Source organism: Buchnera aphidicola (Muscaphis stroyani) (genome assembly GCF_005080865.1).
GTDB classification, from domain to species: Bacteria; Pseudomonadota; Gammaproteobacteria; order Enterobacterales; family Enterobacteriaceae; genus Buchnera; species Buchnera aphidicola_AG.
On the sequence record NZ_CP034861.1, the window covers coordinates 574,885 to 619,238 of the forward strand.

Genomic DNA, 44,354 nt, shown 5'->3' on the forward strand with positions numbered 1-44,354 from the left:
TAAATTATTAATTAGAATCTCTAAATATCAATTTTTATCAATAATGTTTACTAAAAAATCTATATGCACTTCATGATGAAGTTGAAGAACAATTGAATGTTTTCCAATTTTTCGAAGTGCACCATGCGGTAATCGAATCTCTTTCTTGTTTATTTTTATGCCTAATAATGAAAATTCTTTTATAATATGCCTAATTCCTACTGATCCAAAAATTTTTCCTTCTTTTCCTGATTTTGATAAAATAGTTATAGATTTTATTAATTTAATTTTTTCTGCTCTGGATTGTGCTATAATTAATTTGCTAATATTTTCTTGTTCTAGAGCAATTTTTTGAGCTTTAAAAGAATTTACATTTTCTTTATTAGCTAAAATAGCTTTTCCTTTCGGAATTAAATAATTTCTAGCATATCCAGATTTTACATTTACAATGCACCCGGAATCACCTAATTTATACATCTTTGATAAAAGAATAACTTCCATTATATTTTATCTCTTTTTATTAAACATAAAACAATTTATTGCTAGTGATGTTGATCAGTATATGGAAGGAGAGCAAGATAACGTGCTCTTTTAATTGCCCTAGATAATTGACGTTGATATTTTGATCGAGTACCAGTAATACGACTTGGAACAATTTTTCCACTTTCTGTGATGTAATTTTTTAACGTAGAAATATCTTTATAATCTATTTCTTTAATTTTTTCTGCAGTAAATCGACAAAATTTTCGTCGGCGAAAATAACGTGCCATTTATATTTTCTCCAAAATAATTGTAAAAAAATAATGTTTATATAATAAGTATATTTTAATAAAAAATAAAATTTTAATAATGAAATAAATATTCTGTAAATTTTAATTAAAACATATTATTTATAATTGTATTTTCTAGATTTAAAAGAAAATGTTATTTTTCAATTAATTTGTTTTTTATTTTGCTCATCTTTGATTTTAATCATGGGAGATGCTTCTTTGATTGATTTTTTAACAGATATAATCATATTTCTAATAATTGAATGATTAAATCGAAAATCAGTTTCTAATTGATTAATTGTTTCAGAAGAAACTTCTATGTTCATTAGAACATAATGTGCTTTTTGTAATTTGTTGATAGAATATGATAACTGACGTCGACCCCAATCTTCTATTCGATGTGTAATTCCAAAACCTTTATTAATTATATCTTGATAATTTTTAATTATCTGTGGCACTTGCTCGCTTTGATCCGGATGAACCATAAATACAATTTCATAATGACGCACAAAAGGCTCCTTTTGGATTTTGAGCTTCCTTATAGTTAAGTAATAGCTATTTTCCAAGGAAGCAAGGAACTTTTTTAAAAAAATAGCTAATTTAATACATTTTATTTTAATTTTAAAAAAAAATCAATAAAATTTAATTTTATAAAACATTAAATTAAAAAGATTTATATAAAGATAATTCAATTTTCCGTTCATTAAAATGAACGCCTATAACTTTTACCGTTAAAGCATCTCCTAAAGAATAAGTATTACATTTCAGTTTACCGATAAGTTTTAATTCAACAGAATCAAAATAATAACAGTCATCGACTAAAGTTGCTATATGAACTAATCCATCAATAAAAAAATCATTTAAACGAACAAAAAAACCAAATGCAGTTATATTAGAAATAACTCCAGTAAACACATGTCCAATTTTTTTTTCCATAAAATCACATTTCAACCAATCTATAACGTCTCTAGTTGCTTTATCTGAGCGCCTTTCAGTAATTGAACAATGCTCTCCTATTTTTTTTATTTCGTTAACATTGAACAAATTACTGTCTAATAAATAATTTTTATTTAAAAATTTTTTATTTTTTTTACATAATAAATGTTTAATAGTTCGATGTAATAATAAATCAGGATAACGTCTAATAGGGGAAGTAAAATGAACATAACTTGACAAGGATAATCCAAAATGACCACGATTTTCTGGAGAATATACTGCTTGCTTCATTGATCTTAATAAAATAATTTGAATCATTTCATAATCAGGACGATTTGAAATTTGATTTAGTAAATTTGAATAATGAATAGATTTTGGAATTTCGTCTCCTGACAACGATAATCCTAGTTTACTTAAAATAGAACGAAAATTTATAACATTTTCTTTATTAGGTTTATCATGATTTCGAAACAAAACAGGATATTTATATTGTTCGACGAACGAAGCGGAAGCTATATTTGCTAAAATCATACACGACTCAATAAATTTATGCGCATCATTTCTAATATTTTGATAAATTTTTTTAATTTTAAAATTTGAATTTAAAATAAATTTTGGTTCTATATTTTCAAAATAAATGCCTTTTTTTGAAATATTATATTGATTTAAAATTTTCTGTAAAGAAAACAAATTATCTAAATATTTTAATATTTTTTTATACTTTATCCTTAATGACATATCTCCATTCCAAATTTTAAAAACTTCATCATATGTAAAACGACCTTGAGAACATATGATACCTTCATAATGTTTATATTTAATTAATTCTCCTTTTTTTGACAAACTCATTTCGCATATTAAGCATAAACGTTCTTGATAAGGGTTTAAAGAACATAAGTCTACAGAGATTTTTTCTGGCAACATAGGTATGACTAACGAAGGAAAATATATAGAATTACCTCTTTCTAAAGCTGCTTTATCTAAAGCAGTATGAGGCCTTACATAGTGACTTACGTCTGCAATTGCTACCCATAAATCCCATCCCTCTTCTGAATTATTTTTTTTTCTACAAAAAACGGCATCATCAAAATCACGTGCATCATGCTCATCAATAGTAAAAAAAGGAAGATGCCTTAAATCAGTTCGGTTATTAAAATTAAATGAATTTTTTATATTTTCTGGAATTTTAAACAATTGACTTTGAATTTTCTTAGACCATTTATAAGGAATAGAATGTGTACGTAACGCAATTTCTATTGCTAAACGTGTTCCCATTTCTTTTCCGAGAATTTCTACTATTATGCCTAAAAATTTACTATTTGTTATTAGATTTCTTTTTAATTTTACAACTACAATTGATCCATCAAAAATGTTCAAATTAATTGATTTAATAATAGAAATTTTAAAATTAAACCGAGTATCATTCGGAATGACAAATTGTTTCTTTTCAATTGTATAACACTGTCCTATGATTAAAATTTTATTAGGTTTTAATATCTTTAAAATTTTGGCTGAATTTCGGCCTTTTTTATTTGAACATTCAATATAAGCAGAAATAAAATCTCCATGAATACATAATTTCATTTCTTGAGAAGACAACCAAAGATCATCTTTTAATGTTTCTGTTCTAAGAAAACCATAACCATCCCTATGGCCTATTACTTTTCCTTGAATTATTTTGATTTTTTCTGGATTGGCATAGCAATGATTTGGAGTATAAAAGATTTGATGATCTTTTTCCATAGATCTTAATCTTTTTTTTAAAGCTTGTTTTTCTTCTTTTTTGTAAATTTTAAATACTTTTTCTATTTTTTTTTGATTAACTGGATTTTTAGATTGCCTCAACCATAATTGAATGCATTCCCGACTCGGGATAAGATTTCTATTTTTTAATTCTTTTTTTTGGTAGGGATTTACTACCATATTTACTTCTCCGCATAAGCAATTTGAGATAGTATTAAAAAGTAAATTTTTTAAATAATTTGTTTTTTAATAAAAAAAGGATTTCTAATTAATATAATATCAGAACGATCAGGACCTGTAGAAATCATGTCAACAGGAATATGAGTTATTTCTTCTATTCTATTTATATAATTGCGTGCTTCAGCAGGTAAATCTGTCATCTTTCTTATTCCTGAAGTTTTGACAACCCATCCTGGATGAATTTCATATATTGGCTCTACGTTTTTGCAATCATTTAACGACGTATTAATTTCTAAAGTTTTAATGTTTTTGTAAGCTATACAAATTTTTATTTCTTTTAATCCATCTAATACGTCTAGCTTTGTAATACATAAACCAGATAAGGAATTAATTTTTATTGATCGACATAAAGCAACTGCATCCAACCAACCTGTTCTTCTTTTTCTTCCTGTCGTTGATCCAAATTCATGACCTTTATGAGAAAAATGTTTATCTATATCATCAAACAATTCAGTAGGAAAAGGACCGTATCCTACTCGTGTAGTGTATGCTTTAGTTACTCCTAATATGTAGTCTAAATATTTTGGCCCAACTCCTGTTCCAGTAATTAAACCTCCTATGGTACTGTTAGAAGATGTAACATAAGGATATGTTCCATGATCAATGTCTAAAAAACTACCTTGCGCACCTTCAAAAATGATTTTTTTATTATGAAAAATAGCATTATGTAAAATGAAAGTTGTGTCTTTAATCATACCTTGAATTAAATCTATTGAAGGTAATAAATTTTTCAAAATAATCTTATAATCAATAGATTTTTGTTTGTAAAAAGAAACTAATTGATGATTGTAATAATCAACAATTTTTTCTAAACGAATAGATAATTTTTTTTCATCTTTTAAATCTTCAACTCTTAAAGCACGACGAGCAATTTTGTCTTCATATGCAGGACCAATTCCTCTTCCAGTTGTTCCTAACGCATTGATACCTAATTTTTTTTCTCGAGCAATATCCATTTCGACATGATATTGTAGTATTAAAGGAGCGGAATGGGAAATGAAAAGACGATCTTTAATAAAAAATTTTTTATTTTCTAACATTTTGATTTCATTGTACAACGCAATCGGAGAAATAACTACGCCATTTGAAATAATTCCAGTGACATTTTTGTGTAATATTCCAGATGGAATCAAATGAAGAACAATTTTTTCTCCATTAATTACCAAAGTATGACCTGCGTTATGTCCTCCTTGATATCTGACTGCATATGAATTTTCTAAAGTCAAAGAATCAACTATTTTGCCTTTTCCTTCATCACCCCATTGCGTGCCTAAGATTGCAACATTTTTATTCATTTTTAAAAACCTTATTTTAGTCAATATTTTTTAATTTTTTTAAAAAATAATTATGAATTTAAATTATTTTTCATATATTGAAAAAAGTTGTTGTTTGAATCAATTAACATAATATTTTCATTATTTTTAAAACTATTTTCATAAGCTTGTAAACTGCGAATAAAAAAATAAAAATCAGGTTCTGAGCTAAAGTTTTCTGAAAATATCTTAATTACTTTAGCCTCTCCTTCGCCTTTAATAATTAAAGCTTTTTTTCGAGCTTCTGCTAGCATCATAGATGCTTTATAATTTGCTTCTGATTTTAACTTTTCCGCTTTTTCTCGACCTTGAAAACGGTACTTTTTTGCTATAAATTCTTTTTCTGATCTCATTCGATTACATATAGCGTTAAAAACTGTAATTGGAAAATCGATTTTTTTAATGCGAACATCTAAGACTTCAATTCCAAATGAAGTAATACTATTCGTATTATGTAATGATTCTTTTTCATTATCAATTTCGTTTTTATTTAAAGAATTAAGCACATCTGTAATTAATTTTCTTTTTGAATCAGAAATAATTTCTTTAATATTCAAATTAATTATTTTAGAATGTAAAAAATCACTAAACTTTCTTTTTAAAAACGCTTCAGCTTGAAATTTATCCCCTCCCCCGGTTGAAAGATAATAACGACTAAAATCACTTATTCGCCATTTTATATAAGAGTCAATAATTAAATCTTTTTTTTCTTTGGTAATTAAATGATCTGAATCAATATTAACAGTATGTAAACGTGAATTAAGTATCTTAACTGTTTCAAAAAAAGGAAATTTAAAATGAAATCCAGGATTATATACTATAGTTTTTTGTTCATGGTTTTTTAAAACTTTTCCAAACTGTAACAAAATTCCACGTTCTCCTTCATGAACAATAAAAAAAGAAGAAGATAAAATTAGAAATAATGTACTTATTAAGCTGACAAAAAATTTATTCATATTTATTTTCTCTCTGAATTTTTAACATCATTTCTCAGAGAATCGATATATCTCTGTTCTAGAATATTTTTAGGAGATAATGAAGAAAAATAATCAATTTCTTTATTTTTTTTTAAAGATAAAGTATGATTTTTTTTAATATGAACATTATTTAATAATGAATTGTTAACTAATGCAGAATTAGAAAATATTTTATCTAAAGATAAAAAAAACATTGAATTATTTTTTGAATCAGTAAAAATTTTCTTAGTATGACTTAATAATCTCTCCATAGATTCTATATAAAAATGTTTAAGAGTCATTGCTTTAGATTTTCTATATTCAGGTAATATTTTGGAAAATCGAGCAGCTTCTCCTTCGGCCTCTAATATGATACGAGAAGAATAAGCTCTGGCTTTTTTTAAAATTATTTCAGCTTTTTCTTTTGCTTTGGGTTGAATTTCGTTAGAATATGCTTCAGCTTCTTGAATATATTGTTCTCGATTTTCACGAGCAGAAATTACGTCATCAAAAGCTTTTTTAATTGCTTCTGGAGGTTTAACGGTTTTGAAATTAACATCTAATATAGCTATTCCCATGTTATACGGTTTAATAGTTTTTTTAATTTTTTTTTGAATACTTCTACCTACTAAAATTCCCCTTCCATTTAGTATTTTATCCATAGTCAAAGATCCAATTACGTCGCTTAAAGAACTATCTGCTGCTTGTTTTAAACTTTTATCTGGATATGATGCAGAAAATAAGTAATCAACTGGATGAACAATTTTATATTGAATATTTGTTTCAACACGAATAACATTTTGATCTGAAGTCAGCATAATTCCCGACGCTGCTAATTCACGTGTAGTTTTAACATTAATGATTTTAACTTCATCAATAAAAATTGGTCTCCAATTCAATCCAGGTTTTGCTACATAAACAAACTCTCCAAAACGAGTAATAACTCCTCTTTCTGCTTCTTCTAAGGTGTAAAAACCACTAAAAAACCAAATAATTGCACTTGTAAAAATTAATATAGTAAAAGGATGAAATTTTTTTTTAAATAAATTTGAAGAACAAGATTTTATAAAAATAACATTTTTAATATTGTATAAAAAATTTTTTGCATCTAAAATGGGATTTTTTTTATCATTTTGATCTTGATCTTTTATTTTTTTTTCTTCATCCTTTTTTTTACCCCACGGATCAAGTTTAGATGCGTGATCTTTTGGTTTCTTCCAGGCCATTGTATGCCTCAATGTATGATTAGTTTCATTAATTTTAAAAAATTTAGTGTCTGTTTAAATACTTATTTTGTTTATAATAATTTTAAATATTTTAGTAATTATTTGAATAGCATTTAGATCACTTTTTAATATGTTAATATTTTTCCATTTATTTAACCATGTTAATTGGTGTTTTGCTAATTTTCTAGTAGCATAAATAATTTCATAAAACATATCTCGATAACTGATTTTATATTCAAGATATTTCCACATTTGTCGATATCCTATACATCTAATTGATGGAAGTTTTAAACTTAAATCCCCTCTAAAAAATAACGTTTCTACTTCTTTTTGAAAATTTGCATTTAATATTCTTTTTACTCTTAATTTAATTTTTTCATTTATCCAATTTTTGTTTGGCGGTATAATTGCAAATTGAACAACAGTGTATGGTAATTTATAATTATTTTCATTTGTTAATTCTGTTAAATTTTTACCAGAAATATAAAATATTTCTAATGCTCTTAATAATCTTTGATGATCGTTTTTATGAATACGAATAGCAGAAATTGGATCTACTAATAACAGCTGTTCATGTAAAAAATTTTTTTCTATTTTTTTTTGTAATAAATATTCGCGAATTTTAAAATTTGATGGTGGTAAAATAGGAAGACCCTTTAAAAGGGTTTTATAATAAAACATTGTACCACCAACAAGGCAAGGTATTTTATTTGATTTAATAATATCTGAAATTTCACTTAAAGCATCGTTTAAAAATTCAGAAGCTGAATAACTTTCTATCGGATCTTTAATATTTATTAATCGATGAGGATGATTTAACAAATCAAAAATGCTAGGTTTATCTGTACCTATGTCCATTCCTTTATAAATTAAAGCTGAATCTACACTAATTAATTCGATTGGCAAATGTTTTCTTAAGTTAATCGCTACTTGACTTTTTCCGCAAGCAGTTGGACCCATTAAAAAAATTACAATTTTTTTATCTCGATTATTAAAGTTCATGTTTTTAAAATGTATAAAACTTTATTTAAAAAATATTTTTTATATTAAACGATTAAAAAACAGTTAAAATAACGTATTGATTTTTAAAGAATAAGAAAAAATTTAAATTTAGACTAACATTTTTTTGTTGTTTATTATTTTTTTGAAATGATGTTCGAAAAGATTTTATTATTATTTTACTATAAAAATATTAATTTTTTAACATAACAATGTTAGATATTTTTTAAATATATATTTAAAGTTTAAAACCTGATTAAAAAATTTAATATTATAAATCATAAAATATTCTTATAACAATTTTTTAATTTTATCAAAAATATTTTTAGGTGATTAAGCTTTTTCAAAAAATATATTGTAAAAAATTTTAAATAATTAATATTTTATTTTTAAAAATGATTAAAGAAAAAGTGTAAAAAAATTACTTTTTAATATTAAAATTATGTAATCAATTATAAAAAATTATTTAAGATAGAATGATATTCTAAAACAATTAAATCAATTATCTTATTATCTTGATTTAAATCACATATTTTTATTATAGTTTCTTTAATTCCAAATTTTTTAATTAAAGATGATATTTTTATAGATTCTAAATCATTTTTGTTTTTATAGTGAAATGCAGCTGAAACTCCTTTAATTAAATTAAAACAAGGTGTTTTATATTTTGTTGCTCCTAGTAATGGTTTAATTAATCTTTCATTTTTACTTAATTTTTGAATTGGATTACGTGCTACACGTTGAAGACTATCTGATAAAAAAGGATTTTCAAAACGAGAAAAAATTGTTTTAATATAAGATAAATGATTATTTTGATCACAATTAAAACGTTTTACTAAAAAATTACCACTTTCTTGCATTGCATTCTGAACAATTTTTCGAATATTTAAATCTAAAAGAGATTCATATATTGTTTTGTATTTTTTTATTGAACCTAAATATGCAGCTACTGCATGCCCAGTGTTTAGAGTTAATATTTTTCTATTAATAAAAAAATCTAAATTGTCGCTTAATTTCATATCAACAATTTTAGGTACAATTCCTTTGAATTGAGAACGATCAACTATCCATTCTCTAAAATCTTCTGCTATGATGGATAAATTATTTTTTTGAACAAGATTACTAAAAGGTACAATTGTATCTATGCTGCAATCTATAAAACCAATATATTCGAATAAATAATTATGATATTTTAAAGGTAATATATTCAAGATTCTTTTTTTTAAATAAGAACTAGCTTTGATTTTATTTTCACAAGAAATAATATTTAATATTTTAAAAGATTTTTTTTTAACTTTAAGTTTAATACCATCTGCAATAACACCTGCAATTTTTTCTAATGAGGAAATTCCTACAGCAGTAGTAATTAAGTCTACTTGTGTAATTATTTTTGTAATTTCTGCATTACAAGTGTTAATAGCATGAATGTTTTTAATCTTAATCAAATTTTCTTTCTGATTGCCGATAATTTTAATGTTGTATTCTTTATGATAATTTATAGAATCAACTAGATTTTGATTTGTATCCGAGAATATTACATTAAAACCAGATTCTGATAATGACTTTCCAATGAAACCACGTCCAATATTTCCCGCTCCAAAATGTAATGCTTGCATAAAGAATCCTAATTAAAATTTTTTTAACAATTTAATATTAAATTTTGAAAGATATAAAATTGCACTATTTTGCGCTTAATAGAGATAAAACCTCTTGCACACTACTTGTTTGAGATAATTTTTTAATTATTTTTCGATCATCTAACGCATTAGTAATGCTGCTAACTAGCGTGATATGTTCATTATTTTTGGCAGCAACACCAATAACAAGATACGCAATATCATCAATATTTTCTCCAAAAAGAACTCCTTTAGGAAATTGACAAAAAATTACTCCAGTTTTTAAAATGTCGTTTTTAGCTTCAATTGTGCCATGTGGTAAAGCTATTGACTCTCCAAGCCAAGTTGAAGTTATTTTTTCTCGCTCTAACATCGAATCAACATAATTAGATTTTACATATCCTTGTTTTACAAGATTATTACCAATGAATCTAATTGCTTCTTCTTTATTATTGGCATGCTGATTTAAAAAAATATTTTCTTTTCTAAATTCAAATCTTTTAGTTAATTTTTTTTCTTTTTGATCATCAATCAAATTGATTTTATGATCTTTTTTACATATTTTATTTTTTTTTAAACATTTTACTAAATTATCATAAAAATCATGACTGATAAAATTTTTTAAAGATATGTGTTGAGAATTAGGAGCGTATATTTTAGCTCGATTAGTTAAGTCTTGATGAGTAATTACTAAGTCTATATCTTTAGAAAGCAAATCAATAGCCATGTTTGATACAGAAACATGCATTAAGTTAGCTTTTTTTATTTTTTTTTGAAGCATGCTTGATCCCATTGCACTAGATCCCATACCAGCATCACAAGCAACTACAATTTTTTGAATATTATCAAAATTAATAGAGTTAAAATTACAATTGTTTCTATTTAACTTAAGTAAATTTAAGCCATTTTTAGGATTAATTATGACATTTTCATTATTTATAAAAGAACTATTTATATTACACTTTAATAATATAGAAGAAATAATAAAAGAAACTAGAAAAGAAAAAAATACTGCAATTCCATTGGCTAAATAACATTCTTTAGGAGTCATTGCTATAACAGACAAAATAGATCCAGGTGATGCTGCTGAAAAAAGTCCACCATGTAAAAAAGTAAGCAGAGAAATGCCCGTCATACTTCCTAAAATAAGAGAAAAAATTAATTTTGGTTTATTTAAAACGTAAGGAAAATAGATCTCATGAACTCCTCCGAAAAAATGAATAATAGAAGCTGCTCCAGAAGATTTAGACAATTCTCCTTTACCAAAATAAAACCATGCCATTAAAACTCCTAATCCTGGACCAGGATTTGATTCTATTAAAAAAAATATAGAACTATTTTTTTGAGAAATATCTTGAATGCCTAGAATTGAAAATACTCCGTGATTGATTATATTATTTAAAAAAAATATTTTAGCAGGCTCTATAATAATAGCAAGAATAGGTAATAAATTATGATTAACTGCTGAATTTACTAAAAATCCCAAAGCATTGGAAATCCATTCAATAGTTGGTCCAATAGTATAAAATGAAATTATTGACCATAATATTCCAATTGCAGAAATAGAAAAATTATTTACTAACATCTCAAATCCATTTGTGATTTTGTGATTTATTTTTTTATCAAAATATTTTATGCTCCAACCTCCCAATGGACCAACAATCATAGCTCCTAAAAGCATTGGTATGCTAGTACTAGTTATTACTCCCATAGTAGCTATAATCCCTACTAAACCTCCTCTTTCAGATCCAATTAATTTTCCCCCAGTATATCCAACAAGTAATGGCAAAAGATAAAAAATTATAGCTGATATCAGTTTCTGATCTATAATTTTATTAGGTTGCCATCCTGAAGATGTGAATAATGCACTCATAATGCCCCATACAATAAATATACTTATGTTTGGCATTATCATATTACTTAAAAATCGACCAAAAATTTGTATTTTTGATTTAATCAACATCAACATATTAACCACTCATTCTAGGTAACTAAAAAATATAAAAAATCAGATCTAAAACCTTTAATTTAAATATTTTTGATAATTAAATCAAAAATACATACTTACTTGATAAAAGAATTATAAAAATTGATGAGACCATGAGTCGAAGAATCATAACATTTATCTTCTTTTTTTTGATTTAAATAACTATATATATTTTCTGCTAATTCTTTTCCTATTTCCACTCCCCATTGATCGAAACTAAAAATATTTAAAATATGACCTTGAACAAAAATTTTATGCTCATATAAAGCAATTAACGCTCCTAAATTATAAGGATTAACTTTTCTTATAAGAATTGAATTAGTTGGTTGATTTCCTTTACATACTTTAAAAGGTAAAATTCTATTTATTTCAATATCTGATTTTCCAGATAATATCAACTCTTTTAAGATAGTTTCTTTAGATTTTCCAAAAGCTAATGCTCGAGTTTGTGAAAAAAAATTAGATATTAGCTTAAGGTGATGATGTCCTATTTCGTTATGAGACAAAACAGGAGCAATGAAATCAGAAGGAATTAATTTAGTTCCTTGATGCATCAATTGATAAAACGCATGTTGACCATTTGTTCCAGGCTCTCCCCAAATAATAGGACCAGTTTGATACCTTACTTTTCTTCCATATTTATCAACAGATTTTCCATTAGATTCCATGTTAGATTGTTGGAAATAAGCTGAAAAACGATGCATATATTGATCATATGGAAGTATAGCTTCAGTTTCAGAACCAAAAAAATTAGCATACCAAATACTAATTAAAGCAAGTAATATTGGAATATTTTTGCTATAACTAGTGTTTAGAAAATGATTATCCATATCATGAGCTCCATTTAAAAACTTTTTAAAATTTTCAAATCCAATTGATAAAATAATAGATAATCCCGCTGCAGACCATAATGAAAATCGACCACCTACCCAATTCCAAAATTCAAAAAAATTGTTTGAGTTAATACCAAACTTTAAAACATTTTTAATGTTAGTTGATAAGGCAAAAAAGTGTTTGTCTAGTGCATGTAAATTTTTTGATTTTTTTAAAAACCATATTTTTGCGCTATTCGCATTAGTCATTGTTTCATCTGTTTTAAAACTTTTAGAAGCTATTAAAAATAACGTTCTTTCTGGATTTATTTTTTTTAAAATTTCGCACAAATGAGTACCATCTACATTTGAAACATAGTGTATATTTAAATGATTTTTATATGGACGGAGCGCTTCTGTAACCATGTACGGACCTAAATCTGAACCTCCAATTCCAATATTTACAATGTCGGAGATAGACTTTCCAGTATAACCTTTCCAATTGCCACTAATAACAAGATTTGAAAATAATCTCATTTTTTCAAGAACATTATTAATTTTTGTCATTATATTGCATTTATCGACTATAATTGGATAATTAGTTTGATTTCGTAATGCTATATGCAATACAGGTCGATCTTCTGTATAATTAATTGAGTTTCCGGAAAACATTGAATTGATGGCGGATTTTATATTCATTTCTTCAGCTAAATGTAATAATTTGATCATAGTTTCATAAGTTATTCGATTTTTAGAAAAATCAACCAACATTTCATTATTAAATACAATAGAAAAATTATTGAATCGATTGATATCAACTGAAAAAAGATCTCTTAAATGAATATTTTTTATTTTTTTAAAGTGATTTTTTAAATCTTTCCAAGACGCAGTATGAATTAAATTAATATTTTTCATAAAAATCTACCTCTTTTATTAATTAAATATAAAATTTTTTACTGTTCATCTTAATATTTTTTTCTTTTAAATGTTAAAAATTATAAAAAATATTTTTATATTTTATCATATAAATATTATTTAAAAATAATTTTAAAAAACAAATCAGCATTAGTATTATAAATTTTTATTTCAATATATTTTAAATATTTACTTAATTATAGTTTTACAATTTTTTAATAAAAAACTTAATTTTTTATTTTTTACTGAATTTGTATTTTACAAAACCAGAAAAAATTTAGAAAATAAATTAAAATTATTTAAAAATAAAATTAATTCAATTTTAATAAAAATTTAAAAAATTGCTATATCCTTTAACTAAGTATGCTTTTATTTAAAAACCACAATATTCTAATAAATATAAAATATGAAAAATAACAATCTTATTTGGATTGATTTGGAAATGACAGGATTAAATCCTAGTGTTCATCGTATTATTGAAATTGCAACATTAGTTACAGATTCTAATTTAAATGTCATTTCCTTAGGGCCAGTTATTGCAGTACATCAAAATCAACAAAATATTTCACTAATGGACAAATGGAACGTTCGTGTTCATGAAAAAAATGGTTTAATAAAACGTGTCAAAACAAGTTTGTATGATGAACGTAAAGCTGAAGCAGAAACTATAGTTTTTTTAAAAAAATGGGTTCCTATTAAATCATCTCCTATGTGCGGAAACAGCATCACTCAAGATCGAAGATTTTTATTTCAGTATATGCCCGATTTAGAAAATTATTTTCACTATCGATGTATAGATGTTAGTACTCTCAAAGAATTAGTTTCTAGATGGAATCCTGTAATTTTTAAAAGAATGAAAAAAAAACACACTCATACAGCACTTCAAGATATTCAAGAATCTATAAAAGAATTAAATTTTTATAAAAAAAATTTTTTACTTACAGATTTATGTCTCAAATAATAAGAAATAATTTATATGTTTTAATTAAAAAATAATTTTATATAAAAATTAAAAAAGAAAGCTTGAAAAATATTTTTTATCTAGATAAAATGTATTCATTAAAAAATATAAAATTTGCGGGAATAGCTCAGCGGTAGAGCACAACCTTGCCAAGGTTGGGGTCGCGAGTTCAAATCTCGTTTCCCGCTCCAATCATATGATAGCAAAGTGCTATTTTCAAAATAAAAATTTTTTTCCATTTTTATACTAAAAATAAAAAAATTTATAATATATGTCAATTAATTAAGAATTAAACATCAATATAAAATTATTTTATAAAAACAGAATTATAAGTTTTTATTCATTAAAAACTTACTCAAATATTGAAACACTAATTCCTTTAATAAAATATTTAATTCATATTAAATGCATAGAAAATTAAGGAAAACATTTATGATTTTTTATTGTTTTTATAAGTGGATGATTTTTTCTTTCTTTTTATTTATTTTTCAGGTGCATGCCAATAATATTTCTTCAAATCAATATTATCTTAATAAGATATCATTAGATCTCATCAAAAAAAATAATTTCAAAAAAAAAATCAAAAACAAATTTTAGTTTCATTATAGATGAAAAAATTATCATTTTAATAGATCCAGGACATGGAGGAAAAGACCCTGGAGCAATAGGACATTCAGGATTACAAGAAAAAAAAGTAACTCTAAATATAGCTCTTAAAATCAAAAAACTGTTCGAAAAAGAAAAAAGATTTCAGATAATTTTAACTAGAAAAAATGACTGTAATCTCTCAGTACAAAAGAGAAAACAGTATTTTAAAAAACATTACGCCAATTTATTGGTATCTATTCATGTCAACTCTTCTAAAAAAGCGTACGTGTCAGGAGCCTCTACATGGATAATTTCAAATAACAGAATGAATCGAGAAATTAATAATTATTTAAAAAATAATAAAGAAATTATATTTTTTGAAAAAAAGATTCAAAAAATTTTAAATAAAAATATACTTAACATTGGTTTAAAAAAATCTATTCTTAATTTTCAATTTAATAATTTTCAAAAAATGGAAATTGATTTATCTGATTGTATTCTTAAAGAACTTAAAAAAAATACTAAACTGTATAAAAAAAATCCAAACTATGCAAACTTCGGAATTTTAAGTTCAATTAATATGCCTTCTTTATTAATTGAAATTGGTTTTATTACAAATTTTAAAGAAGAACAAAAATTAAAAACACAAAACTATCAAAATCATATTGCTTACTCTATCTATCACGCTTTAAAAAAATTTTTTTATTCAAAAAAAAATAAGAAAAATAATTAAAGCTATGTGTTTCACTCTTAGATTAAAAAGAGAATCATACTGAAAAATGTATAAAATATTTTCATATAGTTAAAAATATTTTATAAGCATCTAAAAGTTATTAATTAAAGACGCTTAAAATAAAAAATTAAATAAATATAACGCTATTTTCTTTCAGTAAGTTTAAAACGTTTTTTAAATCTTTCAACGCGACCTCCAGTATCAATAGTTCTTTGTTTTCCTGTATAAAATGGATGACATTTTGAACATATATCTAAATTTAAATTATGACTAATAGTAGAAAAAACTTGAACAATATTTCCGCAAGAACAAGTGGCTGTTATCTTAGAATAACAAGGATGGATTTTTTTTTTCATGAAAGTTCCTAAATATTTTCAATAATATGTAACACAAAAAACTGTTATCGATTAAAATACTAAAAAATAAATAATTTTTATCAAAAAAGATACATAAAAACATATGCATTATAATTCAAACAAAATTAATTCGGTGTATTTTGAAAAAAAAAAAAATAAAATCTAAAATATATATATTTTTAACATCAATTATATTTATTTTTTTTATTTTTTTTATTTTTTTTAAAATAAACGCAATCAAAACTAATGTAACACAAAAAAAAATTAATGATCAAGATACAAAAAATAATAATTTATTACCTCCAAAACCTAAAAATAAATGGAAATATATTAAAAAATTAGAAAATTTATAAAAGATTTACAGTTATCTGATAAAAAATATTTCCTTTTTGATTTTAAAAATATTTCCAAAATGTAAAATTAATTAAGAAAAATATAAATATTTTTAATATAAATTAAAATTTAATAAAAATTTTTTATTTCAAATAAAAACGATATTTAAGAGGTTTTTCTCGTGACCACAATATTAAGCGTAAGATTAAAAAACCAAGTAGTAATTGGAGGTGATGGTCAAGCAACTTTAGGCAATACTATCATGAAAAGTAACGTAAAGAAAATTAGAACTCTTTATCACGAAAAAGTTATTGCTGGTTTTGCAGGCGGAACTGCAGATGCTTTTACTTTATTTGAAATGTTTGAAAAAAAACTAGGAATTTATCAAGGTCAATTGCAGCGTTCTGCTATTGAACTAGCTAAAGATTGGAGATCAGATCGAATGCTGAGAAAACTTGAAGCTTTACTAGCTGTAGCTGATAAAGATACTTCTTTAATTATTACGGGAAATGGAGATGTAATACAACCTGAAGATGACTTAATAGCTATAGGATCCGGAGGAAGTTACGCTCAATCCGCTGCTCGAGCATTAATAGAAAACACTAATTTTAATGCTAATCAAATCGTAGAAAAATCACTAACAATTGCTGCAAACATCTGTATTTATACCAATCACACTTTTACTATAAAAAAACTAATTTCAGAAAAATAAGGATTATCTCCATGTCTGATATGACTCCTCCTCAAATTGTTTCTGAACTTGACAAATTTATTATCGGTCAATCAAAAGCAAAAAGAGCTGTATCTATTGCATTAAGGAACCGCTGGCGTCGAATGCAACTCAATAGCGAATTACGTCACGAAATTACGCCTAAAAATATTTTAATGATAGGTCCAACTGGAGTAGGAAAAACAGAAATCGCCAGACGTTTAGCTAAATTAGCAAACTCTCCCTTTATTAAAGTTGAGGCCACTAAATTCACTGAAGTAGGATATGTAGGTAAAGAAGTTGACTCTATTATTCGAGATTTAACAGATGCTGCAATTAAAATGATCCGAATCAAAAAAATAAAAAAAAATAAAGCAAGAGTTGCAGAAATAGTTGAAGAAAGAATTTTAGATGTTCTTGTTCCAAGACCAAAAAATAATTGGACAGAAACTGAAAAAAATGAAAGTTTAATAAAAACTATACAAAAATTTAGAAAAAAATTAAGAGAAGGTACGTTGAATGAAAGAGAGATAGAAATTAATGTATTATCTTCTTCTATGGGTGTAGAAATAATGGCTCCTCCAGGAATGGAAGAACTAACAAATCAATTGCAGTCTTTATTTCAAAATTTAGGAAATCACAAAAAAAATAGAAGAAGACTCAAAATTAAAGATGCAATAATTCTATTAACAGAAGAAGAAGCATTCAAATTAGTAAATCCAGAAGAAATTAAAAAAGAAGCCATTCACGAAGTAGAACAAAATGGAATCGTTTTTGTAGACGAAATTGATAAAATATGTAAAAGAGGAGATTCTTCTGGACCAGATGTTTCTAGAGAAGGAGTGCAACGAGATTTGCTGCCATTAATTGAAGGGTGTACTGTATCTACCAAACATGGAATGATTAAAACTGATCATATTTTGTTTATTGCATCTGGAGCTTTTCAAACATCTACTCCTTCCGATTTAATCCCTGAACTACAAGGACGTCTTCCAATTAGGGTAGAATTACAAGCACTTACAATTAATGATTTTGAAAAAATATTAACAGAACCAAAAGCATCTATTACTGAACAATATAAAGCACTTATGGAAACAGAAGGTGTTTCTATAAATTTTACTAAAGACGGAATCAGAAATATTGCTGAAGCTGCTTGGAAAGTTAATGAATCTATGGAAAATATTGGAGCTCGTAGGTTGCATACTGTACTAGAGAAATTAATGGAAGATATATCTTTTAACGCAAGCGATAACAATGGAAAAAAAATTAAAATTGACTCAAATTATGTAGGAAAACATTTAGATCAATTAATATCTAACGAGGATCTTAGTCGTTTTATTTTGTAAGGTTTTTCGTTGTATTAAAATAATTAAAATATTTGTCCATTGTTGTAAATATTCGAATGGATGAATATTTTTTAATAAAAAATTTATTTTTTCTATTGAAAAAAACAAAAAATACCCTATATCAATAGAAAGAAGAAACTTTTTAGTGTATAAAATTCAAATATTTTTCAATATAAAAAGTATCAAGGAGATTTTTATGTCTTATCGTTCTCTTTCTTTTATACCAAGTTTTCATCACGACAGTGTTTTTTCAAATAGATTTAATCAAATTGATAAAATGTTTAGCACTTTAACTGGAGAAAAACCAATATCTGATACTCCTTTATACAATCTATGTCAAATTAGTGAAACACAATATAAATTATCAATCAGTATCCCAGGATATAAAGAATCAGAATTAGATATATCTGTACATAATAATGAACTGTTAATTACTGGAAAAAAAGAGAAACAAAAAAAAGAAAAAGAAGAATTAATAAAATGGCTACATAAAAGTATAACAATTAGCGACTTTTCTCTTCAATTTAAATTAAACCATAAAATTAAAGTTCAACGAGCAGAATTATCTTTAGGTATACTAGTGTTAAATTTTGAATGTCAAATTCCAGAAGAAGAAAAACCTAAAAAAATACTAATTTCTACGGAAAAAAATAATAAAATTATTGAAAAAAAATAATTTTTTAAAATCCTTAATAAAATAACAATTTTTAGATATTAATTACATCATTGTACTTATTATTAAAAAATAAAAGTACAATGATAAAAATAATTTATAAGTAACTTAGGATAAATAATGAATCCATGGATTAAAGCGACAGTTTTAGAAATAAATAGATGGACTGAAAATTTATTTAGTCTTATTTTACGAGCATCTATATCTTCTTTTAAAGCCGGACAATTTACTAAATTAGCGTTACAAGATTTTAATAAAAAAAAAATTCAAAGAGCTTATTCTTACGTTAATGCTCCTAATGATACAAATATAGAGATTTATATTAGGAGAATTTCTAATGGAAATTTAAGTAATCAGTTGTATTATCTTAAAAATGGAAGTGAAATTTTTATTAAAAAAAACGCATATGGTTTCTTTGTTTTAGATGAAATACCAGATTCTGAAATATTATGGATGTTTGCTACAGGTGCAGCTATAGGTCCTTACTGTTCTATTTTACAAGAAAGAAAAAATACTCATAGATTTAAAAAAATTGTCTTAGTACATGCTGCAAAATATCAAAATGAATTAAACTATTTACCATTAATGAAAAAACTTTTAAAAATATACGACGGGCAGTTAAAAATTCAAACTATTCTTAGTCAAGAGGAAAGTAAATATTCTTTAGTTGGAAGAATTCCTTTTTTATTAAGTAATAAATCTTTAGAAAAAAAAATTGGTTTAAATATAAATAAAAAAAATTCTCATATTATGCTATGTGGAAATCCTAATATGATTAAAGATACTTACAATTTTTTAAAAACTCATAAAAATATGAAAAAAAATTTAAGACGTGCACCTGGTCATATCACAGTTGAAAGTTACTGGTAAATTTACCATTTCACAATATAAATTAATAAAAAATTAGTAAAAAATAAACTTTTTTAAAATATATTCATGTAATTAAATACATTTAATTTAATAGTACTTTCTTTAAAAAATTTGTTTGATTAAATTATTTTATTAGTTTATCTACAAAAAATACTTAAATCTTAATAAAAAATTTTAAGCATTTTATGAATAACAAAATGTAAATTTTAAATTTTATTAATAAAGAATTATTTCTCAATAAAAAAATATAAAAATAAATAAAATTTCTATAAATTTATTTAAATTTAATACTTTAACAATGAATTTTTATTATCATTTAACAAAATAAAAAACAATACTACTGAATTTAAGCAAGTTTAAGGTTATAAAATTTATTTTTCAAAAATTTTTAAAATTATAATTAATTTAACTCATAAAGTACTTTCATGTCATTAATAAGTATTTTATTAAAAAATTAAATTTTTTATTATTGTTGACAATAATTTTAATCTTAAAAAAATTAATATTAATATTACTATTGTAAATATTTTAGTATGATATAAAAATAAATTTCTAAAAAAGATATTCATAAATATTTTTTCAAAAAAATTACTTATAGATTAAAAAATGAATAAAAATGCAATATATCCTGGTACTTTTGATCCAATTACATATGGACATTTAGATATAATCACACGTGCTTCAAAAATTTTTGATCACATAATTATTGCAATTTCTGAAAGTTTTCATAAAAAACCAATTTTCAACTTAAAAGAGCGTATAAAATTAACAAAAATTGCTACATCTCATTTAATAAACATAAAAAAAATAATTGGATTTAATGATTTAGTTGCTAATTTAGCAAAACAAGAAAATTCTAAAGTTCTTATTAGAGGAGTTCGTACAATATTTGATTTCGATTATGAAATTAAATTAGCTGCTATTAATAAACAAATTTATCCACATCTAGAAAGCGTCTTTTTTCTTTCTTCTAAAGAAGTATCATTTATATCTTCATCGTTCGTAAAAGAAATAGCAAAATATAACGGAAATTTTAAACCATATCTTCCTAAAAAAATATATTTTGCTTCTTTAAAAAAATTGAATAAACTGTCTTTAAAATAATTAGTATTTTTGTATTTTTATTCATTAATAATTTTAAAAATTAAAAATAATAGGGTATACATATGATACCCTATTAAAAAACAATTGTTTAATATTTTGTATAAAAATTATTGAACAAAATATGAATATTTTATAATTGGTTTATTTTCAGGTGACACTATTACTGTTGAACGCACTCCAAAAAAACTGTATTTTTTAATATAATTTTTATCTTTTAATTCTAAATTAGATAAATAAGTAGCAACTAACTTTATTGATCCGTTTTCTAACATATTAATTTTGTAAATATTTTTTTGATTTTTAAGTTCATACTCTTTAAGTTCAGGATTTTCAGAATACAATTGAAGCAATGGTTGATTTAAAAATTTATCATTAGCATATGTAGAAATTAATACCTGATAATCTTCATTTGGTACAATTTCTTTAAATATTTTTTGCATTTTTGATTTATCATCTAAGAAAATTAATCTTCCATCAATGATAATAAAAAATGGAATGGAATCAGCCATAAAATCGCTGTCTAATTTTTTAGATAAAATTAATTCTTCGTAAGATTTTTTAAAATAATTAATAGTTGAAAATATATTTTGAGGGGTATTAAATCTGTCAGATACTTGCCAAATTCTATGATTCATAAAATGATCGTAACGAGATTTTTTTGCACTTTCATCCATTCTTTCTTGGAAAGTTTTTTCTTTTTTGAAGACGTTTTTTCTTCCTTTTAAATTGAAATCTTCTTCTAATATGTTGAAGGGATAATATTCGTCTTGAGTTTTAACTGGAGGAGTGACAACAAAAAGATCAGGAAATGAACTTTGAGATTCGGGATGCTGTGGATTATTATTAAATGTATTGATAATTTTTATCTTTCCTTGAGATCTAATTTTTTCAATGATTGCTTTTATCATAATTTTAGAAGACTCAACTACTTGTTTAAGATTTTCAATGTATTTAATTAAAGCTTCTATCGCTGCATTTTTAGCATATATAGCAAATTTATATACTTCTTTTATAATTTTTTTATAGCTGTTTTGAATTGTATCTTGAAATGTTTCAAAAATAGATCTTGATGTGCATAAATAATTAATATTTTGAATTATTTTATTAAATATTTTTTTTGTATTATCAATTATATTAAAATTTGATTCAAAAAGAGTTTTTTTTTCTCAAATAAATTTTGAATTATTTCGTTTTTTTGATTAAAAAAATTTTTAATATATTTTAAATTTTTTGAATTTAAAAAAAGTTTATTAAAATTAATATATTTATATATTTCTTTCTTTTTTTTTGTTTTTTCTAAATTTAAAAAAGAAGATTTTTTATGTATTTCATCAGTATTTAAAAAATTAATTTTATTATTAAAAGAAATTGATACTTTGCTTTTGCTATCACTAAACAAATTTAAATTTTTTTTATCTTCTATTTTTTTTTCTGTATTTTTTAAAAAAAATTTTTTTGAATTTTTATACTCATAAACGTTTGAATTAAATTTTACGTTTTTTGTATTAATAGAGTTATGTGACATAATATTTTTTTCCTTTTTTATTTACTATTTGATATAATTAAAACTATAAAAAATAGTCTAAAATTATTATTTTTCTTAAAATTAACAATTTAGGTTGTCAGTTATTTCATATTACAAAAAAAATTAAAGTAATTATAATAAAATACTGTCAATGTATACATTCTAAATACATTTTTTAAAAAGTCAATTAATAATATAAAAATGGGAATATATTTAATTTACAAATTTAATAATAAAAGAATACAAAATTTAATTCACTCACTTAATTTAAAACATGATAAAAATGCATCAATGGCCTTAGTAGTAAATCATGATTCATTAGAATTGAATGATCTTGAAAATCCAAAAAAAGGCTCTATAAAAGTTGATTTCACTTCTAAAAAGAATAATTATAGATGTTATAAATCTAAAATGAAAAAAGAAATTTTATACAGAGCAATAGGAATAAAAAAATCATATTTTCCATTTGTTTTAGATCTCACTGGAGGATTAGGATCTGATGCTTTTATACTTTCTTTTCTTGGATGCCGTGTCATAATGATAGAACGTCATCCAGTGGTAATGGCTTTATTAAGAGACGGATTAGATAGAGGATATAAAGATAAAAAAATAGGTTTTTGGTTAAAAAAAAGATTATTTTTAATTTTTAACGACAGTTTAAAGATTAAAAAACTTCCTATTTTACAGCCAGATGTAATTTATATAGATCCCATGTACCCTGATAAAAAAAAAACAGCTTTACCAAAAAAAGAAATGCAATTTCTTCAAAAACTAATTGGAAAAAATGATGATTGTGACCATTTAATCACTCTTTCTAAAGAGCTAGCAAAAAAAAGAATTGTTGTAAAACGTCCTTGTTATGCACCACCTTTATCAAAAGAAAAAGTAGATTTTATTATTAAAGGAAAATCTCATCGTTTTGATATATATAATTCTATTATAAAATAGAAGCAATTTATATAAAAAATAAAGTTATCCAATAAAAAAAACTAGATAATAAAATTGAAACAGGTAAAGTTAATATCCATGAAAGAGCTATATTTTTAATGGTTTTCATCTGAACGCCATCTCCGTCAATTAGCATCGTACCTGCTACAGAAGATGAAAGAATATGTGTTGTCGAAACAGGAATTCCGGTATAGCTTGCTATTCCAATTGAAAAAGATGCAGTAATTTGAGCTGACATTGCTTGTGCATAAGTCATTTTTTTTCTTCCTATTTTTTCTCCAATAGTGATAACTATGCGTTTCCAACCTATCATAGTGCCTATTGATAAAGAGAATGCAACAACTAATATAATCCAAATTGGAGCATATTCTACTGTTTTAAGAACATTTTTTTGAGTTTTTTCTAAGTAGTATCGATCTTTAACAGTTATATGAGAAGAGTTTATTATATTATTAATTTCATCAGAAATACACAATAAAAAATGACGTAATTGAGTTTTTTCTTCAATATTTAATTTATTATAGCTAGATGTGTTATAAAGTACCAATTTTATATTTTTTACATTTTTTTTAATTTTAAAATAATAACATCGATCAAACAAACGTTTATTATAACTGTCATTAAAACTTTTATTATTATTAGAATAATATTTTTCTAAATTAAAAATAGCATTTTTTGTACAATTTATTTCATTTTTTGAAGCGTTTAAATTAACTAAAAAACTAGATGGTGCAATACTTATTAATACAAGCATGATCAGTCCAATTCCCTTTTGCCCATCATTTGCACCATGCGCATAACTAACTCCAATAGAAGAAAAAATTAAAAAAATTCGAATTAAAAATGGAGGATTTTTTTTTCCATCCATTTCTTTTCGTTCTACAGGTGTCATATGAATTCGATAAAAATTTTTATTTTTTTTTGAAACATATCTTAATAAAAAAACTAAGCTACCTGCTATAATTAAACCTACAATAGGAGAAAAAATTAGAGATAAAAAAATGCTTGTCATTTTCGGAATATTGAGAGCATTTATTAAAGATAAATCTTTAATAATAGCATTAGTTAAACCAATGCCAATTATGGACCCAATAAGGGAGTGAGAGCTTGATGCTGGTAAACAAAAATACCATGTAGATAAATTCCAAAGTATTGTAGCTGATAACATAGAAAAAACCATAGCAAGAGCATTTTTAGAATCAGCATTTATCAATAAATCATTAGGTAATAAGTGAACAATTGCATATGCAACAGTTAATCCTCCTAATAGAACACCTAAAAAATTAAATAATCCTGACATGATAACCGCAAAATGAGCAGATGTTGCTCGAGTGTAAATTAAAGTTGAAACCGAATTTGCAGTATCATGAAAACCATTAATGGCTTCATAAAATAATACAAATAATAAAGCTAAAAAAATAGATAAACTATGATTCAAATCAGAATTAAAAAATAAATATAGCATAATCTTTAAGCCATTTTGATGAATTGAACTAAGTTTATTATCTGTGAGAAACTATGCTTGAGGAAAGAAAAATATTAATTTTATTTTCAATAGTTATGAAGTAAAAATTAAAATTAGTTTAAAAATATCAAGTATGCTTCGCTTATAAAATTTATTGATTGTATGCTGTTAAGCAGAACAATTATTGTTAATTTTTATTTTTTTCATTTTTAAAGATAAAAAAATCCCAATAGTCAGCATTGTTATAACAAAAAATGAAATACCTATCCATTTTGAATAAAACCAAAAAAAACCACCAAACGTACCAAATACACTTGAACCTAAATAATAAAAAAATAAGTACAAAGAAGCCGCTTGCACTTTTCCGGAATTAGAACATGTACCAACCCAACTACTGACTACTGAGTGAGATGCAAAAAAACCGCTTGAAAATACTATTAAACCTAAAATTATTACAAATAAGTGATTATATTGAGTAATTACTACTCCTAAAAACATTAAAGATAATGATCCAATGAGAATATTATTTTGACTATATTTATTCGTTAGTATTCCAGCTTTAGGAGAGCTGTACACTCCGGTTAAATAAATGATAGAAAGTAATCCAATACTAGATTGACATAGATAAAAAGGTTTTAATATTAAACGATAACCAATATAATTAAAAATTGTAACAAAACTACCCATTAATACAAATCCTATAAAAAAAAGAATACACAATTCTATATTTTTTAATTGAAAGCAAAAATTCTTCATAAATTTTTTTAAATTAACAGAAACAGAACAAAAATTTTGAGATGGAGGTAATAAACATAAAAAAAAACATGATGAAATAAAAGAAGATAATCCAATTATCATTAATGAAACATTCCAAGAAAATTGTTCAGACAAAATACTGCTTAAAAGTCTTCCTGAACACCCTCCAATAGTATTACCGCTAATATATAATCCCATGCAAAAAGATAATGAAGAAGGATCTATTTCTTCGCTTATATATGTCATAGCAACTGCAACAACACCACTTAAAGATAATCCAGTTAATGCGCGGAGTATAATAATAGAATACCAGCTGTGCATAGAAGAACATATTATTGTAAAAATTGCCGCCATTAATAAAGAAGTTGACATAATTAATTTTCGACCAATTACATCAGATAGTGGACCAGTAAATAGCATTCCTAAAGCCATCATTGCAGTAGAAGACGAAAGTGATAAGCTGCTTTGGGCTGGAGTTAAATGAAATTGCTTAGAAAACACTGGTAAAATTGATTGTACGCAGTACAAAATAGAAAAAGTAGAAAAACCGCCTGAAAAAAGAGCTAAAATAAGTCGATTAAATTTTTTTGTACCTTTTTTTATATATTTTTTTTCTATTAAGACTTTCTTTTTTTTTAAAATCATCAAATAAGCTCCTTTTTTACAAAAAATATTGATTTTTTAAAATACAATTAAATATATATAAAACCATCGTATACATGAGTTGCAGGTCCTGTCATATAAAGAGGATGTTTAAATCCATTCCATTTTATCATTAAAGTTCCTCCAATTAAATCTACTTGAACATTACAAGAAAGTACTCTTTGTGCAATTCCTAGACTGACTGCCGCACAAGCTCCTGTTCCACAAGATTGCGTTTCACCTACATCACGTTCATATACTCTTAATTTTATATGATTTTTATTTATTATTTTCATAAAACTTACGTTTATCCCATTAGGGAAAATTCCATCTTTTTCTAGGATTTTACCAATTTTTTTTACAGGTGCATTTTTTATACATTCTACTTTAATAATACAGTGAGGGTTTCCCATACAAACAATGCCGCACACTAAATTATTATTTAATAATTGAATTGAAAAATTATTAGAATTTTTTTTATATAATGAAGGAGTTTGAACTTTTTTTAAAATAGGTTCGTTCATATTAACTTGAACTGTATTGTCAGGCATAAAATTAATTATTATTTTTTTTTTCATTGTACGAACAGTAACGCTTTTTTTATTGGTTAACTTCTTTATTAAAAGAAATAAACCAAAACATCGAGCGCCGTTACCGCATTGTTCAACCTCATTTCCGTTAGAATTAAAAATTCGATAATTAAAATCATATTCAGGATCTTTTGGTTTTTCTACAAGAAGTAATTGGTCGAAACCAATTCCGGTATGTCGATTCGACCATTGTTTTATTAATAAAGAAGATATGACTATTTTTTGATCAATACCATTGATAACCATAAAATCATTTCCTAATCCGTGCATTTTAGAAAAGTAAATTTTTTTTTTAAAATGATACATAAATGCTTTGCTCCGGTATTAATAATTTTTTTATTTATAATAAATAAATGTTTTTTAAAATATACACAAAGTATTTTATATCTTTTTAGATATTAAAATATATTATATATAAGTTAATTATTTTTTATTTTAAATTAGGTATAATAAATACTATTAACTAATAATATAACTTTTTAGACAAAGAGCGCTAAAATGACTGATAAAAAATATCATAAACTAGTAAATAATTTATTTTTAGAAATAGAAGATAATTTAAATTCTTACATTAATGAAATAGATATAGATTATGAAATACAAAACAATATTATGACTATAATGTTTGAAAATAAAAGTGTAATAATAATTAATAAACAAGAATCATTAAAACAAATTTGGCTAGCTACATCAGAGAATGGTCATCATTTTTGTTATGATAACAATCAGTGGATTTGTAACCGAAGTAATAAAAATTTTTGGGAAATATTAAAGAATGCATGCATTATTCAGTCAAATCAAAAGCTAATTTTAAAAATAAAAAAAAAATTTTAACGATACAAAATTTAAATTTTTCAAGTATTCAGTTTTAATAAACTATTATAATGTTTTTAACTAAGTTTAAAAAGTAATTACATTTTTATTTTTAATAAAAAATATTGATTACATTAACATAAATGAAAAAATGCAAAATAAAATTTTAAGAATTGCTACTAGAAAAAGTCCTTTAGCTTTAAAGCAAACTGAGTATGTTGAAAAAAAATTATTGTCTTTATATCCATATTTAAAAACTAAACTAGTACCTATTGTGACTCATGGTGACAATATTTTAAATAAATCTCTTTCAAAAATTGGAGGAAAAGGATTATTTATTAAAGAATTAGAAATAGCTCTTCTAGATAATAAAGCAGATATCGCAATACATTCTATGAAAGATTTACCAGTAAGGATTACAAAAGAATTGTGTTTAGCAAGTATATGCAAAAGAGGAAGTGCTTTAGATACTCTAGTCTCTAATCAATATAAGTCAATTAATCATTTACCGAAAGGAGCGGTTATTGGAACATCTAGTTTGAGACGACAATGTCAATTAATTACCTATCGTCCAGATTTAGTTATTTCTCCTTTAAGAGGAAATGTAGAAACGAGAATTGCTAAACTAGATGAAGGGAAATACGATGCTATCATTCTTGCTGCAGAAGGTTTAAATAGATTGGGTTTAAAACATAGAATTACTCAAATTATACCGCCAGAATTATTACTTCCTTCATGCGGCCAGGGCGCAATTGGAATTCAATCACGATTAAATGATAAAAAAGTATTATTTTTTTTATCTCGACTTAATCACATAAATACTTTTATCGAAATAAATGCTGAAAGAGCCTTTTGTAAAAAATTAGAAGCTGGATGTCAAATACCTATTGGAAGCTATGCTGTTTTGAGAAAAAATAAGATTTGGCTCAGAGGATTAGTAGGCTCTCCTAATGGAGATGTAATACTTAAAGGAGAAAGAATAGGGTCATTTAATACAGCTCAAAAAATGGGGCATTCGCTTGCAAATGAATTGCTTTATTATGGAGCTAATCAAATTCTTAAAAATGTTTATATACAAAAACCAAATTTATAAAATATGAAAATATTAATTATGAGACCTTTTCCGGAAGGTAAAGAGTTAGTGAAAAAATTGAAAGAAGCAGGGATATCTGCTTGGAATTTTTCTTTGTTTAATTTTAAAGTTAGTACAAGCTTAATAAGCTTATCTAAAAAAGCTTATCAATTATATACATCTGATTTAATTTTTGTTTTTTCTAAGAAATCTATTTATTTTACTCAACTATATTTAAATTATCATAATTTAGTATGGCCATCTCATCCAAAATATTATGCTATTGGAAAAAATACAGCTTTTTTTCTTAAAAAATACGTTTTAAAAAAAGTATATTTTCCAAAAAAAAAGAAAATAGTGAAAGTTTATTAAAAATTTTTTATAAAAACAAATGTATTAAAGATAAAAAAATACTTTTATTACAAGGCGAAAATGGAAGAAAACTGATAAAAAATAGTTTAAAAAAAAATGGATTTAATGTTTCTTTAGTTGAATGTTATAAAAGAGTTTTTAAAAATATAAACATTGAATTAGAACTAAAAAAATGGAAATTTTATAAAATAAATACACTGTTAGTTACAAACAGTGAAATTTTGAATAAATTAAATGATATATTTGATGATATTAATCAAAAAAAATGGCTTTTTGAATGTAAAATTTTTGTAGTAGGTGATCGATTAAAAAAACTGGCTAAAGAAATAGGATGGAAAAATATTATAGTTTCTGAATATGCAAATAATGATTATTTACTAAAATTAATTATAAAAAATTATTATTCTTTAAACTTATTTGGTCGGCGAAAGAGGATTTGAACCTCTGACCTACTGGTCCCAAACCAGTTGCGCTACCAAACTGCGCTATTCGCCGTTAAAGTTAATGATATGTTTTATTTTTGGGTGGTTAATGGGATTTGAACCCATGACCACTGGAATCACAATCCAGAGCTCTACCAACTGAGCTATAACCACCAATGAAAAATGCGCTCGACAGGATTTGAACCTGATACCTCTATCTTCGGAAGATAGCGCTCTATCCAAATGAGCTACGAGCGCATTAATATAAAATAAAATTAGATTTTAAAATTAATAACGCTTCTTGTCCAGCTTTTTTTTGAAAAAATTTTATAAAAAGTAGTTTTATCATTAAAAATTATTTTTAATTTTTATGAACGTTTCATCATATCAAAAAATTCATCGTTAGTTTTTGTCATTGATAATTTATTAAGTAAAAATTCCATTGCATCTATTTCACTCATAGGATGAATTATTTTTCTTAAAATCCACATTTTTTGAAGTTCTTCTGGTAAAGCGAGCAATTCTTCTTTACGAGTTCCAGAACGATTATAATCTATAGCTGGAAAAACTCGTTTTTCTGCAATTTTTCTTGATAATGGCAGTTCCATATTTCCAGTTCCTTTGAATTCTTCATATATAACTTCATCCATTTTTGATCCTGTGTCTACCAAAGCAGTTGCAATAATTGTTAAACTACCTCCCTCTTCTACATTTCTTGCAGCTCCAAAAAATCTCTTAGGTCGATGCAAAGCATTAGCATCAACACCTCCTGTTAAAACTTTACCAGATGCTGGAACAACTGTATTATATGCTCTTGCTAATCGAGTAATTGAGTCCAGTAAGATAATAACATCTTTTTTATGTTCTACTAATCTTTTTGCTTTTTCAATAACCATTTCAGCAACTTGAACATGTCTAGAAGCCGGCTCATCAAAAGTAGAAGCAACTACTTCTCCCTTTACCAATCTTTGCATTTCGGTTACTTCTTCAGGTCTTTCATCAATTAATAGCACCATTAACACGCAATCGGGATGATTATAAGCAATGCTTTGAGCGATATTTTGTAATAAAATGGTTTTTCCTGCTTTTGGAGGTGCTACAATTAAGCCTCTTTGTCCTCTTCCGATAGGAGAAGCTAAATCTAATACTCTTGCTGTTAAATCTTCTGTAGAACCATTTCCTCGTTCCATTCTTAATCTAGAATTAGCATGTAAAGGAGTTAAATTTTCAAATAAAATTTTACTTCTTGCGTTTTCAGGTTTATCATAATTGACTTCGTTTACTTTAAGAAGAGCAAAATATCTTTCTCCTTCTTTTGGTGGTCTTATTTTTCCTGAAATAGTATCTCCAGTTCGCAGATTGAATCTACGAATTTGACTAGGTGAAACATAAATGTCATCAGGACCAGCTAAATATGAACTATCAGCTGAACGTAAAAAACCAAAACCATCTTGTAATATTTCTAAGACACCGTCTCCAAATATATCTTCTCCACTTTTCGCGTGTTGTTTTAGGATGGCAAAAATAATATCTTGTTTACGCATTCGCGCTAAATTTTCCAACCCCATTTTTTCACCAAGAGTAATTAATTCAGAAACTGGCATATTTTTAAGTGCGGTAAGATTCATAATGGTGGGTTCTTAGTAAAATCGGGGTAAATCTCGAAATGATAGTTATGACATAATATAAAAAGCACTTATGTCTATTAATAAATTTATAATTAGTTTTATTTAAAAAAACATTTTAGTAAATATTTTTGTCTAAAAATTCTTTAAGTTCTAACTTAGAAATCGCCCCGACTTTTGTAGCAAGAACCTGTCCTTTATGAAATAATAATAATGCAGGAATTCCTCTAATAGAGTAAAGAGGAGCTGTTTTAGGATTTTTTTCAATATCAATTTTTCCAACAACAACTTTATTGCAATATTCTTCTGTTATTTCTTCTAAAACAGGAGCTAATATTTTACATGGATTACACCATTTAGCCCAAAAATCGACTAACGTAAAAGATGTAGATTTTAATACTTTTTCTTTAAAATTATGATCTGTGAGTTCAATTATTTTGTTCATTTTTATATATTTGCTCAATGTAAAGAATATTTGATAAATAACATTTTTTATAAATTTTAAAGTATATATAAATAATATCATTTTTAAGAATTCATTTAAACTAAAATTTAAATAATTTTATTATTTTGTTAATGTATTAATTTAAAAAATTTTATTTGTTATTATTTTTTATAAAATTATTTTAGTTATTAATGTTTAGCAATATTAATATTTTTTATTTATTTTAAAATTTGACTCCCAACATAAATCTTCTTGAGGCAATTCAAATAAAAATCTACTAGGTTCTGTATATAAAATTTGTCCATATTGACTAAATTTTCTGCAATAAGTAAAAAATAGATGTTTTTTAGCTCTTGTAATTCCTACATATGTTAAACGTCTTTCTTCTTCTATTTTATTTTCATTAATGCTTTTATAACTTGGAAGAATGCCTTCATTCATGCCAATCATAAAAACTAAAGAAAATTCTAATCCTTTAGAAGAATGAAGTGTCATCAGTTGTACCTGATCATCATTTATTTGTTTTGGGTTTTTTTCTATTAAGTCTTGAAGTGTCATTCTTGTCACAATTTGAGATATATTCATGGGTTTGTCAAAATCATTTCCTTTTATCATGCTTTTAAACCATTGATTAAAGGTATAAACATTGTTTATACTATTTTGAATTTTATTTTTTTCTTTTAATTTTTTTATCAGCCATTCTTCATATTTGATGTCAGAAATAATATAATTTAACAAATATAATGGGTTAGTATGAGATAATTTAGTTATTTTTTTAATCCAAAGAATAAATTTTTTAATCTTATTTACAGTATTTTTTTTTAAAAAAGATTCAATTTCTATGTTTTCACTTAATTGAAAAAGACTTTTATTTTTTAAGATTGAAAATTTTTCTAATTTACTTAGTGTTGTCAATCCTATTTGACGAGAAGGTGTATTTATAATTCTCATAAATGCATAATTGTCATTAGGATTAACAATTATACGAAGATAACTTAATAAATCTTTAATTTCAGGTCGATAAAAAAATGAAGATGTTTTAGAAATGTTGTATGGAATATTTTTTTTTATTAAAATTTTTTCTAAAATTCGAGATTGATGATTGCCACGATATAAAATTGCACATTCTTTATATTTTATACAGTTTTTAGAGCGTTGATAGATAATTTTTTCTACAATTTTTTCTGCTTCATTTTCTTCATTATCACCTACAATTATTTTTATTAAATTTCCATATTTTAATTTAGAAAATAACTTTTTTTCAAAAAAGTGAACATTATTAGCAATAAGACTATTTGCAATTTTCAATATTCTTCCATAAGAACGATAATTATGCTCCATTTTTATAGTTTTTAAAGTAGGAAAATCTTTTTTTAATATAAAAATATTTTGAGGCTGAGCGCCTCTCCATGAATAAATAGACTGATCGTCATCTCCTACTAGCGTGAAATTAGAATTAGCAGTAGTAATCATTTTTATAAATTCATATTGACTGTTATTTGTATCTTGATACTCATCGACTAATAGATAAGAAATTTTTTTTTGCCAACGATTTCTAACTGTTTGATTGTTTTTTAATAGTAATGTTGGTATACAAATTAAATCATCAAAATCTAACATATTTGAATCGCGTAAATAAAATTCATATTTTTTATAAAAATCAGCAAAAATTTTTTCTGTTTCAGTTTGGGCTAATGATTGCACTTGACAGGGAGAAAGAAATTGATTTTTCCAAAGAGAAATTGCAAACATTAATTGTTTTATTGTTTTTCTGTTATTTTTTATAATTCCATTAAAAAATTTTTTTAATAATTTTTCTTGGTCTTTTCCGTCGAATAAAGAAAAATTAGAATTTAATTTTAATGAATTAATTTCTTCTTTAATGATTCTTAAACCCAATGCATGAAAAGTGGAAATTATCATTTCTTGAATTTCTAAAAAGTTTAGATTTTTTGAAAGACGAACCTTCATTTCATGAGCTGCTTTATTAGTAAAAGTGACAGCAGCAATATTTTTGGATTTGTGTTTGCAGCATTTAATTAAATGAATTATTTTATTAACAATAACTTTTGTTTTTCCAGATCCAGCCCCTGCTAATATTAAACAGGGACCAGTAACAAGTTTTACAGCATTTTTTTGAGCAAAATTTAGAGACATAAGTAGTAACGTCATTAGTTTTTGTTAAAAATAAAATATTTTTTTATTGAGCTACAGTAATTTTTTTCATATTTTTCATATGTTTTCTTAATTTTCGCCCGATAATTTCAATTGGGTGGTTTCGAATAGTTTCATTAATTTTATATAATTCAATATTATCAATATGATTAATTGGAGAAATTTCTCCTATGTCGCTTTTTTTTAAACTCATTATAATTTTTTTAAAGATAGGATATGCTGATTTGTAAAAAAGATAACTTCCATATTCAGCAGTATCAGAAATTACTATGTTCATTTCATAGAGCTTTTTTCGAGCAATTGTATTGGCAATTAATGGCAATTCATGCAATGACTCATAATAAGCGGATTCTTCAACAATTCCTGATTTTAACATTGTTTCAAAAGACAATTCAATTCCTGATTTTAATATTGCCACCATTAATGTACCATGATCGTAGTACTCTTGTTCTGAAATTTTATCATCTTGAACAATAGCATTTTCAAAATCTGTTTTTTTTATTTCAGCGCGCCAATTTAATAATTTTTTGTCTTTATTATGCCAATCTTCTATCATTTTGATAGAAAAATCACCTGATATTATGTCGTTCATATGTTTTTCAAACAAAGGTTTTAATTTTTCTTTAATTGTTTTACAAATCTTAAAAGCTCGAACTTTAGAGGAATTAGACAACCTGTCCATCATTAAAGTAATTCCACCATGTTTAAGCGATTCGGTAATTGTTTCCCATCCAAATTGTAATAATTTTGCAGCATAAGAAGGATGGTGTTTTTCATAAATTAATTTTTCATAACACACTAACGACGCAGTTTGCAAAACACCACATAAAATAGTTTGTTCACCCATTAAGTCAGATTTTACTTCAGCAACAAAAGACGATTCCAATACTCCAGCACGATGCCCTCCTATTGAAAATGCCCATGATTTTGCTATTTCTAATCCTTTTTTTTGAGGATCATTATCTTTATGAACTGCTATTAAAGTAGGTACTCCAAAACCTCTTTTATATTCTTCTCTTACTTCTGTTCCCGGACATTTAGGGGCTACCATAACTACAGTAATATCTTCTCTTATAATCTCTCCGTATTCAACAATATTAAAACCATGAGAATATCCTAAGAAAGAATTTTTTTTCATTAATTTTTGAAGTTTTTGAACAACAGAACTATGCTGTTTATCTGGAGTTAAGTTTATTACTAAGTCAGCGTTTGGTATCAAAGATTCATAATCGCCAACTTTAAAGTGATTTCTAGTAGCGTTCAACCAAGATTGATTTTTTTTTAAGATACTATTTTTCTGAAGTGCATAAGTAATATTCAAACCAGAATCTCTCATATTCAATCCTTGATTTAAACCTTGAGAACCGCAACCAACAATGACTATTTTTTTATTTTTTAAAATGTTATTTTTATCTTTAAATTCTTTTCTTTTCATAAAACGACATTGTTTTATTTGATTAAATTTTTCACTAAAACTTAATTTATTAAAATAGTTCATAAAAAATTATCCTTATTTTCTTAAAAAGATTATTTAACACAATCAATATTTTAATTATTTTTTATACAAAAAAATTGTTTTTATATATTAAATAATTTATTTTTATCTCTAACAGCTCCTTGATCAGCACTTGTGGCAAAATATGCATATGCTTTTAACGCTTCAGAAACATATCTCTTTCGATTTTTTGGTTTATAAGATTTTAAACCTTTTGATTCTTCTTGAAAAGTTCTAGAACACAATTCTTTTTCTGTAATTTTTAAATGAATTGTTCTTTTTAAAATGTTAATTTCAATAATATCTCCATTTTTTACTAAAGCAATAATTCCTTTATTAGCCGCTTCAGGAGACACGTGTCCTATAGATAAACCGGATGTTCCTCCTGAAAATCTACCATCTGTGATTAATGCGCACTTTTTGTCTAATTTCATTGATTTTAAGTACGTAGTCGGATAAAGCATTTCTTGCATTCCAGGTCCTCCTTTTGGTCCTTCATAACGAATAATAATAGCATCTCCTGGAATAATTTTATCATTTAAAATAGCTTTAACAGCTTCTTCTTGACTTTCATATACTTTTGCTCTACCCGAAAATATTTTATTATTGTTATCTATGCCTGCCGTTTTTACAATGCATCCGTTTTTTGCTAAATTTCCATATAAAACAGCTAATCCTCCATCTTTACTATAAGCATGCTCAATAGATCGAATACATCCATTTTGACGGTTATTGTCTAATTTTTTCCATCTACAACTTTGAGAATATGGTTTGACGGTACGCACACCTCCTGGTCCCGCATGAAACATTTGAATTATATTTTTATTTCTAGAAGTCATTATATCGTATTGATTTAATGTTTCTTCTAAATTTAATCCGAGTACATTTTTAGTATTTTTATGTATTAAATTGCATCGATTTAATTCTCCGAGTATTCCCATTACACCGCCTGCTCGATGAACATCTTCTACATGATACAAAGATGTACTGGGTGCGACCTTACAAATATGCGGAATTTTTTTTGACAAATTGTCAATATCAGACATTTTAAAATTTAAATTTGCTTCTTGAGCTGCTGCTAATAAATGCAAAACAGTGTTAGTAGAACCGCCCATTGCGATATCTAAAGTCATTGCATTATTAAAAGATTCTTTATTTGCAATATTTCTAGGAAGGACGTTTGTATTATTATTTTTGTAGTATTCTTTTGTAATTTTTACTATGACTTGAGCTGATTTTATAAATAAATCTTTACGATCAACATGAGTAGCGAGCAGTGTGCCGTTTCCAGGTAATGATAAACCCATAGATTCTATTAAACAATTCATAGAATTTGCTGTAAACATGCCAGAACAAGAACCACATGTTGGACAAGCAGACATTTCAACTTGTTTAATAAAATCATCTGATTGATTTGGATTTCCACTATGAATCATTGCATCAACTAAATCAATTTTTCTAATTTTGTTTTTTATTTGTATTTTTCCAGCTTCCATTGGTCCACCGGAAATGAAAATTGAAGGGATATTTAATCTTAGAGATGCCATGAGCATACCAGGAGTAATTTTATCACAATTAGAGATGCAAATCATTGCATCAACGCAATGTGCATTAATAACATACTCGACAGAATCAGCAATTAATTCTCGTGAAGGCAAAGAATATAGCATACCTGAATGTCCCATTGCTATTCCGTCATCTATTGCAATGGTGTTAAATTCTTTTGCAACACCTCCTTCTTTGTTAATTGTTTCTGAGATAAGTTTTCCAATCTCTTGTAAATGAATGTGACCTGGAACAAATTGAGAAAAAGAATTTACTACTGCAATGATAGGCTTTTTAAAATCTTCTTCTGTCATTCCTGTCGCTCGCCATAAAGATCGAGCTCCTGCCATGTTTCTTCCGTGTGTAGTAGTAAAAGAACGATATTTTGGCATTTTAAAAAATTACTCCAAAGAAAAGTTTTAAAAAACAATTTTTTTTATTTTATAATTGAGAAAGAAGAAATATTTTTTAGAGATTTCATATTACATTATTAAAATGCATAAGAATTATGATAATTACATGAATTGGTTTTGGAATCTTGAATAGCGATATACATATTAAGAAAAATTTAATGTATTTATATTTTTTCAGGGGTGGAAGGACTTGAACCTACAACTTTCGGTTTTGGAGACCGATGCTCTACCAAATTGAACTACACCCCTAATTTATATAAAATATAATTATATTCTCAATTAGAGAAAAAGTCTAGTATGTATTTTTTTAATTTTTAACAGGAAATTTTTAAAATTTTTTACTTTATAGATTTTTTTAAATGATAGAATATATTTTATTTTTAAAAAAAATCTATATGAGGTTATATATTTATGAAAATTCCAATTTATTTAGATTACGCAGCAACTACACCTGTGGATGTCAGTGTTGCTAAAAAAATGATGAAGTATTTAACAATAGATGGAGTGTTTGGAAATTCAGCTTCACGTTCACACAGATTTGGTTGGGAAGCAGAAGAAGCAGTAGATGTTGCACGTAATCAAATATCAAATTTAATTGGAGCAGATTCTCGTGAAATTGTTTTTACTTCAGGAGCAACAGAAGCAAATAATTTGGCTATAAAAGGAATTGCTTATTTTTATAAAAAAAAAGGTAATCATATTATCACAAGCAAAACAGAACATAAGTCTGTTTTAGATGTTTGTAGATATTTAGAAAATGAAGGATTTATTTTGACTTATTTAAGTCCTAAAAATAATGGAATTATTGATCTAAATGATTTAAAAAAAAATATTCAAAAAAATACTATATTAGTTTCTATAATGCATGTAAATAACGAAACTGGTATTATTCAAGATATTGAAAACATATCAAAAATTTGTAGATCAAATGGTATTTTTTTTCATGTAGATGCCACTCAGAGTGTAGGTAAAATTCCTATTAATTTAAAACATACATTCATAGATTTAATGTCTTTTTCTGCTCATAAAATTTATGGACCAAAAGGCATTGGAGGTTTATATGTACGTCGGAAACCACGTGTTCGTTTATTGTCTTCTATTCACGGAGGAGGACATGAAAGAGGTATGCGATCAGGAACTTTAGCCGTTCATCAAATTGTAGGGATGGGTGAATCTTTTCAAATGGCTAATGAAAAAATTAAAGATGATTTCATGCGTTTAACTAATTTAAGAAATTCACTTTGGAACGGTATTAAAAATATTGAAGAAGTTTATTTAAATAGCGATTTAAAACAATGCGCGCCTCATATATTAAATGTAAGTTTTAATTACATTGAAGGGGAATCGCTAATTATGGCTCTTAAAGATTTAGCTATTTCTTCAGGTTCTGCATGCACTTCTGCTAGTTTAGAACCTTCTTACGTGTTACGAGCTTTAGGAATTAAAGATGAATTAGCTCATAGTTCCATTCGGTTTTCAATTGGACGCTTCACAACAGAAGAAGAAATTCAACACACAGTAAAATTAGTACACCAATCTATTCAAAGATTAAGAGATCTTTCTCCTTTATGGGAAATGTTTAAATCAGGAGTTGATTTAAATAGTGTAGAATGGGATCATAGTTAAAATTAATTTAATTTTTTATAGGTAATCTAGATGGCTTATAGCAAAAAAGTAATGGATCATTATGAAAATCCCAGAAATGTAGGTTCTTTTTCTAATTCTGATATCAATGTTGGAAGTGCATTGGTCGGAGCTCCAGCATGCGGAGATGTCATGAAATTACAAATTAAAGTAAATACAAAAGGTATTATTGAAGACGCATGTTTTAAGACCTACGGATGTGGTTCTGCAATAGCTTCTAGCTCATTAGTTACAGAATGGATTAAAGGAAAATCTATAAAAGAAGCTGAAGAAATTAAAAATACGAATATAGCACAAGAGCTAGATCTTCCTCCAGTGAAAATTCATTGTTCTATTTTAGCGGAAGATGCAATTAAAGCGGCTATTGCAGATTATAAAAATAAAAAAGATATTAATTAATATTATTTTTTTGATGTTGAAAGAGTATATTACTTTCAACATCTGAATTTGATGTTTATATTTTAAAATTAAGATAAGGTAATTTTTATGAATTATTTCGAATTATTTCATTTACCTGAAAAATTTAAAATTGATATGGAAATTCTTTCTAAAAAATATTATAAATTGCAGTTGAAATTTCATCCAGATTTGTTTATTAATTATTCCGATAGTAAAAAAAAAATATTTTAAAAAAATCAATAGAAATAAACAAAGGATATGAAACTTTAAAAAATTTTTTAAGCAGGGCAATTTATATACTTTTTTTAAATGGAGTCGAGGTTAATCATGAAGAAATTTTGTTAAATGATAAAGATTTTTTAAAAAGTCAATTTGATTTATATACAGAACTAGATTGTTTAAAGAAAAATCATTTAAATCAAAATAGACTAGATTATTTATTATGTGAAATAGAAAAAAAAATAAAAAAATATGAAAATAAAATTGAATTAGAAATTGATAATAAAAATTGGAAAAAAGCTGTTAAAGTAATATCTGAATTATTTTTTTTAATAAAAATCAAAAAAATTTTTACAAAATCAAATATTAAAGACACGTAAATTAAGGCGTTTTTAAATTATGTTTGTTAATGTGCATAAAAATAAAAAATTAATTTTAGGAATTGATCTTGGAACTACCTATTCCTTAGCTGCTGTGGTTGAAAAAGATCGTGTTATCTTATTATCAGATAGTAAAAAACGTTACTTGTTACCGTCCATTGTAAATTTTAATAAAAATAAAATTTCTGTTGGTTGGAGTGCTCAATCAAAAGAAGTTCAAGACCCATTAAATACTATTAGTTCCGTAAAACGTTTCATTGGTCGTTCTTTTCAATTTATTAAAAGAAATTTTCCTATTTTACCTTATAAAATAATACAAAATGAAAGTGGAGGCGTATATTTTTACACCGATGCAGGTTATATCAGTCCTGTAGATGTTTTCAGTCATATTTTAAATAAACTTAAAAAAAGAGCTTATTTTTATTCTAATCAAAAAATTGATGCTGCTATTATTACAGTACCTGCTTATTTTAATAACAACCAAAGGTTGGAAACAAAAAAAGCAGCTTTTTTATCAAATATAAATTTAGTTCGATTATTAAATGAACCAACAGCAGCTGCTCTTGCATACGGTTTGGAAACAGGTAAGCATGGAGTTGTTGTTGTATACGATTTAGGAGGAGGTACATTTGATATTTCAATATTAAAATTAAATAAAGGAGTATTTGAAGTATTAGCAACTGGCGGAGATTCGCATTTAGGAGGCGATGATTTTGATTTTGATTTATCGAAATATATTCATGAAAAATTGATTGAATGTAATAGTAAAGATTATTATTTTTCTCAATCTCTATTATTGGAGATTGCAAAAAAAACTAAAATCAAACTCACTAAAAATAAAAAAGTTGAAGTTAATTTTTTAAATTGGAAAGGACATATTACTCGTGATGAATTTAATCTAATTATTGAAAATAAAGTTAAAAGAACTTTGTCAATTTGTTCAAAATTGATGAAAGAAATTGATTTAAACATAACAAATGTTGAAGAAGTTATTTTAGTGGGTGGTTCTACTCGTATTCCATTGATTCATGAACAAGTTTCAATGTTTTTTAAGAAAAATCCTTTAACATCTATTGATCCAGAAAAAGTTGTAGCAATAGGTGCTGCCCTTCATGCAAATATGCTTTTTGGGAAACAATCAAAAAATAAAACACTTTTATTAGATGTTATACCTATTTCTTTAGGAATTGAAGTTATGGGTGGTTTTATGGAAAAAATTATTCTTCGAAACACTTTAATACCCATTTCAAAAACAAAAGAATTTACAACTTTCAAAGATGGTCAAACAACTATTCTTATTCATATTTTGCAAGGAGAAAAAGAACTAGTTAAAGATTGCGTATCTTTATCTCGTTTTGTTTTAAAAAATATTTCCTCCAAAAAAGCAGGAATAGTCCGAATTTTAGTAACATTTGAAATAGATACTGATGGTTTAATTAGTATTAAAGCATCTGAAAAATTAAGTAATAGAGAGAAAAAAATTCAAATTGATCAATTTGATTTCTTTAAAAAAAATACTAGTTAATAAATTAGAATTTAAATTAAATTCGAAATAATTATTTCATAGACATTAAAATAAAAAATTAATTTCAAAATTATTAAAAAATTTTTAATTTTTTAATAATATTTTTATTTAACTCAATTTAAGAGAAATTTTCATGCCTAAGATTTTCTTTTTACCTCATAAAATTATATTACCTAAAGGTGCAGTTTTCGACTCAAAAACGGGAGAAACAATTTTACACGTTGGATTGCGTAATAATGTAAAGATAGAACATGCTTGTGAACAGTCATGTGCTTGCAGCACTTGTCATTGTATTATAAGAAAAGGTTTTCATTCTCTTTCAGGTTGGTCTGAAAAAGAAGATGATATTTTAGATAAAGCATGGGGCCTTGAATCTAAAAGCCGTTTGAGTTGCCAAGCTATAATTGGAAATGTTGATGTAGTAGTAGAGATTCCTCTTTATAGTGTTAATTATACAGGTGAATCTTAATTTTAACAATATATCTTTAATAATTAATTTTTTTATTTCTTAGAAATATAAGGATTAAGATTTTCTTTAAATTTTATTTGAATAAGTGCTCCTTTTATTTTAAACATGTTATAAAAAAAATTAATTAAGTATTTTTTATATGAATTAGGCAAACATTTAATTTGATTTCCATGAATGATAATAATTAGTGGATTAAAGCTTCCTAAATGGGCATATTTTAATTTTATTCGACGACCTTTAATGATAGGAGGTTGATGTTTTTTTGTTGCTATATGCATGGATTTTGTAAGTATTGAAGCACTTATTTTATTTTGAGAATTTATATAAGCCTCATTGACAGATTTAAGTATGTTAAATATTCCCATATTTTTTAATGCTGATATAAAATGAATTCTTGAAAAAAACAAAAATTGTAATTTTTTTTCTATTAAATTTTTAAATCTTTTTTTTTCAGTATTATGCAACAAATCGTATTTATTTATTACAACAACTATAGATTTTCCAGTTTTGACAATAAAACTAGCTAACGATAAATCTTGATTAGAAATAGTTTTTGTACTTGCATCTATTATTAATAAAACTACATTTGCATTTTCAATGCTTTGCAAAGTTTTTATCATTGAAAATTTTTCAATTACATTACTTATTTTATTTTTTTTAACAGTTCCTGCAGTATCAATTAAAATGTAATTTTTTTTACGATGTGTCATAGGTGTAGATATACTATCTAATGTAGTTCCTGGTATTTGGCATGTTATCATTTGTTTTTTTTTTAGAAAAGCATTTGTTAAGGTAGATTTCCCTACGTTAGGTCTTCCTATTAAAGCAATTTTTATTTCTCTTTTATTTTCTTTTTGACTTTTTATATTCAATTGACTATTCAATTTTTCTTTAAAATTCATGTTTATCCAGGGAATTAAATATTTTAAGATAAGAGTACTAATTCCTTGGTTGCAACGTGCAGAAATTTGATGTTGATTTTTAAAACCTAACTCATAAAATTCATTAATTTTCGATGTTTTAAAACTTTTATCTATTTTGTTAATTATTAAAATAATTTTTTTATTATATTTTCTGATGAACTGAGATAAGTTTTTTTCTTGTGGCATTAGTCCGTCATAAGCATCGACTATAAAAAGAATTAAATCAGATTCTTTTATAGCTTTTAACGTTTGTACATAAGCTTTTTTTTTGATTCTTTCTAATTGAATATCCAAACCGGCAGTATCAATTAAAATTCCTTTTTTTTGCTTTTCTAAAAAAATATATCCATATTGTCTGTCTCTAGTTAAGCCCGGATAATCAGCAACTAATGCATTTCTGCTTTTTGTTAAAATATTAAATAAAGTAGATTTTCCTACATTAGTTCGACCAATTAATGAAATAATAGGTAGCATAGTGAATGTACTCTTATAAAAATTAAAAAAATTTTTTTAAATTTGCATTTATGTTTCAGTATTTATTTTATTTCGTTAATCTTCATGTTAACAATCTCTTTAGATGCATTAGATAGATTATAAGATTTGCTTTTTTCCCATGCTATTAAAGCTTCTTTTTTATTATTTTGACCCATAAAAATATCTCCTTTCATATTTTCAACTATATTCTGCCATTCGACATTTTTTATATTCTTAAGAATATTCATTGCTTCATGATATTTTTTTTGTTGTATTTTTATTTTGCAAATTCTTATTAATAAAACATTTTTTAAATTTTCTTCCTTTATATATTTTAAATTGCTGTTTAACAAAAAAGCGGCTTTGTTTAAATTATTTGATAAAACATATTGTTTTGATAAAAACATAGCAGTTAATGCACCATAAATGTTGTTATTTTGAATGATAAAAGTTTCAGCATCAGTTATAGTTTTAGGTTTTTTTATGTCTATTTTTTGAATTATAAGCTCGTATTTAGATGTATCAAAAGAACTCGATTCAACGAAAAAAAATTTTTTCCAGCATGTAAAAATACAGATCGCACTAATAAAGAAGATAAGAATATATTTTTTATTAGAATTTTTATTTTTTTGAAATATTTTAATCATTTTTGTCTCTTTTTAAAAATTTTTTGTCATGCAAAGTAGATAGCATAATTTAAAATTTTTATTTATTTTTTAATTTTTTTATCTTGAATGCAATAAGTATTTTTTATTTTTTACTTTTTTATTCAATTTTTGATAAAAATCATATCATATAAAAAAGTTATGCGTATGAAAATCACTGATTGTGCACAGTTAGTTCATGCGATAAG

The 44,354-nt window shown here is 25.0% G+C and carries 39 protein-coding genes, 5 tRNA genes and 2 pseudogenes; 17 read left to right on the plus strand and 29 right to left on the minus strand.

From position 1 onward, the window contains the following. Positions 1 to 27: 27 nt before the first annotated feature. The 11 genes from rplI to pgi form a co-directional block, all read right to left on the minus strand. The gene (rplI, locus tag D9V75_RS02735; protein WP_158343960.1) at positions 28 to 480 is read right to left on the minus strand and encodes a 50S ribosomal protein L9; all 453 of its coding nucleotides are present in this window, start codon (positions 478 to 480) and stop codon (positions 28 to 30) included. A 41-nt stretch (positions 481 to 521) separates the two neighbouring features. Continuing rightward, positions 522 to 749 carry a 30S ribosomal protein S18 gene (gene rpsR, locus D9V75_RS02740; RefSeq protein ID WP_158343962.1) on the minus strand — a complete coding sequence of 76 codons (228 nt, stop codon included), beginning with the start codon at positions 747 to 749 and terminating at the stop codon, positions 522 to 524. A 161-nt stretch (positions 750 to 910) separates the two neighbouring features. After that, positions 911 to 1,258, minus strand: a complete 348-nt coding sequence (rpsF, locus tag D9V75_RS02745) for a 30S ribosomal protein S6 (protein ID WP_158343964.1) — start codon at positions 1,256 to 1,258, stop codon at positions 911 to 913. A 154-nt stretch (positions 1,259 to 1,412) separates the two neighbouring features. Continuing rightward, entirely contained in the window at positions 1,413 to 3,608 is a 2,196-nt protein-coding gene (gene rnr / locus D9V75_RS02750; protein WP_158343966.1) for a ribonuclease R, read from the minus strand. A 50-nt stretch (positions 3,609 to 3,658) separates the two neighbouring features. Beyond that, positions 3,659 to 4,963 carry an adenylosuccinate synthase gene (locus D9V75_RS02755; RefSeq protein ID WP_158343968.1) on the minus strand — a complete coding sequence of 435 codons (1,305 nt, stop codon included), beginning with the start codon at positions 4,961 to 4,963 and terminating at the stop codon, positions 3,659 to 3,661. Positions 4,964 to 5,013: 50 nt separating this feature from the next. Next, positions 5,014 to 5,937, minus strand: coding sequence for a protease modulator HflC (gene hflC / locus D9V75_RS02760; RefSeq protein ID WP_158343970.1), 924 nt, complete (start codon positions 5,935 to 5,937; stop codon positions 5,014 to 5,016). Between the two features lie 2 nt (positions 5,938 to 5,939). Continuing rightward, the gene (gene hflK, locus D9V75_RS02765; protein ID WP_158343972.1) at positions 5,940 to 7,163 is read right to left on the minus strand and encodes an FtsH protease activity modulator HflK; all 1,224 of its coding nucleotides are present in this window, start codon (positions 7,161 to 7,163) and stop codon (positions 5,940 to 5,942) included. A 54-nt stretch (positions 7,164 to 7,217) separates the two neighbouring features. Next, the gene (gene miaA / locus D9V75_RS02770; RefSeq protein WP_222836968.1) at positions 7,218 to 8,123 is read right to left on the minus strand and encodes a tRNA (adenosine(37)-N6)-dimethylallyltransferase MiaA; all 906 of its coding nucleotides are present in this window, start codon (positions 8,121 to 8,123) and stop codon (positions 7,218 to 7,220) included. Positions 8,124 to 8,614: 491 nt separating this feature from the next. Then, positions 8,615 to 9,778, minus strand: a complete 1,164-nt coding sequence (locus tag D9V75_RS02775; RefSeq protein WP_158343976.1) for a mannitol-1-phosphate 5-dehydrogenase — start codon at positions 9,776 to 9,778, stop codon at positions 8,615 to 8,617. Between the two features lie 64 nt (positions 9,779 to 9,842). Further along, positions 9,843 to 11,747, minus strand: coding sequence for a PTS mannitol transporter subunit IICBA (locus D9V75_RS02780; protein ID WP_158343978.1), 1,905 nt, complete (start codon positions 11,745 to 11,747; stop codon positions 9,843 to 9,845). A 95-nt stretch (positions 11,748 to 11,842) separates the two neighbouring features. Then, the gene (gene pgi / locus D9V75_RS02785) at positions 11,843 to 13,492 is read right to left on the minus strand and encodes a glucose-6-phosphate isomerase (protein ID WP_158343980.1); all 1,650 of its coding nucleotides are present in this window, start codon (positions 13,490 to 13,492) and stop codon (positions 11,843 to 11,845) included. Positions 13,493 to 13,898: 406 nt separating this feature from the next. On the opposite strand from pgi, the gene orn reads away from it, so the two are divergent. Together orn and D9V75_RS02795 are read left to right on the plus strand one after the other, a co-directional pair. Next, entirely contained in the window at positions 13,899 to 14,453 is a 555-nt protein-coding gene (orn, locus tag D9V75_RS02790) for an oligoribonuclease (RefSeq protein ID WP_158343982.1), read from the plus strand. A 116-nt stretch (positions 14,454 to 14,569) separates the two neighbouring features. Beyond that, a tRNA-Gly gene (locus D9V75_RS02795) sits at positions 14,570 to 14,644 on the plus strand. 352 nt (positions 14,645 to 14,996) lie between these two features. Here D9V75_RS02795 and D9V75_RS03060 read toward each other — a convergent pair. Further along, on the minus strand, positions 14,997 to 15,176 hold the full coding sequence (locus D9V75_RS03060; protein ID WP_261979426.1) for a hypothetical protein: 180 nt from the start codon (positions 15,174 to 15,176) through the stop codon (positions 14,997 to 14,999). Between D9V75_RS03060 and D9V75_RS02800 the strand changes: the two genes are divergently transcribed. Further along, the gene (locus D9V75_RS02800) at positions 15,118 to 15,774 is read left to right on the plus strand and encodes an N-acetylmuramoyl-L-alanine amidase (protein WP_261979452.1); all 657 of its coding nucleotides are present in this window, start codon (positions 15,118 to 15,120) and stop codon (positions 15,772 to 15,774) included. The genes D9V75_RS03060 and D9V75_RS02800 overlap by 59 nt on opposite strands. 143 nt (positions 15,775 to 15,917) lie before the next feature. On the opposite strand, the gene rpmE is transcribed toward D9V75_RS02800, so the two are convergent. Continuing rightward, positions 15,918 to 16,130, minus strand: a complete 213-nt coding sequence (gene rpmE, locus D9V75_RS02805; RefSeq protein WP_158343986.1) for a 50S ribosomal protein L31 — start codon at positions 16,128 to 16,130, stop codon at positions 15,918 to 15,920. A 514-nt stretch (positions 16,131 to 16,644) separates the two neighbouring features. On the opposite strand from rpmE, the gene hslV reads away from it, so the two are divergent. The 5 genes from hslV to coaD all read left to right on the plus strand — a co-directional run bounded on the left by hslV (position 16,645) and on the right by coaD (position 21,165). Further along, positions 16,645 to 17,175 (plus strand): ATP-dependent protease subunit HslV, encoded by a 531-nt coding sequence (hslV, locus tag D9V75_RS02810; RefSeq protein ID WP_158343988.1) that lies wholly within the window; start codon positions 16,645 to 16,647, stop codon positions 17,173 to 17,175. Between the two features lie 11 nt (positions 17,176 to 17,186). Continuing rightward, positions 17,187 to 18,518, plus strand: coding sequence for an HslU--HslV peptidase ATPase subunit (gene hslU / locus D9V75_RS02815; protein WP_158343990.1), 1,332 nt, complete (start codon positions 17,187 to 17,189; stop codon positions 18,516 to 18,518). 196 nt (positions 18,519 to 18,714) lie between these two features. Then, entirely contained in the window at positions 18,715 to 19,194 is a 480-nt protein-coding gene (locus D9V75_RS02820) for an Hsp20 family protein (protein WP_158343992.1), read from the plus strand. Between the two features lie 117 nt (positions 19,195 to 19,311). Further along, complete coding sequence (locus tag D9V75_RS02825; RefSeq protein WP_158343994.1) at positions 19,312 to 20,061, plus strand: FAD-binding oxidoreductase; 750 nt, start codon at positions 19,312 to 19,314, stop codon at positions 20,059 to 20,061. Positions 20,062 to 20,667: 606 nt separating this feature from the next. Then, positions 20,668 to 21,165: a pantetheine-phosphate adenylyltransferase gene (gene coaD / locus D9V75_RS02830; protein ID WP_158343996.1), complete on the plus strand. Its 498-nt coding sequence runs from the start codon at positions 20,668 to 20,670 to the stop codon at positions 21,163 to 21,165. A gap of 107 nt (positions 21,166 to 21,272) precedes the next feature. Here coaD and D9V75_RS02835 read toward each other — a convergent pair whose 3' ends face one another. Continuing rightward, positions 21,273 to 22,073 carry a hypothetical protein gene (locus D9V75_RS02835; protein WP_158343998.1) on the minus strand — a complete coding sequence of 267 codons (801 nt, stop codon included), beginning with the start codon at positions 22,071 to 22,073 and terminating at the stop codon, positions 21,273 to 21,275. A 221-nt stretch (positions 22,074 to 22,294) separates the two neighbouring features. Continuing rightward, positions 22,295 to 22,690, minus strand: coding sequence for a hypothetical protein (locus tag D9V75_RS02840; RefSeq protein ID WP_158343999.1), 396 nt, complete (start codon positions 22,688 to 22,690; stop codon positions 22,295 to 22,297). A gap of 201 nt (positions 22,691 to 22,891) precedes the next feature. Between D9V75_RS02840 and D9V75_RS02845 the strand changes: the two genes are divergently transcribed. After that, a complete protein-coding gene (locus tag D9V75_RS02845) occupies positions 22,892 to 23,638 on the plus strand; it encodes a class I SAM-dependent methyltransferase (RefSeq protein WP_158344001.1) in 747 nt (248 codons plus the stop codon). Between the two features lie 7 nt (positions 23,639 to 23,645). On the opposite strand, the gene D9V75_RS02850 is transcribed toward D9V75_RS02845, so the two are convergent. The 3 genes from D9V75_RS02850 to dapF all read right to left on the minus strand — a co-directional run bounded on the left by D9V75_RS02850 (position 23,646) and on the right by dapF (position 27,376). Then, positions 23,646 to 25,103, minus strand: a complete 1,458-nt coding sequence (locus tag D9V75_RS02850; RefSeq protein WP_158344003.1) for an inorganic phosphate transporter — start codon at positions 25,101 to 25,103, stop codon at positions 23,646 to 23,648. A 168-nt stretch (positions 25,104 to 25,271) separates the two neighbouring features. Further along, on the minus strand, positions 25,272 to 26,507 hold the full coding sequence (locus D9V75_RS02855; RefSeq protein ID WP_158344005.1) for an MFS transporter: 1,236 nt from the start codon (positions 26,505 to 26,507) through the stop codon (positions 25,272 to 25,274). A gap of 44 nt (positions 26,508 to 26,551) precedes the next feature. Continuing rightward, positions 26,552 to 27,376 (minus strand): diaminopimelate epimerase, encoded by an 825-nt coding sequence (dapF, locus tag D9V75_RS02860; protein WP_187306307.1) that lies wholly within the window; start codon positions 27,374 to 27,376, stop codon positions 26,552 to 26,554. Between the two features lie 213 nt (positions 27,377 to 27,589). Here dapF and cyaY point away from each other — a divergent pair, with 213 nt between their 5' ends. The 3 genes and pseudogenes from cyaY (at position 27,590) to D9V75_RS03085 (ending at position 29,788) form a co-directional block, all read left to right on the plus strand. After that, positions 27,590 to 27,925: an iron donor protein CyaY gene (gene cyaY, locus D9V75_RS02865; RefSeq protein WP_158344009.1), complete on the plus strand. Its 336-nt coding sequence runs from the start codon at positions 27,590 to 27,592 to the stop codon at positions 27,923 to 27,925. A gap of 130 nt (positions 27,926 to 28,055) precedes the next feature. Beyond that, positions 28,056 to 28,997, plus strand: a complete 942-nt coding sequence (hemC, locus tag D9V75_RS02870; RefSeq protein WP_158344011.1) for a hydroxymethylbilane synthase — start codon at positions 28,056 to 28,058, stop codon at positions 28,995 to 28,997. An 18-nt stretch (positions 28,998 to 29,015) separates the two neighbouring features. Continuing rightward, positions 29,016 to 29,788: pseudogene (locus D9V75_RS03085) on the plus strand (uroporphyrinogen-III synthase). On the opposite strand, the gene D9V75_RS02885 reads toward D9V75_RS03085, so the two are convergent. The 9 genes from D9V75_RS02885 to D9V75_RS02925 form a co-directional block, all read right to left on the minus strand. After that, positions 29,767 to 29,843, minus strand: a tRNA-Pro gene (locus D9V75_RS02885). The pseudogene D9V75_RS03085 and the gene D9V75_RS02885 overlap by 22 nt on opposite strands. A 28-nt stretch (positions 29,844 to 29,871) precedes the next feature. Then, a tRNA-His gene (locus tag D9V75_RS02890) sits at positions 29,872 to 29,944 on the minus strand. Between the two features lie 10 nt (positions 29,945 to 29,954). Then, positions 29,955 to 30,028: transfer RNA gene (locus D9V75_RS02895), tRNA-Arg, on the minus strand. 110 nt (positions 30,029 to 30,138) lie between these two features. Then, on the minus strand, positions 30,139 to 31,398 hold the full coding sequence (gene rho, locus D9V75_RS02900) for a transcription termination factor Rho (protein WP_158344017.1): 1,260 nt from the start codon (positions 31,396 to 31,398) through the stop codon (positions 30,139 to 30,141). A 115-nt stretch (positions 31,399 to 31,513) separates the two neighbouring features. Beyond that, positions 31,514 to 31,840 (minus strand): thioredoxin TrxA, encoded by a 327-nt coding sequence (gene trxA / locus D9V75_RS02905; protein ID WP_158344019.1) that lies wholly within the window; start codon positions 31,838 to 31,840, stop codon positions 31,514 to 31,516. Positions 31,841 to 32,044: 204 nt separating this feature from the next. After that, complete coding sequence (rep, locus tag D9V75_RS02910; protein WP_158344020.1) at positions 32,045 to 33,997, minus strand: DNA helicase Rep; 1,953 nt, start codon at positions 33,995 to 33,997, stop codon at positions 32,045 to 32,047. A 43-nt stretch (positions 33,998 to 34,040) separates the two neighbouring features. Then, a complete protein-coding gene (gene ilvC / locus D9V75_RS02915; RefSeq protein ID WP_158344021.1) occupies positions 34,041 to 35,513 on the minus strand; it encodes a ketol-acid reductoisomerase in 1,473 nt (490 codons plus the stop codon). 80 nt (positions 35,514 to 35,593) lie between these two features. Further along, positions 35,594 to 37,447, minus strand: coding sequence for a dihydroxy-acid dehydratase (ilvD, locus tag D9V75_RS02920; protein WP_158344022.1), 1,854 nt, complete (start codon positions 37,445 to 37,447; stop codon positions 35,594 to 35,596). Positions 37,448 to 37,643: 196 nt separating this feature from the next. Beyond that, a tRNA-Trp gene (locus D9V75_RS02925) sits at positions 37,644 to 37,717 on the minus strand. 162 nt (positions 37,718 to 37,879) lie between these two features. Here D9V75_RS02925 and D9V75_RS02930 point away from each other — a divergent pair. The 5 genes and pseudogenes from D9V75_RS02930 (at position 37,880) to fdx (ending at position 42,104) form a co-directional block, all read left to right on the plus strand. Then, complete coding sequence (locus tag D9V75_RS02930) at positions 37,880 to 39,094, plus strand: IscS subfamily cysteine desulfurase (RefSeq protein ID WP_158344023.1); 1,215 nt, start codon at positions 37,880 to 37,882, stop codon at positions 39,092 to 39,094. Positions 39,095 to 39,124: 30 nt separating this feature from the next. Then, positions 39,125 to 39,511 (plus strand): Fe-S cluster assembly scaffold IscU, encoded by a 387-nt coding sequence (gene iscU, locus D9V75_RS02935; RefSeq protein WP_158344024.1) that lies wholly within the window; start codon positions 39,125 to 39,127, stop codon positions 39,509 to 39,511. 87 nt (positions 39,512 to 39,598) lie between these two features. Then, a pseudogene (hscB, locus tag D9V75_RS02940) lies at positions 39,599 to 40,110 on the plus strand (Fe-S protein assembly co-chaperone HscB). A 16-nt stretch (positions 40,111 to 40,126) separates the two neighbouring features. Then, entirely contained in the window at positions 40,127 to 41,635 is a 1,509-nt protein-coding gene (gene hscA / locus D9V75_RS02945) for a Fe-S protein assembly chaperone HscA (protein WP_410051790.1), read from the plus strand. Between the two features lie 133 nt (positions 41,636 to 41,768). Beyond that, a complete protein-coding gene (fdx, locus tag D9V75_RS02950; RefSeq protein ID WP_158344028.1) occupies positions 41,769 to 42,104 on the plus strand; it encodes an ISC system 2Fe-2S type ferredoxin in 336 nt (111 codons plus the stop codon). A 32-nt stretch (positions 42,105 to 42,136) separates the two neighbouring features. Here fdx and der read toward each other — a convergent pair whose 3' ends face one another. Both der and D9V75_RS02960 read right to left on the minus strand, forming a co-directional pair. Further along, complete coding sequence (gene der / locus D9V75_RS02955) at positions 42,137 to 43,501, minus strand: ribosome biogenesis GTPase Der (RefSeq protein WP_158344030.1); 1,365 nt, start codon at positions 43,499 to 43,501, stop codon at positions 42,137 to 42,139. A 62-nt stretch (positions 43,502 to 43,563) separates the two neighbouring features. Further along, positions 43,564 to 44,148 (minus strand): YfgM family protein, encoded by a 585-nt coding sequence (locus tag D9V75_RS02960; protein WP_158344032.1) that lies wholly within the window; start codon positions 44,146 to 44,148, stop codon positions 43,564 to 43,566. Between the last annotated feature and the right edge of the window lie 206 nt (positions 44,149 to 44,354).

What these genes read in the sequence shown, in the direction of transcription:
- rplI (WP_158343960.1), bottom strand. Translation starts at nt 480, where the DNA reads ATGGAAGTTATTCTTTTATCAAAGATGTATAAATTAGGTGATTCCGGG.
- rpsR (WP_158343962.1), bottom strand. Translation starts at nt 749, where the DNA reads ATGGCACGTTATTTTCGCCGACGAAAATTTTGTCGATTTACTGCAGAA.
- rnr (WP_158343966.1), bottom strand. Translation starts at nt 3,608, where the DNA reads ATGGTAGTAAATCCCTACCAAAAAAAAGAATTAAAAAATAGAAATCTT.
- D9V75_RS02755 (WP_158343968.1), bottom strand. Translation starts at nt 4,963, where the DNA reads ATGAATAAAAATGTTGCAATCTTAGGCACGCAATGGGGTGATGAAGGA.
- hflC (WP_158343970.1), bottom strand. Translation starts at nt 5,937, where the DNA reads ATGAATAAATTTTTTGTCAGCTTAATAAGTACATTATTTCTAATTTTA.
- hflK (WP_158343972.1), bottom strand. Translation starts at nt 7,163, where the DNA reads ATGGCCTGGAAGAAACCAAAAGATCACGCATCTAAACTTGATCCGTGG.
- miaA (WP_222836968.1), bottom strand. Translation starts at nt 8,123, where the DNA reads ATGGGTCCAACTGCTTGCGGAAAAAGTCAAGTAGCGATTAACTTAAGA.
- D9V75_RS02775 (WP_158343976.1), bottom strand. Translation starts at nt 9,778, where the DNA reads ATGCAAGCATTACATTTTGGAGCGGGAAATATTGGACGTGGTTTCATT.
- D9V75_RS02780 (WP_158343978.1), bottom strand. Translation starts at nt 11,747, where the DNA reads ATGTTGATGTTGATTAAATCAAAAATACAAATTTTTGGTCGATTTTTA.
- pgi (WP_158343980.1), bottom strand. Translation starts at nt 13,492, where the DNA reads ATGAAAAATATTAATTTAATTCATACTGCGTCTTGGAAAGATTTAAAA.
- orn (WP_158343982.1), top strand. Translation starts at nt 13,899, where the DNA reads ATGAAAAATAACAATCTTATTTGGATTGATTTGGAAATGACAGGATTA.
- rpmE (WP_158343986.1), bottom strand. Translation starts at nt 16,130, where the DNA reads ATGAAAAAAAAAATCCATCCTTGTTATTCTAAGATAACAGCCACTTGT.
- hslU (WP_158343990.1), top strand. Translation starts at nt 17,187, where the DNA reads ATGTCTGATATGACTCCTCCTCAAATTGTTTCTGAACTTGACAAATTT.
- D9V75_RS02820 (WP_158343992.1), top strand. Translation starts at nt 18,715, where the DNA reads ATGTCTTATCGTTCTCTTTCTTTTATACCAAGTTTTCATCACGACAGT.
- D9V75_RS02825 (WP_158343994.1), top strand. Translation starts at nt 19,312, where the DNA reads ATGAATCCATGGATTAAAGCGACAGTTTTAGAAATAAATAGATGGACT.
- coaD (WP_158343996.1), top strand. Translation starts at nt 20,668, where the DNA reads ATGAATAAAAATGCAATATATCCTGGTACTTTTGATCCAATTACATAT.
- D9V75_RS02835 (WP_158343998.1), bottom strand. Translation starts at nt 22,073, where the DNA reads ATGATAAAAGCAATCATTGAAAAAATTAGATCTCAAGGAAAGATAAAA.
- D9V75_RS02840 (WP_158343999.1), bottom strand. Translation starts at nt 22,690, where the DNA reads ATGTCACATAACTCTATTAATACAAAAAACGTAAAATTTAATTCAAAC.
- D9V75_RS02845 (WP_158344001.1), top strand. Translation starts at nt 22,892, where the DNA reads ATGGGAATATATTTAATTTACAAATTTAATAATAAAAGAATACAAAAT.
- D9V75_RS02850 (WP_158344003.1), bottom strand. Translation starts at nt 25,103, where the DNA reads ATGCTATATTTATTTTTTAATTCTGATTTGAATCATAGTTTATCTATT.
- cyaY (WP_158344009.1), top strand. Translation starts at nt 27,590, where the DNA reads ATGACTGATAAAAAATATCATAAACTAGTAAATAATTTATTTTTAGAA.
- hemC (WP_158344011.1), top strand. Translation starts at nt 28,056, where the DNA reads ATGCAAAATAAAATTTTAAGAATTGCTACTAGAAAAAGTCCTTTAGCT.
- rho (WP_158344017.1), bottom strand. Translation starts at nt 31,398, where the DNA reads ATGAATCTTACCGCACTTAAAAATATGCCAGTTTCTGAATTAATTACT.
- trxA (WP_158344019.1), bottom strand. Translation starts at nt 31,840, where the DNA reads ATGAACAAAATAATTGAACTCACAGATCATAATTTTAAAGAAAAAGTA.
- rep (WP_158344020.1), bottom strand. Translation starts at nt 33,997, where the DNA reads ATGTCTCTAAATTTTGCTCAAAAAAATGCTGTAAAACTTGTTACTGGT.
- ilvC (WP_158344021.1), bottom strand. Translation starts at nt 35,513, where the DNA reads ATGAACTATTTTAATAAATTAAGTTTTAGTGAAAAATTTAATCAAATA.
- ilvD (WP_158344022.1), bottom strand. Translation starts at nt 37,447, where the DNA reads ATGCCAAAATATCGTTCTTTTACTACTACACACGGAAGAAACATGGCA.
- D9V75_RS02930 (WP_158344023.1), top strand. Translation starts at nt 37,880, where the DNA reads ATGAAAATTCCAATTTATTTAGATTACGCAGCAACTACACCTGTGGAT.
- iscU (WP_158344024.1), top strand. Translation starts at nt 39,125, where the DNA reads ATGGCTTATAGCAAAAAAGTAATGGATCATTATGAAAATCCCAGAAAT.
- fdx (WP_158344028.1), top strand. Translation starts at nt 41,769, where the DNA reads ATGCCTAAGATTTTCTTTTTACCTCATAAAATTATATTACCTAAAGGT.
- der (WP_158344030.1), bottom strand. Translation starts at nt 43,501, where the DNA reads ATGCTACCTATTATTTCATTAATTGGTCGAACTAATGTAGGAAAATCT.
- D9V75_RS02960 (WP_158344032.1), bottom strand. Translation starts at nt 44,148, where the DNA reads ATGATTAAAATATTTCAAAAAAATAAAAATTCTAATAAAAAATATATT.